This window comes from Nocardiopsis potens DSM 45234, from assembly GCF_000341105.1.
Lineage (GTDB): Bacteria > Actinomycetota > Actinomycetes > Streptosporangiales > Streptosporangiaceae > Nocardiopsis_A > Nocardiopsis_A potens.
In genome coordinates, this window is record NZ_ANBB01000037.1 from 170488 (window position 1) to 228158 (window position 57671).

The following is a 57671-nucleotide window of genomic DNA, read 5'->3' on the forward strand; positions in this document are numbered from 1 at the left end:
CTGCTGCGCCGGCTCCGCGCCGAGCAGGACGACCACCAGGCCACGCTCCGCTGGGCGGTGGAGCACGGCGACCTGGACACCGCCTTCGCGCTGGTGCACGCCACGCTCCCGCACGGCCAGCTGGGCGAGGGGTGGAGCGTGCTGGCCCGGGAGGCCGCCGCGCTGATCGACCAGGTGGGCGACGAGCCGCCGCCCGGCCACGAGGCGGCCTACGCCGAGTGCCTGCTGCTCCGCACCGCCGAGTACGACCTGGGCAGGGCCGGGAAGGGCGACGGGGACTCGGTCACCCGGGCCGAGCGGGCGCTGTTCCGGGTCGAGGAGATCGCGCGCGAGCACCCGGAGGCGGTGCGGGGGAACGTGTCGCTGCTGATGGCCCCGATGATGCTGGCGATGCTCGGCCACGACCGGGAGGGGATGGTGCGCCGCCTGGACGCGGCCGCGGCCGAGCTGCCCCGGTGGCAGTCCCTGATGGTGGAGTCGTTCTCCGCGATGCTGGTGCGGGAGGTCTTCCTGGGCCGGGGCGCGGAGGCGCGGAGCAGGTTCGTCCGGGTGCTGGGGCAGCTGCGCGACGCCGGGGAGCGGTGGATCCGCTCGCACGTCTGCTTCATGCTGGCCGAGCTGGAGGGGCTGAGCGACCCGGGGCGCGAGCTGGCGCTGACCGAGGAGGCGATCGAGGCCTCCGAGGGGCTGGAGCTGGTGCACCAGACGGTGGCGCTGCGCGCCCGCCGCGCGGTGCTGCTGGCCCGGGCCGGGCGGAGCGAGGAGGCCCGGCGCGAGCTGGAGGAGGTCGAGGGCGCCCGGCTGGAGGGCGATTCGCGGCTGATGCTGAACGTGTGCCGGGCCGAGACGGCCCGGTGGACGGAGGGCCCGGAGGCCGCCCGGGCGCCGGCCGAGGCCGCCCTGGAGAGCGCGGTCGACGGCAACCCGTTCATCCGGGTGCAGCTGGAGCCGTTCCTGCGGGTGCAGCTGGCCCGGATGGCGGTCGACACCGGGCGCCGCGCGGAGGCGCGGGAGCAGACCGCCGCGGCGTGGCGCGCGATGGGCGGGTCCTGGCACGGGTCGGTCGCCGCGCTCGTCACCGAGCAGGCCGCGGACGCCGAGGAGCGGCTGGGCCGCCCGGAGGCCGCGGCGGAGCTGCTCGGGCTGGCCGAGGCGCTGCGCGGGCTGCCGGACACCGCCGGGGCCGAGGTCCGGGACCTGGCGGAGCGGCTGCGCGGGGCGCTGGGCGCCGCCGGGTTCGCGGCGATCCGCGACGGCGCCGCGAAGACCCCGCCGGAAGAGGCGATCCGGCGGGTCTCCGCGACGGTGGACGCCTGGGACGGCACACCCCCCGAGGGTCCGGCGGACCGCTGACGGGGGAGGGCCGGCGGGCGCGGCTCCTTCCGCCCCTCCTCTCCCGGTACGGCGACGGGGTGCACGGCCCCGCCGCCGCGACCGGCCGGAGGGGCCGCCCCGCGCCCCGGGCGGGGACGGGCGGCCCCTCCGGGGGTCAGGCGCGGTTGCGGTAGGCGCGGGTGGCCAGCGGGAAGAAGATCCCGATCAGCACCGCGACCCAGACCAGGGTCCAGGCCAGCGGCTGGAGCACCGGGCCGCCCTCCATCAGCCCGCGCATCGTGTCGGTCACGTGCGTGACCGGGTTGACCTCGGCGAACGCCGCCATCCAGGAGGGCATCCGGTCCGGGTCGACGAAGGTGGAGGCGCCGAAGGTCAGCGGGAACATCCAGATCGAGCCGAAGATGTTCACCGCCATCGGGGTGCGCAGCAGCAGCCCCATGAAGGCCGACAGCCAGCACAGCGCGAACGCGAACAGCAGCACCACGCCGCCGGCGGCGACCACGCCGAGCAGGCCGCCCGAGGGCCGGTAGCCGATCAGCAGGGCCACCGCGAGCACCGCGACCACGGTCAGCGCGTAGCGGACCAGGTCGCCCAGGATGGCGCCGACCAGCGGCGCGGAGCGGGCGATGGGCAGGGACCGGAACCGGTCGAAGATGCCCTTCTCGATGTCGGTGTTGAGGGCCACGCCGGTGCCGATGGTGGCGAAGATGACCGACTGCGCGGCGATGCCGGGGATGATGAAGTCCCGGTAGGCCTGCCAGTCGCCCATCATGGCCTGGCCGAAGACGAAGACGAACAGCGCCACGAACATCAGCGGCATGAACGTCAGCCCGAGGATCTCCTCCGGGTTCCGCTTGATCTTCACCAGGCTGCGCCAGGTGAGCAGGGCGCCGTGCCGGGCCGCGATCACCGGGGTCACCCGGGGCGCGAGCACCGGTGCGGCCTCCGCGGCGGTGTTCTCCGCGGTCGTCGCGGCGGTCATGCCGAAGTCCTCTCCGTGGGGGCGCCGGCCCCGGCGCCGTCTGCGGTCTCCGCGGTGTGCCCGGTCAGGGCCAGGAACACCTCGTCCAGGCTGGGCTTGCGCAGGGTCAGCTCGGCGATGGCCACCCCGGCCTCGTCGAGGCGCCGGACGACCTCCGGGAGCACCGCGGGGTCGGTGACCGAGGCGCCCGCGCTGCTCTCCGAGGTGCGCACCTCGGAGCCGGTGACCTGCTCGACGATCCGGCCGACCCGGTCCAGCAGCCCGGGGTCACCGGGGCGGACCTGGAGCACCTGCGAGCCGGCCTGCGCCTTGAGCTCGTCGGGGGTGCCGCGGCTGATCACCTTGCCGTGGTCCAGCACCACGATGTCGTCGGCGAGCTGGTCGGCCTCCTCCAGGTACTGGGTGGTGAGCAGCACGGTGACCCCGTCGTCGACCAGGCCGCGGACCACGTCCCACAGCTCGTTGCGGCTGTGCGGGTCCAGGCCGGTGGTGGGCTCGTCCAGGTAGAGCAGGGACGGGCGGCCGACCAGGCTGGCGGCGAGGTCGAGCCGGCGGCGCATGCCGCCGGAGTAGGTCTTGGCGGCCCGGTCGGCGGCGTCGGTGAGCGAGAACCGGGCGAGCAGCTCGGCGGCGCGGGCCCGGGCCCCGCGGCGGGAGAACCCGAGCAGCCGGGCGATCAGCACCAGGTTCTGGGTCCCGCTGAGGTCCTGGTCGACCGCGGCGTACTGGCCGGTGAGCCCGATCTTGCGGCGCACCTCGTGCGGGTTGCGCACCACGTCCAGGCCGTCCACCTCGGCGTACCCGCCGTCCGGGCGGAGCAGCGTCGCCAGGATGCGCACCGTGGTGGTCTTCCCGGAGCCGTTGGGCCCGAGGACGCCGAGCACGGCGCCCTTGCGGGCGGTGAGGTCGACCCCGGCCAGAGCGGTCTGCTCCTTGAACCTCTTGACGAGACCTTCCGCGCGGATCGCGTCGGTCATGAATCCTCCCCGTTCGTGATGGCCTCTCCCAGTTTCGGCGGGGGGTCTGACAGGGGGCTGACAGCGCCGCTGACGGCGGGGGTGAGATCCGGCTGACGGGACCGGGTCGGGGCGCGGCCCGGGTCGTGCGGCCCGCGGCCGGGCCCCGCCGCCCTAGACTCGTGGCGTGACGAGCACCCGACTGCGCCCCCCAGAGCACCGCGTCTCGCCTCGCGCGGTTTCCGTGTGGACGGTGGAGTCGGTGATCGCCCACGCGGTGGTCACCGCCCTGCTGGCCGGGCTGGCCTGGGGGGCGGCCGCGGCCGGCTGGTCCTGGATCCCGGACTGGGCGGTCTCCTACGGGTGGGCGGCGCCGGTCTGCTACGCGCTGTTCGGCCTGGTGGAGACTGCCGTGGTGCCGCGGGTGCGGTACCGGGTGCACCGCTGGGAGGTCACCGCGGACGTGATCTACACCCGCACCGGCTGGCTCGGCCGGGAGTGGCAGCTCGTCCCGGTGAGCCGGATCCAGACCGTGGACCACACCCAGGGGTGGGTGGAGCGGATGTTCAAGGTCGCCACGCTGCAGGTGCAGACCGCCTCGCACGCGGGCTCCTCGACCATCGAGGGCCTCGACGCGGAGCGGGCGCGCGCCATCTCCGAGGAGCTCGCGGTGCGCGCGGGCGAGCTGCGGGACGACGCGACGTGACCGGGCGGGAGGAGCGCGAGGGCGCGCCCGCCGAGGAGCGGGGCGCGGCCCCCCTTCCGGCGGAGGAGCCGCCGCCCGGTACCGCGCCCGGTGCGGAGGGCGGCGCGGAGGGCGGCGCGGAGGGCGGCGCGGAGGGCGGCGCGGAGGGCGGCGCCGCGGACGGCGGGCCGTCGGAGGCCGGGGCCGGACCGGGGGAGGGGCCCGGCGGCGAGGAGGGCGCGGACGGCGCGGGCTGGCGGAAGCTCAGCCCGATGATGCTGGTGGTCGCGCCGGCCACCTACCTGAAGAACTTCATCGTCCCGCTGATCCTGATGGCCTTCGGCGCGACCCAGAACCCGTGGGCCCTGGCCAGCCTGTTCGCCGCGCTGGCGGGCCTGGCGGTCACCGGCGTCTTCACCTGGGCGACCTTCCGGTACCAGGTCGGGGACCGGCGGCTGGAGATCCGCAAGGGGCTGGTCTCGCGGTCCCGGCGGACCATCCCGCTGGAGCGGATCCGCGGCGTGCACGTCACCTCCAACCTGGTGCACCGGCTGTTCGGCCTGGCCGTGGTGCACATCGAGGCGGCCGCCGGCGGCGAGGGCAGCGAAGAGGGCAAGCTCGACGCGGTCGCCGCCGCGGAGGCCGAGCGGCTGCGCCGGCTGCTGCTGCACCGCCGGGCGGTGCTGCGCGGCGACGCCCCCTCCGCCGCCGCGGCCGGCACCGCCCCGGCCGGGGCCGGAGCCCCCTCCTCCGCCGGGGGGACCGGCGCGGAGGAGGGCGGGGAGGCCGCCCCGGCCGGCGGCGGGGACGCCGCCCCGGCGCCCGCCGAGGAACCGCGCGAGACCGAGTACTTCCGGATGCCGGCCCGCTGGTACGGGTTCGGCGCGCTGAGCGTGGGCTACCTGCTCACCCCGTTCGTGGCGCTGGCCGCGGTGGTCGGGCTGGCCTCCCAGGTCGTCGGCGACCTGATGGAGCGGCCGGGCGCGGTGGCGGCCGGGGAGCGGGTGTTCCTGCACTACCGGTCGCTGGCCGAGGGGAGCGGCCTGCCGGTGCTGGTCGCGGTCGTCGCGGGGGTGCTGCTCCTGCTGCTGGCGCTGATGCCGGTCTTCGCGGTGGTGGCCTACACGGTGAACCACTGGGACTTCCGGCTGGCCGGCCAGGACGACTCCCTGGTGACCCGGCGCGGCCTGTTCACCCGGCAGAGCGTCGCGCTGGAGCGGCGCCGGATCCGCGGCCACGAGCTGGTCGACAGCCCGCTGGAGCGGGTGCGCTCGGCGGTGCGGCTGCGCGCCATCATGACCGGCCTGGGCGGCGACTCCACCCGCGCGGTGCTGCTGCCGGCCGGTCCGCGGGCCCGGGTCGAGGGGGTCGCCGACGAGGTCCTGGGCGGCTACACCGGCGGGCTGGTCCGCCACCCCCGGGCGGCGCTCCGCCGCCGGCTGGTCCGCTCGGTGCTGCCGTTCGCGCTGGCCGCCGCGGTCGCGGCGGCGGCCGGGCTGTACTGGGCGGCGGTCCCGGCGGCGCTGCTGGCGCTGGCCGGGATCCCGCTCGGAGTGGACCGGTACCGGGCCCTGGGGCACGGCCGCGACGCGGAGCGGATCAGCGTCCGCCGGGGGTCGCTCCGCCGCACCCAGGCGGTCCTCCGCAGGGAGGCGGTCATCGGCTGGACCTGGCGGCAGACGCTCTTCCAGCGCCCTTCCGGCCTGGCCCACCTGACCGCCACGGTCGGGGCGGGCTCCGGCGGCTACACCGCGGTCGACGCGGACCTGGAGGAGTCGGTGGCGTTCGCCGCCGGGGTCACCCCGGAGATGATCCGCCCGTTCCTGGCCGCTCCGGAGGGGGCGGCGGCCCCCGCCGCGGAGAAGCGCTCCGTCCCGGACCGGCGGGACCGCCCCGAACAGCAGGAACCCCCGGAGAAGGGGCTCCGGGGGCCGCTGGGGGATTGAGGTCCGCGGCGGCGGTCAGTCGGACTTCTTGGCGCCGAACATGATCTCGTCCCAGGAGGGGACGGAGGCCCGGCGGCCCCGCCCCTTCCGCCGGGGCGGCTGGGCGCTGCCGCCGGCCGCGGCGGCGGGCAGCGGGGTGTCGGCGGCGTGCTCCCCGGCCTCGGCCTGCTCCTCGCGGTGGCGCGGGGCGGAGGCGCCGCCGACCGCGGGGCGCTCGGGGCGCAGCGGTTCGCGGCGCTCGCGGACCGGCGGGGCCTCGGCCGCCGGAGGCTCGGCGGCGGGTGCGCCGAGGTCCGCGGCGGGGCGCTCCACCACGGGACGCTCGACGGTCCGCTCCACCGCGGGCCGCTCGGCTGGGCGCTCCTCGGCGGGGGCCCGCTCGGGCTCGGCCCGCCGCTGCTCCGGCTCGGGGCGGCGGACCGGCCGGCGGGCGGTCTCCGGGGGGAACACGTCGTCGGAGCCGGGCAGGCCGGCGCGCATCCGCTCGGCGGCCGCGCCGGTGCGGCCGCGCGCCGCGGGGCGCTCGGTCCGCTCCTGCCGCTCGGCGGGCTCGGCCCGCTCGTAGCGCTCCGCCGGCTCGGCGGGTTCGGCGCGGGCGGTCTGCCGGGGGGCCGGCTCCTGCTGCGGGGGGCGGGGCGCGGCCGGCTCGGCGGGGGCGGTCCGGGGGAGCGGGCCGTCGGCGCGGAGCGGCTCCGGCGGGCCGGTGCGGCGCGGGACGAACGGGGTGACGGTGGCGCCCATGGGGGCGGCGGGCTCCGCCGCGCCGTCCGCGTCGGGGGAGGAGAAGCGGAGGGCCTCCTCGTCGGAGGGGGTGACCGTGCGGCGGCGGGGCTCGTAGACCCAGTGGGCCAGGCGCTCCTCGCCGCCGAGCAGGAAGGCGAGCTTGAGCTGCCAGGTGTTGTCCTCGCGCTTCCAGGAGTCCCAGACCGCGTCGCCGGTCTCCAGCTGGTGCGCGCCGATCCGGTCGGTGACCAGGTCGCCCAGGACCGGGCCGGGGGTGGAGTCGCCGGGGGAGCGCACCGAGGCGCGCTGCGCCTGCTGCGCCATGTACTCGCGCTCCTGCAGCACAGGGCCCTCGAACCAGCGGACGCGCTCGATGGGGATTCCGGCGAGCTCGGCGATCGCCTCCGCCGTCTCGCCGGAGCGGATCCGGGCCTGGATTTCCTTTGGGCGCAACGGATTCTCCACTTCGATCTCGTACTGGCCGAGCCGGGAGAACTGGCCGCGGACGGCGGCGCGGAGTCGGTCGTCGACGGGCAGCGTGAAGCGGGTGCCGCGACCGGCGCTGGCCAGCACCAGGTAGGTGCCGTCCTCGCTGACGGCCACGAGGCGAAGCTCCTGCATCGCCCTCCCTTTCGCGTCCCCGCCGAGGGTGGGGCCTCGGCCTTCCCCCGCGTTCTCAGTCTCGTGCGCTCGGCAGTGTTCGGCCAGTACCCCGCGCGGCATGTCCGAACCGCGGCGTGTCGCCGCCGCGGGTGCGCGCCGCCCCGCCGGCCGACCGTACCCGAGTGCCCATCTTGGCACGGAGGGGGAGGAGGGCGCCGGAGGCGGAGAACGGGTTCCCGGTCCCCTTGCTTCGATGTCCGCCGGTGATGCTATCCGGCGCGGGCCCGCCCGCCGCAGAGGCCGGGCCGGTGCGTCACCGGTTTCGCCGCGGGCAAGCCGACGCGCCGGGCGACATCGGACGGTGATTCATTTAATGTCCGCCCTCGACCGGAACTGAAACGGAGTTCGCGTAGGTTGTCCCGTTATGGGGTTGTTATGGCCGGAGGTCATGGCGGCCCCGCGACGTCATGTACGGGGGATCCACTGCGCCGCGAGGCGTACGAGGGGGGAGGATGTCCGGTCTCGAAGAGGACATGGAGCACAAGGCCGCGCACCGGCGCGGCACGGGGGACGCCGGGGAGGGCGGGCAGGAGGAGGAGAAGAAGAGGATCAACCTGAGCGCGCCCCAGGTGATCGCGGGCGGCGTCGCGACGCTGACCGCGGCGACGGCCGCGTCCTACCTCGGGGTCTACGGGACGATCATCGGCGCCGCGGCGATGAGCGTGATGAGCACCGCGGGAACCGCCGTGACCCAGCACTTCCTGGAGCGCAGCCGGGACAAGGCCAAGGAGGTCGTGGGGGCCGGGTTCACCGCGGTGCACCGCGCCGACCCGGTCGGCCCGGCCGCAAAGGCCGGTTCCGGCCGCGACCCGGAGGCGACGGCGGTGTTCGGCTCCGCCGGGGCGGCCGACGCCACCCGGGCCATGCCCGCCTTCGGCGACCCGCCGGGGGGCGACGGCGGGCAGGAGCAGGAGGAGGAGCCGCGCACCTGGTGGCAGCGGTACCGGATGCTGATCCTTCCCGCGGCGGTGGTCTTCGCCGTCGTGATGCTGGTGATCCTGGCCTTCGAGCTGTTCACCGGCCGCAGCCTCTCCGCCACCGTGCACGGCGAGGACGGCTCCTCCCGGCCCTCCCTGCTGGGCGGCGCCTCGCAGAGCCAGGAGGTGCAGGAGGAGGACCCGGACGCCGAGACCGCCCCGGGCACCGGTGAGGACGGCGGGACCGCGCCGCAGGACGGTGCGACCACCGGCCCGGAGACCGGCGGCCAGGGGCGGCAGACCGACCCCGGGACCGGGACCGACCCCGGCACCGGCGGCGGGCAGCAGACCCCCGACCCGGGCACCGGCGGCACCGGGGGCTCCGGGGAGACCGGCGGCACCGGCGGCGAGCAGGACCAGGAGGGCGCCGGCGGCACCGAAGGCACCGGCGAAGAGGGCACCGGCGGCACCGGCGGCGGTGGCACCGGCGGTCAGGACCCGGGGCAGCAGGCGCCGCAGGACGGCACCGGCGGCGCACCGTACTCCCAGGACCTGGGGACCGGCTGACCCCGGCCGGGGCCCGCAGCGGGCAGAGGCGACGGGGAGGGCCCGGCCGCGCGGCCGGGCCCTCCCGCGTCCCGCCCCCGACGGCCGGGCCCCGCCGGAGCGCTCCGGCAGGGCCCGGCCGAACGGGAGAAGGCGGACCTCAGGGGCCGAAGACGCGCCCGGTGTAGGCGTTGGCGAACCTGCGCTCCGGGTCCACCCGGTCCCGGACCGCCATCGCGTCGGCGAAGCGCGGGTAGACCCGCTCCAGGTAGGACCGGTCCCGGGTGTGCATCTTCCCCCAGTGCGGGCGGCCCTCCACCGAGGTGAACACCGCCTCGGCGTCGGCGAAGAACCGCTCGTAGGGGGCGCCCTGGTAGACGTGCACCGCCACGTAGGCGGTCGGCCGGCCGTAGGCGGTGGACAGCCACACGTCGTCCGCCGGGGCGAAGCGGACCTCCACCGGGAAGCTGATCCGGTGGTCGCCGCGGTCGGTGACGGCGCGCAGCTCGCGCAGGACCGCCGGCAGCTCCTCGGCCGGAACGGCGTACTCCATCTCCACGAACCGCACCCGCCGGGGCGACGCGAACACCCGGTGCGAGGCGTCGGTGTAGTCGCGCGCGGACAGCGCCCGGGCACTGACCTGATTGATCGCCGGGATCGCCGCGGGGGCCCGGCGGGCCAGCCGGTTCACCCGGTCGAACACCGAGTTGGACAGGAACTCGTCGTCCAGCCAGGCCTTGAACGGGGTCAGCGGCCGGGCCGGGCCCGGCACCCGGTTGTTCCGCTTGGTGCTGGTCAGCCCGGTGTGCGGGAACCAGAAGAACTCGAAGTGCTCGTTGCCGGCGCGCAGCTCCGGAAGGCGCTCCAGCACCTCGTCCAGGCGCATCGGCTCCTCGCGGGCGTGCAGCAGGAACGCCGGCTCGACCGCCATGGTGAAGGCGGTGACCACGCCGAACGCGCCGAGGCCGACCCGGGCGGCGTGGAACAGGTCGGGATCGCTCTGCGCGGAGCAGGAGACGACCTCCCCCTCGGCGGTGACCAGCTCCATCCCCACCACCTGGGAGGCGAGCCCGCCGGCGTCGCGGCCGGTGCCGTGCGTCCCGGTCTGGATCGCCCCGGCCATCGTCTGCACCGCGATGTCGCCCATGTTGGCCAGCGCGGCGCCGGAGCGGTGCAGCGCGTCGTTGAGGTCGCAGAGCGGCATGCCCGCCTCGACCTCGGCGGTGCCCGCGGCCAGGTCGACCGAGCGGAGCCGGGTCAGCGAGGTGGGCAGCAGCATCATGCCGTCGGTGACGGCGGCGTCGGTGAAGGAGTGCCCCGACCCGACCATCCGCACCGGCAGGTCCTGCTGCGCGGCGGCGCGAACCGCGTCGGCGGCCTCGGCCGCTCCGTTGGGGGTCGCGGTCGTCCGGGGCCGGGCCCGGTACGTGTCGGCCCATGTGCGCCACAACACATTCGTCATGCCCCGGGAGGTTACTCCAGAGTTCACCGCGGGCCGGGGCGGGGTGCCCGGGAGCCGGAGAGCAGGGTGGCGACGCTAACCCGGGGGATGTCGGGAACCGCGCCGATCAGCTGGTTACATGGATTCCATGAGGCCCTATGACGCTTTCCTTCTGATCTCCTTCGGCGGTCCGGAGGCCGAGGACGACGTGATCCCGTTCCTGGAGAACGTCACCCGCGGCCGGGGGATCCCGCGGGAGCGGCTCGCCGAGGTCGGCGAGCACTACTTCCTGTTCGGCGGGGTCAGCCCGATCAACGGGCAGTGCCGCGACCTGCTCGCCTCGATCCGCGCCGACTTCACCGAGCACGACGTGGACCTGCCCGTCTACTGGGGCAACCGGTTCTGGGCGCCGATGCTGACCGACACGGTGCGCAAGATGGCCGAGGACGGGGTGCGCCGAGCCGTCGCCCTGTCCACCTCCGCCTACAGCAACTACTCCAGCCACCGCGCCTACCTGGACGACATCGCGCGGGCGCGCGCCGAGGTCGGCCCCGACGCCCCCGAGATCGAGCTGATCCGCCCCTTCTTCGACCACCCCGGCTTCATCGGCCCGCTGGTCGACCACACCGCCCAGGCGCTGGAGCGGCTGCCCGAGGACAAGCGGGCCGGCGCCCGGCTGCTGTTCTCCGCGCACTCGGTGCCCACCGCGATGGCCGACGCCAGCGGCGCCCCGGAGCAGGGCTACGGCCCCGGCGGCGCCTACGTCGCCCAGCTGGAGGAGGTGGCCCGGCTGGTCGCCGAGCGGGTCGGCGGCGACCGCCCGTACGACCTCGTCTACCAGAGCCGCAGCGGGCCGCCCAGCCAGCCGTGGCTGGAGCCGGACATCAACGACCGGCTGGAGGAGCTGGCCGAAGAGGGCACCGAGGCCGTGGTCGTGGTCCCCTACGGCTTCGTCTCCGACCACATGGAGGTCAAGTACGACCTGGACAACGAGGCGCGCCAGACCGCGGAGAAGCTCGGCCTGGCGTTCGAGCGCGCGCTCTCCCCGGGCACCCACCCGGCCTTCGTCCGGATGGTGCGCGAGCTCGTCGCCGAGCGGGCCCAGGGCGCCGAGCGGGTCGGCCTGGGCACCCTCCCGGGCTGCCCGGAGGGCTCGGCCGACTGCTGCGCGCAGCGCTGATCCCGCCCTCGTCCGCCACCACCCTCAAAGGAGGCCCTCAGGGCCGCCGGCCGGCCCGGCCCGTCGCCCGCCGCCGTCCTCGGAGGGGGCGCTTCGGGCCGCAGCCGGTCTCGGCCCGGGGCGCCTCGCCCCCGGCCGCACCCCGGCCCGGGGCGGGGCGCGCCGCTCTTCCTTCCCTGTATCCTCCCCGCTCCTCACTCCCCCTGCGGACCGGCCGCCGAGCGCTGTGCACAGGGGCCTCCCGGCCCCTTCCGCGGTTCCGCATTCCGGATAGGGTCGGACCGGACCGTCCGCAGGGATACGGGAGGAAACACATGGTTCGTTCCTGGTTCGAGCTCTCCGACTACGTCACGCTGCGGCGGGTGGGCGGCTTGCGGCTCTCCCCGGACGGCGCCCGGCTGGTCGCCCCGGTCAGCGAGCTCAAGCCGGACGGCAAGTCCTACGGGACCTCGCTGTGGGAGATCGACCCCTCCGGGGCCGCCGAGCCGCGCCGGCTGACCCGCTCCGCCGAGGGCGAGGGCGCCCCGGAGTTCCTGCCCGACGGCTCCCTGCTGTTCGTCTCCAAGCGCCCCGACCCCACCGCGGAGCCGGGCGACGCCGCCGCGGACAAGCCCGCGCTGTGGCTGCTGCCGGCCGGCGGCGGCGAGGCCCGCCGGGTCGCCTCCCGGCCGGGCGGCATCTCCTCGGTCGCGGCCGCCCGCGACGCCGGCACGGTGCTGTTCACCGCCGAGGCGATGCCCGGCACCTCCGGGGCCGAGGCCGACGCCGAGGCGCGCAAGGCCCGCGAGGACGCCGGGGTGACCGCGATCCTGCACGAGACCGCCCCGATCCGCTACTGGGACCACGACCTGGGCCCGGCCGAGCCCCGGCTGTTCGCCGCGGCCCCGCCCGAGGACGCCTCCGCCCCGCTCGGCGAACCCCGCGACCTGACCCCGGAGCCCGGCGCCGGGCTCCGCTTCTCCTCTCCTGCCGTCACCCCCGACGGCCGCACCGCCGTCGCCGAGTGGAGCGTGATGGGCGCCCGCGGCCGCCGGCACTCCGCCCTGGTCGCGCTGGACACCGCCACCGGTGAGCGGCGCACCCTGGCCGAGGACCCGGAGTACGACTTCTCCTCCCCGCGGATCTCGCCGGACGGCCGCACCGTCGCGGTGATCCGCTCCTACGACGGCGAGCCCGGCACCGAGCCGCGCAGCGCCGCGCTGGTCCTGATCGACCTGGAGACCGGTGAGCGGCGCGACCCGATCCCCGGCTCGGAGGCCTGGCCGCGAGAGTTCGCCTGGGCGCCCGACTCCGCGGCGCTGTACTTCACCGCCGACGACGCGGGCCGCGCCCCGGTCTTCCGCCTCGACCCGGCCACCGCGGAGGTCACCCGGCTCACCGGCGACGACGGCGCCTACAGCGCGCTGCAGCCGGCGCCGGACGGCACCGCGCTGTACGCGCTGCGCGACTCCTGGGACGAGCCGCCCACGCCGGTGCGGCTCGACCCCGCCGCCGAGGGTGCCGAACCGGTCCGGCTGCCCGCCCCCGACCTGCCCCTCGACCCGCCCGGGCGGCTCACCGAGGTGCACGCCACCGCCGACGACGGCACCCCGATCCGCTCCTGGCTGGTGCTGCCGGCCGAGGCCTCGGCGGAGTCCCCGGCCCCGCTGCTGCTCTGGGTGCACGGCGGCCCCTACGCGAGCTTCAACGGCTGGTCCTGGCGGTGGAACCCGTGGCTGATGGCGGCGCGCGGCTACGCGGTGCTGCTGCCCGACCCGGCGCTGTCCACCGGCTACGGCCAGGACATGCTCCGCCGGGCCTGGAGCACCTGGGGGCCGCGGGTCTTCGCCGACGTGATGGCGGCCACCGACGCCGCGATCGCCCGGGACGACATCGACGGCACCCGCACCGCCATGATGGGCGGCTCCTTCGGCGGCTACATGGCCAACTGGATCGCCGGGCACACCGACCGGTTCAAGGCGATCGTCACGCACGCCTCGCTGTGGAACCTGGAGGCCTTCGTCGGCGCCACCGACGTGCCGCCCGCCTGGGCGGCGGAGTTCGGCCACCCGGACACCTCGCCGGAGCGCTACCGGGCGGCGTCCCCGCACCGCGGCGCCGACGACATCCGCACCCCGATGCTGGTGGTGCACGGGGACAAGGACTACCGGGTGCCGATCGGCGAGGGCCTGAGCCTCTGGTGGGACCTGGTGCGCCGGGAGGTGGACGCCAAGTTCCTCTACTACCCGGACGAGAACCACTGGGTGCTGCGGCCGGGCAACATCAAGGTCTGGTACGAGACGATCTGGGCCTTCCTCGACCACCACGTGCTCGGCAAGGAGTGGCGCCGCCCGGAACTGCTGTGACGGGCGGAAGCGGACCGATCAGGGGGGAGAACGGAGACGATGGCGACGACGGGCGGCGGTGCCGCGGAGGGCGTCGAGGAGCGGCGGGCCCTGGCCGAACTGGCCGCGGGGATCGCCCGGGAGGCGGGCGCACTGGCCGCCGAGGGGCAGGAGGGCATCGGGGTGCTCGCCACCAAGAGCACCCCGACCGACGTGGTCACCGCCATGGACCGGAGCTCCGAGGAGCTCATCCGGGAGCGGCTGCTCTCCGCCCGCCCGGGCGACGCGGTCCTCGGTGAAGAGGGCGGCGAGGACGCGGGCGCCGGCGGGGCCGGCCGGGTGCGGTGGATCGTCGACCCGATCGACGGCACCGTGAACTACCTGTACGGGCGCGAGGAGTGGGCGGTCAGCATCGCCGCGGAGGTCGACGGGCGGGTGGTGGCCGGTGCGGTCGCGGTGCCGCGCCGCGACCAGGTCTACACGGCGGTGCTGGGCGGCGGCTCGTTCCTGGACGGGCGGCCGCTGCACGCGCCCAAGCCGCCGCCGCTGGAGTTCGCGCTGGTCGCGACGGGGTTCGGCTACGACCCCCGGCGCCGGGCCCAGCAGGCCGAGGTGCTGCGCACCGTGCTGCCCCGGGTGCGGGACATCCGCCGCAACGGGTCGGCCGCGGTGGACCTGTGCTCGCTGGCGCAGGGCCGGGCCGACTGCTACTACGAGCGCGGGCTCAACCACTGGGACTGGGCGGCCGGGGCGCTGGTGGCCCAGGAGGCGGGGGTTCTGGTGGGCGGCCTGCGCGGGGCGCCGGCCAACCCCGACCTCACCATCGCCGCAGGGCCGGGCCTCTTCGAGGAGCTGCACGACCTGCTGGAGCCGCTGGCCGCGGACACCGACGGGCCCGGTCCCGGGGAGGGCTGAGCGGCGCCCGCCGGGAACGCGAAGGCGGCCGGCCCGGAGCACCGCGCTCCGGGCCGGCCGCCCCGGTGAAGGTCAAACGCAGCCGGCGTCCACCCCGTTGCGGGCGGCGATGCGCTTCAGATCCTCGAGTTCGGAGGCGTGCATGTCGGCCAGGAAGTCGTCTCCTGCGGCCCGGGCCGCCTGGAGCGACGTGTAGGTTTCCGTGATACGGACATTGATCTCCGCGAGGAACTCGCCCATTTTCACCTCACTCGGAACATCCCCCGCGCGCATGCGCGGGCCTGATCGGTCGCCTGCTGTCACGACGCTGTGACGCTGTGGATCGCTCCCGGGCAGGTCGGACCCGGTCGCTTCGGCGCTGGGACGGGCGTCCCGCGTCGTTCGGGGATCGCGGGCGCCCACGGGTCCAAGCCATACCCACCCCTCCTGCGGCCCGAAACGCGCCCGAAGGGACGTGATCGATCCGTGATGGAGGGTGTCGGTGGCCGACCGGTGCGGTCCGCTCTCTCCCCGGTCATGATCCCAGTGCCGCGCCGGTTCGGACCGCCGGGGCCCGTTTTTTCGATGCTCCCGGTATCGTTGCTGGTCGTAGCGGGTATGACGGAGAGCGGAGCGGACCGGCTCCCCGGTGGGCTACACCACATCCACCAGAACGCGCCAGTGCTTACCGGTTTCTTATCCTGGATGTGTCAGATTCGAGATGTGCGGGGTGAACGGTCCCCGCCGGCGGTTGGGGGATGCGCCGGCGGGGGCTCCCGCACAAGGGGGAATCCCGGTGGCCCGGCCCTGTTGGGGGATGGGGCCGGGCACCGGATCTCAGTCTCCCCGGTGACCTGTCGAGTTGCCGCAGGGCCCGCTCCGGCCTACGTTTGCCGGAGCGGACGGAGCCCCGGCCCCGCCTGAGGCGGGCGCTTACTCCGTCCTTATTCGGGCCGTGCGACAAAGGACAGTGCGTCCGGGGTCGAAGACGCCGCTGCCGGTGTGTTGGGGGATGCGCCGGCAGCGGCTTTTTTCTCATCCGGGTCGCTGGGAGCGAAGGGCGAAGTGCGCGTACTGGTGGTGGAGGACGAGCAGGTCCTCGCTGACACGATCGCGGTCGGTCTGCGCCGCGAGTCCATGGCGGTCGACGTGGTGTACGACGGGGACAGCGCCCTGGAGCGGACCGACGTCAACGACTACGACGTGGTCGTCCTCGACCGGGACCTGCCCGGAGTGCACGGCGACGAGGTCGCCCGGGCCCTGGTCGACCGCTCCTACGCGGGGCGGATCCTGATGCTCACCGCCTCCGGCGGCCTGGAGGACCGGGTCGAGGGCCTCACCCTCGGCGCCGACGACTACATGGCCAAGCCGTTCGCCTTCGCCGAGCTGGTCGCCCGGGTCCGGGCGCTGTCCCGGCGCGCGGTCCCGCCGCTGCCGCCGGTGCTCAGCCGCAGCGGGATCACCCTCGACCCGGCCAACCACGTCGTCGAGCGGGACGGCCGGGAGGTGCCGCTCACCCCCAAGGAGTTCGCGGTCCTGGAGGTCCTGATGCGCGCCAACGGCACCGTGGTCAGCGCCGAGGGGCTGCTGGAGAAGGCCTGGGACGAGAACGCCGACCCGTTCACCAACGTCGTCCGGGTCACCGTGATGACGCTGCGCAAGAAGCTCGGCGACCCGCCGGTCATCCAGACCGTCCCCGGGGCGGGGTACCGGCTGTGAGCGCCTCGGCGGGCAAGGGCGCCGACCGGCCCAGGGTCGAGCCGGTCGCCCCGGCCGGCCCGGGCGAGGTGCCGCCCACCCCGCCCGGCGAGACCGGGACCTGGCGCAGGCTCAGCGCCCCGCAGCAGGCCCCCGCCCCGGCGTCCGGGAGCAAGCTGGGCGGCTCGGTCGCCGACGGCCTGCACCGGTTCACCGACAACATGAGCCTGCGCGCCCGGCTCACCCTCATCTACGGGATGCTGTTCTTCGCGGCGGGCTCGCTGCTGGTGCTGCTCAACTACGTCATCGTCGCGGGCGTACTGGACAACCTGCCCTTCCGCAGCAGCAACGGCCAGGAGATGGACCCCTCCGAGGTCGATTTCATCAAGAGCCTGTTCATCGAGGAGCTGCTCGCCCAGCTCACCCGGTTCTCGGTGCTGGCCCTGGCGCTGGTGGGCCTGCTCGCGGTCGGCCTCGGCTACGCGGTGGCCGGCCGGGCGCTCTCCCCGCTGCAGAAGATCACCCGCACCGCGCGCCGGCTCTCCGAGCGCTCGCTGCACGAGCGGATCGCGCTGGGCGGCCCCGACGACGAGATACGCGAGCTCGCCGACACCTTCGACGCGATGCTGGAGCGGCTGGACCGGGCCTTCGACGGGCAGCGCCGGTTCGTCGCCAACGCCTCGCACGAACTGCGCACCCCGCTGGCGATCAACCGGACCCTGCTGGAGGTCGCGCTGAGCGACCCCGAGGCCTCCGCCGACCTGAAGAGCGTCGGCCGCACCCTGCTGGAGACCAACTCCCGGCACGAGCGGCTGATCGACGGGCTGCTCTTCCTCGCCAAGAGCGACCGCGAGCTGGAGGTGCGCACCGCCGTCGACATGGGCGAGGTCGCCGAGACGGTGCTCAGCCAGCACGCCGCCGAGATCGACTCCTCCGGGCTGACCGCCCGCACCGACCTGCGCCCCGCGGCCGTCACCGGCGACCCGGTGCTACTGGAGCGGCTGGTGGGGAACCTGGTGGAGAACGCCCTGCGGTACAACACCGAGGGCGGCGAGATCACCGTGCGCACCGGCATGTACGAGGGCGCCCCCGCGGTGCAGGTGGAGAACTCCGGCCCGGTGGTCCCGGGCTACGAGATCGAGGGGCTGTTCGAGCCGTTCCGCCGGGCCACCGGGAACCGGGTGGCCTCCGGCAAGAGCGCCGGGCTGGGGCTGTCCATCGTCCGCTCGGTGGTGCGCGCGCACGGCGGCACGGTCAGCGCCTGGCCCCGGGCCGGGGGCGGCCTGGTGGTCACCGTCGCCTTCCCCTCCCCCCGCGACTAGAACCGCGGCCGGCCCCGGCGGGGGAGGCCCTCCCGGCCCGGCGGCCCCGGCGCCGCGGGGGCGGCGGAGCGCTCCGGCGGGGCCGCGGCGCCGAGATCACCGGGGAGGCGCGCACCGGTGCGCCGGGCCGGGCTGCACCGGCCCTGCTTCCGTGATATCTATACGTGTCCGACGACACGGCCACCCCTGGTCCCGGCGGGTCTGCGGGGTGGGTATGCTCTCCCGGGCGTGAACGCGGAGGGAACACCTCATTGCGCGAGCGTTTCCACTCTCACCTCGAACATCGCACCGATCCGCGGCCCGTGTGCGCACGCGGGGGAACCCGCGGGGAGGAATGGGTCGAGACCCTTCCGATGTTGGGTAGCAAGAGTGGAACGGGGAGCGGGCCGCTCACGGGCGCGCGGAGCGCGGCCGGGTCCGGCCAACCTGGGTCGCCACCCGGTGTGAGGACACTCGGGAGGGGTCACAGTCCTCTTACGCCGCCAAGGTTTTCCGGCCGACCGGGCACAAGATCCGACTCTCGCGCGTTACACCCGCGCGACGAGGCACAGAACGAGGGGGATGGAGCAAGCAGATGGCGACCGACTACGACAGCCCGCGCAAGACCGACGAGGACATGAACGAGGACAGCCTGCAGGAGCTGCAGGCGCGGCGCGTCGACAAGGGCACCGGCACCATCGACGTGGACCCCGACGAGGTCGCCGAGGGGATGGAGCTCCCCGGCGCCGACCTGTCGGGCGAGGAGCTGGCCGTCCGGGTGCTTCCGCGCCAGGCCGACGAGTTCACCTGCTCGCGCTGCTTCCTGGTGCACCACCGCAGCCAGCTCGCTGAGGAGCGGAAGGGCCAGCTCGTCTGCAAGGAGTGCGCCTGAGACGGGCGGGCCTCCTCCTCAGCGCTTCGCCGGTCGGCGCACCATTGATCCCGGATGCGCTCCCTTCGGGGGGCGCATCTTCCTTTTCCGGGGCGCCGCGCCCCGGAAGGCCGGACCCGGCCTGAGCGGAATTCCCGCCGCGGGCCCGGCGTTCCCCGGCCAGGAGGGCGGGGCGCACCCCCGCGGCCCCGAGCCCGCCCCGACCACGAGGAGGCCCATGTCCGCAGGAACCGCACCGGAGCCCGACCCGGGCGCCCCCGGGACCGATCTCGTCCCGGCCGAGCGGGAGGACGTCGGCGACCTCGTCGGCCGGATCGTCTCCGAGGAGGGGGAGGACCCCAGGCGCCGCGCCGGACTGGTCGCCCGGCTGGCCAAGGCCCTGGCCGGCAGCGCCAGGGCGGCCGGGGTGAAGAGCGCCGCCGGCGGGCGCTGGCTGGCCGACACCTTCGCCGAGGAGATCGCCCCGCGCATCCCGGTCCGCGACCGCGAGACGCTGATCCGGCACCACAAGGGGCTGACCGGCGAGGAGCTCGCCGACACCCTGGTGCGCAACGCCGCGCACGCCACCACCACGGTCGGCGCCGCCGGCGGGGCGCTGGCCGCGGTCCAGTTCACCGCGCCCCCGCTGCTGCTCACCGCCCCCGCCCAGCTGGTCGCCGAGACGCTGGTGGTGGCCGCGATCGAGGTCAAGCTCATCGCCGAGCTGCACGAGGTCTACGGGACGCCCCTCCCGGGCGGCGGGCTCCGCCGGACCACCGGGTACGTGACCGCCTGGGCGCACCGGCGGGGCATCGACCCGCTCCAGGCGGGCCAGTCGCTCACCGTGATGCTCGGCGCCGCGGCCAAGGCGGCGCTGCGCAAGCGCCTGATGCTGCTGCTGGGGCGGCACCTGACCACGCTGGGCCCCTACCTCACCGGCGCGCTGGCCGGCGGGACGCTGAACCGCACCGCCACCCTGGCGCTGGGCCGCGCGATCCGCGGCGACCTGGCGCCCGCCGCGGTCCGGGCCGCGGAGGAGAAGGGGCGCCGGGGGCTGGGCCGCGGCGCCTGACGCGGCCGCGCCGCAGGCCGCGCCCGGCCCCCTCCGCTCAGCCCTCTTCGAGGATGGGCGCGTTGCCGGGGTGGGCCGGGAGCAGCCGCCGGTGCGCGGCGCGCACCGCCAGCACCCGGGCCACCTCCATGCCGACGCCGGTCAGCACCGCCCAGCCGAGCGCCTCGCCCAGCCCGACGTCGAGCGACTCCGGGTCGGTCGGCGGCTCCTTGCCCGTGGTCTGGGTCCAGGCGAAGGTGAGCGCCTTGCGCGCGACGTAGCCCGCCGCCAGCGCGGCGACGCCCCCGACGATCGTGGCGGTCAGGTCGCCGTCTTTCTTGGACATCGGATACCGGTCGCTTCCGTTCTCGTCCCCCTCCGCGCCCGGGCGGGCGGGGAGGGGCCGGATGTTGGGGTTCCCACGGCGGAGGCCGCCGTGGGCCCATCCTGCCACGGCCGCCCCGGGAGGGCCCGCCGCGGCCGCCCCGGCGCCGTGCCGGACCCCGCCCCGGGCCCTGCGCCGTACCTTGCGAAAGGCGGGAGCGAGCAGGCGCCCGATGCCAATACCATTGCCCCTATGACCAACCGCGATCGTTCCTTCCGCGTTCCCGACAAGCCTTCGCTCGACGGCATCGAGGCGAAATGGGTCGACGTATGGGACGAGTCCGGCGTCTACCGTTTCGACCGCACCAAGACCCGCGACGAGATCTACTCCATCGACACCCCCCCGCCGACGGTCTCGGGCTCGCTGCACATCGGCCACGCCTTCTCCTACACCCACACCGACCTGGTCGCCCGCTACCAGCGAATGCGCGGCAAGACCGTGTTCTACCCGATGGGCTGGGACGACAACGGCCTGCCCACCGAGCGCCGGGTGCAGAACTACTACGGCGTCCGCTGCGATCCGTCGATCCCCTACGACCCGGACTTCTCCCCGCCCGCCAAGCCCGACCCCAAGCGCCAGGTCCCCGTCTCCCGGCGGAACTTCATCGAGCTGTGCGAGCGGCTCACCGCCGAGGACGAGAAGGTCTTCGAGGGCGTGTGGCGCCGGCTGGGGCTCAGCGTCGACTGGAGCCACACCTACGCCACCATCGACGACGGCTCCCGCGCCGCGGCGCAGCGCGCCTTCCTGCGCAACCTCAAGCGCGGCGAGGCCTACATGGCCGAGGCGCCCACCCTGTGGGACGTCACCTTCCGCACCGCGGTGGCCCAGGCCGAGCTGGAGGACCGGGAGCGCACCGGCGCCTACCACAAGATCGCGTTCCACCGCGACGGCGGCGAGCCGGTGCACATCGAGACCACCCGCCCCGAGCTGATCGCGGCCTGCGTCGCCCTGGTCGCCCACCCCGACGACGAGCGCTACGCCGACCTGTTCGGCAGCACCGTGCGCTCCCCGGTCTTCGGCGTCGAGGTCCCGGTCAAGGCCCACCGGCTGGCCGAGCCGGACAAGGGCACCGGCATCGCGATGATCTGCACCTTCGGCGACATCACCGACGTCACCTGGTGGCGCGAGCTGCAGCTGCCCACCCGCCCGATCGTCGGCTGGGACGGCCGGATCATCGCCGACCCGCCGCCCGGCGTGGACTCCGAGGCCGCCCGCGAGGCCTACGCGAAGCTGGCCGGGGCCACCGTGCACACCGCCCGCGAGCGCATGGTGGAGCTGCTGCGCGCCTCCGGCGACATGGTCGGCGACCCGGTGCCCACCACCCGCCCGGTGAAGTTCTACGAGAAGGGCGACAAGCCGCTCGAGGTCGTCACCACCCGGCAGTGGTACATCCGCAACGGCGGCCGGGACGCCGAGATCCGGGACCGCCTGCTGGCCCGCGGCCGCGAGCTGCAGTGGCACCCGGGGCACATGCGCACCCGCTACGAGCACTGGGTGGAGGGCCTCAACAGCGACTGGCTGATCAGCCGCCAGCGCTTCTTCGGCGTGCCCTTCCCGGTCTGGTATCCGCTCGACGAGGCCGGCAACCCGCGCTACGACGACCCGATCCTGCCGGAGGAGTCGGCGCTGCCGATCGACCCCAGCTCCCAGGCGCCCGCCGGGTACACCGAGGAGCGGCGCGGCGAGCCCGGCGGCTTCATCGGCGACCCGGACGTGATGGACACCTGGGCGACCTCCTCGCTCTCCCCGCAGATCGCCGGCGGCTGGGAGCGCGACGAGGACCTGTTCTCCCGGGTCTTCCCGATGGACCTGCGCCCCCAGGGCCAGGACATCATCCGCACCTGGCTGTTCTCCACCGTGGTCCGGGCCGACCTGGAGAACGGCACCCTGCCCTGGCGGACCACCGCCATCTCCGGGTGGATCCTCGACCCGGACCGGAAGAAGATGTCCAAGTCCAAGGGGAACGTCGTCACCCCGCTGGACCTGCTGGAGCGGTACAGCTCCGACGCGATCCGGTACTGGGCGGCCAGCGGCCGGCTCGGCACCGACACCGCGCTGGACGAGGGTCAGATGAAGGTCGGCCGCCGGCTCTCCATCAAGATCCTCAACGCCAGCAAGTTCGCGCTGTCGGTGGCCGGCGAGAACGCCTCGGAGGACCCGGCCGCGGTCACCCGCCCGCTGGACCGGGCGATGCTGGCCGCGCTGGCCGACACCGTCGAGGACGCCACCGCCGCCTTCGAGGCCTACGACCACACCCGGGCCCTGGAGCGGACCGAGCGGTTCTTCTGGGAGTTCTGCGACGACTACCTGGAGCTGGTCAAGGCCCGCGCCTACGACGCCGACTCCGCCGACGGGGCCTCGGCCCGCACCTCGCTGCTGATCGCCCTGTCGGTGCTGCAGCGGCTGTTCGCGCCGTTCCTGCCGTTCGTCGCCGAAGAGGTCTGGTCCTGGTGGCGCGAGGGCTCGGTGCACGCCGCCCGGTGGCCGGAGGCCGCCGAGGTGCGCGCCGCCGCGCAGGGCGGCGACCCGGGCGTGCTCGCCGCCGCCTCCGAGGTGCTGCGCGCCGTCCGCAAGGCCAAGTCCGAGGCCAAGCTCTCCATGCGGGCCGAGGTGGCCGCCGTGGTGGTCCGGGGCAAGAACGCCGGCGCGGCCGGGGTCGCCGAGGGCGACATCGCCGCCGCCGGCCGGGCCGCCTCGCTGGAGTTCCACCCCGGCGACGAGACCGAGCTGGCCGTCGAGGTGACCCTGCCCGAGGCCGCCGAGTAGCGGGCCCGGCGCGGCGGCGCCCTCCTCGGACGGGAGGGCGCCGCCGCGGGGTCGGCCGCGTCGGCGCCCTGCAGTAGGCTCGGCGGATGTGAGAAGTGAAGCATCCGGCACCGCCGGCGGCGCCCCCGCAGACGACGGCGCCCCGGTCGACGTGCTCATCCGCCGCCTCGACCCCGACCTGCCGCCGCCGGGCTACGCCCACCCCGGCGACGCCGGCGCCGACCTGGTCAGCGCCGAGGACGTCGAGCTCGCCCCCGGACGCCGCGCCACGGTGCGCACCGGGCTGGCCATCGCCCTGCCCGAGGGGTACGCGGGCTTCGTGCACCCCCGCTCCGGCCTGGCCGCGCGGTGCGGGGTGACCCTGGTCAACGCCCCCGGGACGATCGACGCCGGCTACCGCGGCGAGATCCGGGTGACCCTGCTCAACACCGACCCGGACACCCCGGTCAAGCTCGCCCGGGGCGACCGGATCGCGCAGCTGGTGGTGCAGCGGGTGGAGCGGGTGCGCTTCGTCGAGGCCGAGGAGCTGCCGGAGTCGGTGCGCGGCAGCGGAGGGTTCGGCTCCACCGGCGGTTTCGGCGACAGATGACGGTGACGCCCCCGGCGATCCACGCCGGGGGCCGGCAAGCGGGAGAGGTGTGAGGCGTGTTCGGACGCCGAGGCAAGAAGAGCGAGAAGAAGAGCGCCGCCGAGGCCGTGGAGGAGACGCCGCTCGCCCGCGCCCGGGCGGAGGAGCCGGCCAAGGAGGCCGACCGGCACCGCGCCCTGGGCCCCTGGGACGCCTCCGAGGACGTTCCCGAGTACCCCAGGGTCGACCTGGGGTGCCTGCGCGTTCCGGTGGGTGAGCGGACCCAGATCCGGTTCGACATGATGCGCAACGAGCAGATCGTCGGCGTCACCCTGATCAACGACACCTCCGCGGTGCAGGTGCAGGCGTTCGCCGCGCCCAAGACCAGCGGGCTCTGGGACGAGCTCCGCGAGGAGCTGCGCGAGCAGGTCACCGGCCAGGGCGGCAAGGTCGAGGACTTCGACGGCACCTTCGGACCCGAGCTGCGCGCCCTGGTCCCGGTCGAGGGGCGCACCACCGAGGACGGCCGCCAGCTCGGCCAGCGGATGCGCTTCATCGGGGTGGACGGTCCGCGGTGGGTGCTGCGCGGCGTCATCCGGGGCGAGGGCGCGGTCAAGCCCGAGGTGATGGCCCAGGTCGAGGAGGTCTTCCAGAAGATCGTGGTGGTCCGCGGCGACGAGCCGGTCCCGCCGCGGGAGATGCTCAAGATCGTGGTGCCCAAGGAGATCCAGGAGCAGATCAAGGCCCAGCGCGCCCAGCAGGCCGCGCAGCGCAAGGCCGCCCAGGAGGCGCCCGGCGAGGGGGAGGCGCCCGGGGAGGGCACCGCCGCCCCGGAGGCCGACTCCGCGGAGCAGGACCGCACCGCCCCGCCCGCCTCCTGACCCTCCGGCCGGCGCCCTTGCTCCCATCGGCCCCGGCGGCCGCTCCGCCCCGCACTCCACCCGGCCGGAGCCGCCGCCGGGGCCGTGTTCTCCTTCGCGCCGGCCGGCCTTCCCGCTCGTGGGCGATGCGGGATCGCCCTCGTCAGGCCGGACGACCGCGAAGGCGCCGCCGCGCTGCCGGCGGCGGAGAGCGGCTACTCGGCCGGGCCCGGGTCCTCGGGGGCGGTGATCGCGCCGAGGAACAGCGCGGCGGAGCGGCGGCGCAGCACGAAGGCGAACGGCCGGTCGGCGGTGAACACTCTGGGCGGCTTCGGCGGGACCAGCGACATGGTGCGCATGACGACGGCGGTGGCCGCCGCCCCCTCGGCGCCGCGCTCGTCCACCCGGAGCAGCGCCTGGTGCACGACCTCGTCGACGAGCAGGCGGCGGTCGGCGATCCCGCTCAGGTCCGCGTCGGAGGTGAAGAGGGTGCGCACCCCGGTGGCGGCGAGGACGCCGGAGAGCATCGCCCGGGAGGAGATCTCGAACCGGGGCAGGGAGAGGCGCACCTCCTCGGTGGAGCGCGCGGAGTACAGGCCGGACAGCGCCTCGGCGGTGAGCGCGGGCAGCGGGGCGCCGCCCTCCTCCGGCGGCAGCAGCACGTCCAGGGCGAGGTCGTGCTCGCTGCCCAGGGTCACCATGGCCCACCCGCCGGCCTCCGCGTAGGGCATCCGGCCCTGGCGGTGCATCATCGCCGCCTGCACCGCGCCGCCGGGGGAGCGGAACGGGTGCGGGGAGGTCTGCGCCGGGTCGAACGGGTCGGTCCACAGCAGCCGCACCCACAGCGCGTTGAGCAGCAGCGCCTGGGTGGCGGTGGTGATGTCGCCGGCGCGGAGCAGGTCGGTGATGAGTCCGTGGGTCGCCTCGGCCACCTCGGCGTTGGCGGCCTTGCGCACCCCCTCGGGGTCGCCGGCGAAGTCGGCGGTGCGCACCGACGCCGAGCGGCGCGCGGCGACCGCGCGCTCGAAGCCGGGGTCGACCCGCAGGTCCTCGCGGGCCCACAGGGAGGTGGCGGTCTCCAGCTCCGGGCCGCCCGCGCCGTCCGGGGCCACCGCCTCCTCCAGGGTGCGCAGGTGGGCGCCGAGGTCGCGGCCGAGCAGCCCTTCCAGCTCGGTGCGGGTGGCGCCGCGCGCGCCGGTGGCGACCAGGCCGAGCGCCTCGCCCACCGAGTAGGGCGACCAGACGTGCGACTCGCCGCCGCGCAGGCCGGCGTCCAGGGCCAGGGCGAACGCCAGGTGGTCGGGGTGGAGCGGCGGGCGTCGGCGCATGGCGGCCTCCAAGCGGGGTCGGGGCGGCCGGGCGCCGGACGGCCTCCGGCCGGGTCTGCGGCCAGGGTAGGCGGAGCGCCGGACGGGTGCCAGTGCGGGCCCGGCGCCTAACCTGGAACTCAGAGCGGGCGGCGGGGCGTTGCCCTAGGGTGGTGTCCGCGAAGAGCACGGCCAGGACGGGCGGGGACGGTATGACCGAGCGGCAGCGGGCGGCGGAGGAGACCGGCGCGGCGGAGGGCGGAGCCCCGGCCGAGCGCGAGGAGGTCTCCGAGCGCACGGTGGAGGCCGTGGTCCGCGCTCAGCTCGCCAAGGCGCTCGGCGGCAAGCGCGGCATGGTCGAGGCGGCGGTGCCCACGATCGGCTTCACCGTCTCCTACCTGGTCATGCAGAACCTCCAGCTGGCGCTGGGGGTGGGCGTCGGCGCCGCGCTGGTGCTGGCGGCGGTCCGCCTGGCGCAGCGCTCCTCGGTGCAGTTCGTCTTCAACAGCCTGTTCGGCATCGCCATCGCCGCGGTGTTCGCGCTGCGCAGCGGCGACGCCGAGGACTTCGCGCTGCCCGGCATCATCTACAACGCGGTCTACGCCGCGGTGCTCACCCTGAGCATCCTGGTCCGCTGGCCCGCGATCGGCCTGCTCATCGGCGCGGTCACCGGCGACCCGACGGGGTGGCGGTCCGACCCGGCGGTGGTCCGGCTCAGCTCCCGGCTGACCTGGCTGCTGGTGCTGCCCTGCGTGGTGCGGGTCGCGGTGCAGCTGCCGCTGTGGGCCGCGGAGAAGTACGACATCGCCTCCACCTTCGCCTTCCTCGGCATCGCCAAGATCGCGATGGGCTGGCCGCTCCAGGTGGCCGCGCTGGCCGCCATGGTCTGGATCCTGGCCCGCGGCAAGACGCCGATGGCCGACGGCGCCGGGCCGGCGGACCCGTCCGAGGAGGATCCCGGCGCCGACCGGCGCACCCCGCCGGCGAACTGAGGTCCCGGCCGGCGGACCGGGGGTTCCGCCACTGAGGGGCCTGCCTCTGCGGGGCCCGCCCTGCTCTGCCCTGTCCTGCTCCGCCTCTGCGCCTCGGCGGCCGCTCCGCCGGGGCGGCGGGCGCGTGCGGCCGGTCGGCCGGGGCCGACCGGCCGGAGACTCCGGCGCCCCCTGAGCCGGGCGAACACGGACGATGAGGGTGGGGGAGCGGACCCGCGCACCTCGGCGCCGCCCCGGCGACCCCTGCGACATGGGGGCGCGGACAAGGGGCGCGCGGGCCGCGAGGCCTCCGGCGGAGAGCCGGCGCGCAGGGCAGGGCCCTCTCCCGCCGGTGCGGGGCCGATGAGGCGGGGCCGCTCCGGCCCGGTGGCGGGCCGGAGCGGTGGTCAGCCGGCGGAGGGCCGCGGGTCGAGCAGGGAGCCGAGCTCCTCGGCGGAGTCCACGCCGCCGAGGAAGACCAGGTCGTCCCCTGGGCGCAGCGCGGTCGCCGGGTCGGGCGGGGCGGCCCGGCCGTCGCGGACCACGGCGACCAGCACCACCCCGTCGGGCAGCGCCGGGGTCAGCTCGGCGACGGCCGTCCCGGAGTGCGGGGACCCCTCGGTCAGGGTGAACTCCAGCAGGTCGGTCTCGGCGGCGGACCCCGGGGGGAGCGCACCGCCGTCCGAACCGTCGCCGGCGGCGCGGGCGGCCGGGCCCCCGTCCACCAGCCCGGCGATCAGCCGCGGCGGGGAGACCGCCTCGTCCACCCCCCACGCCTCGGTGAACAGCCACTCGTCCCGCGGGTCGTTGATCCGGGCGATCACCCGGTCCACGCCGAACTCGCGCTTGGCCAGCAGCGAGAAGACCAGATTGACCTTGTCGTCGCCGCTGGCGGCGATGGCGACGTCGAAGTCCTCCAGCCGGGCGCTGTCCAGCGAGGCCAGCTCGCAGGCGTCGGCCAGCAGCCACTCGGCGTCGGGTAGCGCGTCCACATCGATGGAGCGCGCGCTCCGGTCGATCAGCAGCACCTCGTGGCCGCTGCCGCACAGCTCGGCGGCGATGGAGCGCCCCACGGCGCCGGCCCCCGCGATCGCGATCCGCATCTCAGTCCTCCCGCTCTTCGCCCTGGTCCGGCGCGTTCAGCCGGGCCTGCACCGACTCCAGGTCGCCGACGCGGGCGAGGATGTGCAGCACATCGCCGGCGCGCAGTGCCTCATCGCCCCGCGGGAGCAGGATCTCGCCGCCGCGCACCAGATAGGCGACGCGCAGCGGCAGCGCCGCCTCCAGCTGCTCGATGCGCCGGTCCCGCCAGGCGGCGGGCAGCGGGGCCTCGGTCATGGTGAGGCTGCCCGACGGGTCGCGCCAGAGCGGCCCCAGGCCGAGCCCGTCGGAGCCGGGCACCAGGCGGCGCAGGACGGTCTCGGCGGTCCAGTGCACGGTGCCCACGGTCGGGATGCCCAGCCGCTGGTAGACCTGGGCCCGCCGGGGGTCGTAGATGCGCGCCACGACGTGCTTGACGCCGAACGTCTCCAGGGCCACCCGGGCCGCGATGATGTTGGAGTTGTCGCCGCTGCTCACCGCGGCGAACGCGGACGCCGACTCGATGCCCGCCTTGACCAGCACCTCCCGGTCGTGCCCGAGGCCGCGCACCGCGGCCGAGGCGGTGGAGGGGCGCAGCCGCCGGAAGGCGTCCGGGTCGCGGTCGATCACCGCGACGGTGTGCCCCGCGTCCTCCAGGGCGTGCGCGAGGGTGGACCCCACCCGTCCGCAGCCCAGAATCACGATGTGCATGCTCGTGCTCGCTCCTGACCTCGCGTCCTACGGGGGAGGGGCCGTACCGGGGAAGGGCTGCTGCCCGGGCGGGCCGGCGGCGCTCCCCAGCCGACGGTACACCCGCGCCCGCCGCCCGCGCTCGGCGGCGGGGAAGGCGGTCCGGCAGGGCCGGGCGGTGGGCCGGGTCGGCTAGAGTTGCCGCAGATGGGCGGTGGCTTGTGCCGGGTCACCCATAGCGATGCCCGAACGATTCCCGCCTTCCGGAGGTAGCCCGCCATGTCCGTTGCCCGAACCATGCCCGAGATCGGTGCCCGCATCGAACTGCGCGTCGAGGGGGTGGCGCACGGCGGCTGGTGCGTCGGCCGCGACGGCGACCTGGTCGTGTTCGTCCGGCACACGCTTCCGGGCGAGCGGGTGATCGCGCAGGTCACCGAGCGCACCAAGCGGTTCCTGCGGGCCGACGCGGTGGAGGTCCTGGAGGCCTCGCCGGACCGGGTCGAGGCGCCCTGCCGGTTCGCCGGACCGGGCCGCTGCGGCGGCTGCGACTGGCAGCACGCCTCCCTGGAGGCACAGCGCCGGATGAAGGGCGAGGTCGTCGCCGAGCAGCTGCGCCGGATCGCCGGCATCGACCGAGAGGTCGCGGTGGAGGAGCTCCCCGGCACCCCCGACGGCCTCGGCTGGCGGACCCGGGTCCGCTACGGGGTGGACGCCGAGGGCAGGGCGGGGCTGCGCCGGCACCGCTCGCACGAGCTGGAGCACGTCGACACCTGTGTGATCGCCCACCCCGAGGTGGAGCGGCTCGGCGTGACCCGGCTGCCCTGGCCGGGCGTCTCCGAGGTGGAGGCGGTCGCGTCGGGCAGCGGCGGGGACCGCGCGGTGATCGCCGCGCCGAGCGGCAAGCGGCTGCCGGCGCTGCCCCGGCCGGAGGCCTCGGCGGCGGTGCTCCGCCGCCTCAAGGGCGGCCGCACCCAGGCGGTCCGCGGCCGAAAGGGGATCCGCGAGTACGTGTCCGGGCGCGAGTACCGGGTGGCCGCGGGCGGCTTCTGGCAGGTGCACCCGGCGGCGGCGGAGACGCTGACCGCCGCGGTGCTGGAGGCGCTCGCCCCCGAGCCCGGCCAGACCGCGCTGGACCTGTACTGCGGCGCCGGGCTGTTCGCCGGGGCGCTGGCCGAGGCGGTCGGTGAGGACGGGCGCGTGATGGGCGTCGAGGGCCAGCACGAGGCGGTCCGCGACGCCGCGCACAACCTGCGCGACCTGCCCCAGGTGCGGATCGAGGGCGGCGACGTCGCCGCCCAGCTGCGCGAGTGGTCCGACCTGCGCGCCGACATCGCGGTCCTGGACCCGCCGCGGGCCGGCGCCGGCCCCGAGGTGGTCTCCGCCCTCACCGCCATGCGCCTGCGCCGCATCGCCTACGTCTCCTGCGACCCGGCCACCCTGGCCCGAGACATCGCGGCCTTCGCCGAGGCCGGCTTCCGCCTGGAGAACCTCCGCGCCTTCGACGCCTTCCCGATGACCCACCACGTGGAGTGCCTGGCACTGCTGGTCAAGGCCTAGCCCTCGGGGGCCGACCGACCGGCTGGTCGGTCGGGCGGGCACCCCGGCCGGGCGCGGCACCTCACGGGGTTGAGCTTAAAGCGGGCAGCGACGGCGGGAGAGGGACCGGCCGGTCGGTCGGGCGCGGCGCCCCGCGAAGCGAAGGTTCAAGCGGGCGGCGAAGGCGGCGGTGGGCACCGGCCGGTCGGTCCGGCGCGGCGCCTCACGGGGTGACGGCTCAAACAGGCGGCGACGGCCAAGGTAGGGGCGGGGCCGGGCGCCTCACCCGGGCGCGGTGCCTCGCGGGGCAAGGGTTCAAGCAGGCGGCGAGGGCGGGGAGGGGGACCGGCCGGTCGGTCGGGTGCAGCGCCCCGCGAAGCGAAGGTTCAAGCGGGCGGCGACGGCAGCGGCAGGGGCGGGGCGCAGGCGATCGCCCGGGCGCGGGCCCCACGGGGCGGGAGTTCAAGCGGGCGGCGACGGCAGCGGGTGGGGACCGGCTGGTCGGTCGGGTGCAGCAGAGCAGGGTGGGGCGGGCGGGGAGGGCAGGGGGTGGCGGGTTCGCCGTTTCCGCGTCGCCCGGGCGCCGTTGCCGGTTGCCCCTGAAACCGCCGCACCTCTCTGACCTGGGTGAATACGCAGGGTGATGGCGGGGTGGGGTGCCCTGCGCGCCGCGAGAGCACCCCGGTGATTCCTGGGTGCGCATCCCGGCCTGGATCGGCCCCCGAGGGGCTGAATCGCCTTGTTCGGGCCGGTGTTCGGGGGTTCGAGCCGCCCGCAAGGCCGCAAAACAGGCGGCCGGAACCCGGGAAGAGTAGGGGCGGGGGCGAGATGCCGCTTTTGCCCTGCAGGGAGGGCCTGCCTTGGCCACTCCGAGTAACCGGAGAGGGGGTGGCGGGGGCTTCGAGGCTTACTACTCGCTGGTAGATGTAATCGGGGTGCTCTCGCGGTGCGCAGGGCGCTCCCACCCCCGCTTGCTCCCCGCCGCAAACCGGGCATATATGGATAAGGCCCCCTGGTGGACCCGGGCGGGCGGGCCGACCCGCGCCGCCGGGGCGCCGCCCCCGCCGGGAGCACGCGCCGGGCCCGGCCGGCGAACGCGGCGCCCAACCCGCTCCCGCCCTCGCCGCCCGTTTGAACCCCGGCCCCGCGAGACGCCGCGCTCGGGCGACCGCTTCCGCCCCGCCCCACCGGCGCCGTCGCCGCCCGTCTTGACCTTCGCTTCGCGGGGCGCCGCGCCTAACCGACCGGCCGGTCCCCCTCCCGCCCTCGCCGCCCGCTTTAAGCCCGACTCCGTGGGGCGCCGCACCCGGGCGACCACCCGCCCCCCGCCCCCACCGGTGCCGTCGCTGCCCGCTTGAACCTTCACCCCGCGACCCGCCGCGCCCGACCGGCCGGCCGGTCCCCCTCCCGCCCTCGCCGCCGGCTTGAACCCCGACCCCGTGAGGCGCCGCGCTCGGGTGAGGCCTGCGCCCCGCCCCTACCTTCGCCGTCGCCGCCCGTCTTGACCTTCACCCCGTGGGGCGCCGCGCCGAACCGACTGGCCGGTCCCCCCGCTGCCGCCGTCGCCGCCCGTTTGAACCCTCGCCTCATGGGGCGCCGCGCCGGACCGACCGGCCGGTGTCCCTCCTGCCTTCGTCGTCGCCGCCTGCTTGAACCCCGGCCCCGTGGGGCTGCAGTGTCGAGGCCATCGTCTTTCCTGCTCCACGGGGCGGCCCGGGCCCGCCGGCCCCGGCCGGGGCCGGTCAGTGCCGGTCGGCCCCGGTCGACCCCGACCGGTGCCGCTCGTTGCCGCTCGGTGCCGGTCCTTCGGTGGCCGTGATCGGTCGGGGGACGGCGCGGCGCAGGTTCGCCGGGCGGGGGAAACCGGGGAACAATGGGGCGCATGCGCTTGAGGATTTTCACCGAGCCGCAGCAGGGGGCCGATTACGACACCCTGCTGGCGGTCGCCAAGGCAGCCGAGGACCTCTCCTACGACGCTTTCTTCCGCTCCGACCACTACCTGAAGATGGGCGACACGGACGGCCTGCCCGGGCCGACCGACGCCTGGATCACCCTGGCCGGCCTGGCCCGGGAGACCTCGCGGATCCGGCTGGGCACGCTGATGACGGCGGCCACCTTCCGCCACCCCGGGCCGCTGGCGATCAGCGTGGCCCAGGTCGACCGGATGAGCGGCGGCCGGGTGGAGTTCGGCTTCGGCGCCGGCTGGTACGAGGCCGAGCACGCCGCCTACGGCATCCCCTTCCCCGCCTCGGCCCGGGAGCGGTTCGACCGCTACGAGGAGCAGCTGGACGTCATCACCGGCCTGTGGAGCACCCCGGTGGGCGAGACGTTCCGCTACGAGGGCCGGCACTACCGGCTCGCCGAGGGGCCCGCGCTGCCCAAGCCGATGCAGGCGCCGCGTCCGCCGGTGCTCATCGGCGGCACCGGGCTCAAGCGGACCCCGCGGCTGGCGGCCGCGCACGCCGACGAGTACAACGTGCCGTTCTGCTCGGTCGAGGACACGGCGGCGGCGTTCGGCCGGACCCGCGACGCGGTGGCCGCCTCGGGGCGGAGCGAGCCGATGGTCTACTCCGCCGCCCAGGTGCTGTGCTGCGGCCGGAACGACGCCGAGGTGGCGCGGCGCGCCGAGGCGATCGGCCGCGAGGTCGACGAGCTGAAGGCCAACGGCCTCGCGGGCACCCCGGATGAGATCGTGGAGAAGATCGGCCGGTACGCCGAGATCGGCGCCGAGCGGATCTACCTCCAGGTGCTGGACCTGTCCGACCTGGACCACCTGGAGCTGGTGGCGTCGAAGGTGGCGCCCCAGGTCGGGTGAGCCGGCCCTCCGGCGGGGGGCGGGTGGGAGGCCGCTCTCACGCCGGGGTAACTTGATATCGAGATATCTCTCCGATACCTTGACGTCAAGATAAAAAGCAGACCCGATCACTGGGCTCGCGGGGTTCACCGCCCCGCCGGCGCGATCCCGGCGGCCCGCCTCCGCGCGCGGCGCCGCCCGGTCGGCGGGGTCCGCTCCGAAAAAGGGGCTCGGGGCGAGCAGGCCCGCGGCTCGGGGTGATTCAGGCGGCCTCAGTGATCTCCCGGTCCTCCCGGTGCGGGAGGATACGGGAGCAAGTGGCGAGATCAGGAGGCAGAAACCGTGTCCACGAACAGCTTCGGCAGCCGTGACACGCTCCGCGTTGGCGACGCGTCGTACGAGATCTTCCGGTTGGACGCCGTCGAGGGCTCCAAGCGGCTTCCCTACAGCCTGAAGGTGCTGCTGGAGAACCTGCTGCGCACCGAGGACGGGGCGAACGTCACCGCCGAGCACATCCGCGCGCTCGGGAACTGGGACCCCAAGGCCCAGCCGAACCAGGAGATCCAGTTCACCCCGGCCCGGGTGATCATGCAGGACTTCACCGGCGTGCCCTGCGTCGTCGACCTGGCGACCATGCGCGAGGCCGTCAAGGACCTGGGCGGCGACCCGAACAAGATCAACCCGCTGGCCCCGGCCGAGCTGGTGATCGACCACTCCGTGGTGGTCGACCTCTTCGGACGGCCGGACGCCTTCGAGCGCAACGTCGAGATCGAGTACGAGCGCAACAACGAGCGGTACAAGTTCCTGCGCTGGGGCCAGACCGCCTTCGACGAGTTCAAGGTCGTCCCGCCCGGCACCGGCATCGTGCACCAGGCCAACATCGAGCACCTGGCCCGCGTCACGATGGACCGCAACGGCCAGGCCTACCCCGACACCTGCGTCGGCACCGACTCGCACACCACGATGCAGAACGGCCTGGGCATCCTGGGGTGGGGCGTCGGCGGCATCGAGGCCGAGGCCGCGATGCTCGGCCAGCCGATCTCGATGCTCATCCCGCGCGTCGTCGGCTTCAAGCTCACCGGCCGGCTCAACCCCGGCACCACCGCCACCGACCTGGTGCTGACCATCACCGAGATGCTCCGCGAGCACGGCGTGGTCGGCAAGTTCGTCGAGTTCTACGGCGAGGGCGTCGCCTCGGTGCCGCTGGCCAACCGCGCCACCATCGGCAACATGAGCCCGGAGTTCGGCTCCACCGCCGCGATCTTCCCGATCGACGACGAGACCATCCGGTACATGAAGCTGACCGGCCGCTCCGCCGGCCAGACCGACCTGGTCGAGGCCTACGCCAAGGAGCAGGGCCTCTGGCACGACCCGGCGCACGAGCCGGTCTACTCCGAGTACCTGGAGCTGGACCTGGCCGACGTGGTGCCGTCCATCGCCGGCCCCAAGCGTCCGCAGGACCGCATCGCGCTCAGCGCCGCCAAGCAGACCTGGCGCCGCGACGTGGAGAACTACGTCGTCGACGGGGTCGACGAGGCCGGCGACGAGTCCTTCCCGGCCTCCGACGCCCCGGCGCAGACCGCCAACGGCCGCCCGCACAAGGCGGTCAAGGTCACTCTGGCCGACGGCACCGAGACCGAGATCGACCACGGCGCCGTCACCATCGCCGCGATCACCTCGTGCACCAACACCTCCAACCCCTCGGTCATGATCGGCGCCGCGCTGCTGGCCAAGAAGGCGGTGGAGAAGGGCCTGTCCCGCAAGCCGTGGGTGAAGACCTCGCTGGCCCCGGGCTCCAAGGTGGTCACCGACTACTACGAGCGCTCCGGCCTCACCCCCTACCTGGACAAGCTCGGCTTCAACCTGGTCGGGTACGGCTGCACCACCTGCATCGGCAACTCCGGCCCGCTGCCGGAGGAGATCTCCAAGGCCGTCCAGGAGAACGACCTCGCGGTCACCGCGGTGCTCTCCGGCAACCGCAACTTCGAGGGCCGGATCAACCCGGACGTCAAGATGAACTACCTGGCGTCCCCGCCGCTGGTCGTCGCCTACGCGCTGGCCGGCTCGATGGACGTCGACATCACCACCGAGCCGCTCGGCACCGACCAGCAGGGCGAGCCGGTGCACCTGTCCGACATCTGGCCCACCCCGGAGGAGATCCAGGAGGTCATCGACTCCGCGATCGCCTCGGACATGTACGAGCGCGCCTACTCCGACGTGTTCGCCGGCGACGAGCGGTGGCGCTCCCTGCCCACCCCGACCGGCAACACCTTCGAGTGGGAGGCCGACTCCACCTACGTGCGCAAGCCCCCGTACTTCGAGGGCATGGCCACGGCCCCGGAGGCGGTCACCGACATCTCCGGTGCGCGCGTGCTGGCCAAGCTGGGCGACTCGGTCACCACCGACCACATCTCCCCGGCGGGCGCCATCAAGCCGGGCACCCCGGCCGCCGAGTACCTGAAGTCCCACGGCGTCGAGCGCAAGGACTTCAACTCCTACGGCTCCCGCCGCGGCAACCACGAGGTGATGATCCGCGGCACCTTCGCCAACATCCGGCTGCGCAACCAGATCGCGCCGGGCACCGAGGGCGGCTACACCCGCGACTTCACCCAGGCCGACGCGCCGGTGTCGTTCATCTACGACGCCGCGCAGAACTACGCCGCGCAGGGCACCCCGCTGGTCGTGCTGGGCGGCAAGGAGTACGGCTCCGGCTCGTCCCGCGACTGGGCGGCCAAGGGCACCCGGCTGCTCGGCGTCCGCGCCGTCATCACCGAGTCCTACGAGCGCATCCACCGCTCCAACCTGATCGGCATGGGCGTGCTGCCGCTGCAGTTCCCCGAGGGGCAGTCGGCGGACTCGCTCGGCCTCACCGGTGAGGAGACCTTCTCCATCACCGGCGTGACCGAGCTCAACGAGGGCCGCATCCCCGCCACCGTCAAGGTGTCCACCGACACCGGCGTCGAGTTCGACGCCGTGGTCCGGATCGACACCCCCGGTGAGGCCGACTACTACCGCAACGGCGGCATCCTGCAGTACGTGCTGCGCCAGCTGATCAGCGAGTAGTCCGACTCCCGGGCGCCCCGGCGCCCGGGAGCCCGCTCTTCCGCGCCGCGCGGCCACCCCGCGCGGCATGGCAGGAGGCGAGGGCCGCCGCCGTCCAGGAGACGGCGGCGGCCCTGCCGTTTTCCGGGGACGCTTTCCGGGGCCGTTTCCGGGCGCGCGCGGGGACCGGCGCCGGCCTGGGCGGACGGACCCGCCGCCGGGGCCGCGCCTTCCCGGCGGCGGACCCGGCCGGAAGGAGCGGGAATATCTGCGCCTCCGCAATGGTTGCTCCGGAGTCTGCGGGGTGCGACCCCGGCCGCGCCCGCCCGCGCTCCCGGGCGCGCCCGCGCCCCCGCGCCGCGTACGGACCCCACCGAGCACCCTGAGGAGACCTGTGACCGGGCAACCCGAACACGCAGCGGCCGAGACCGGAGCCGAACCGCGCCGCGGCGACAGGTTCGTGATCCCGCTCCTCCTGGTCTCGGCCTTCGTGGTGATCCTGAACGAGACGATCATGAGCGTCGCGCTGCCGGTGCTCAACCGGGACCTGGGCATCCCGGTCTCCACCGGGCAGTGGCTCACCTCGGCGTTCATGCTGGTGATGGCGGTCGTCATCCCGGTCACCGGCTACCTGCTGCAGCGCTTCCACCTGCGCCAGGTGTTCATCGCCGCGATGACCCTGTTCAGCGCCGGCACCCTGATCTGCTTCCTCGCGCCGGGCTTCACCGTCCTGCTGCTGGGCCGGATCGTCCAGGCCGGCGGCACCGCGATCATGATGCCGCTGCTCATGACCACGGTGCTGAACATGGTCCCGGCCGACCGGCGCGGCCGCACCATGGGCAACATCTCCATCGTCATGTCCGTGGCGCCCGCCGTCGGCCCGACGCTGTCCGGGTTCATCCTGAGCGCGCTGGACTGGCGCTGGATGTTCGGCATCGTGCTGCCGATCGCGCTGCTCGGCCTGGCGCTCGGCGCCGCGTTCATCCGCAACGTCACCGAGCCGCGCCCGGCCGCGGTGGACGTGCTCTCCGTGGTCGTGTCCGCGTTCGCCTTCGGCGGCCTGGTCTACGGCTTCTCCGGGCTGGGCGGCGAGGGCCACGGCACCGCGGTCGTGCCGCCGTGGGCGGCGATCGCGGTCGGCGCCGTGGCGCTGGTGCTGTTCATCGGCCGCCAGCTCCGGCTGCAGCGCGACGACCGGGCCCTGCTCGACCTGCGGGTCTTCCGGTCGGGGGCGTTCACGCTGTCGATCGTGCTGGTCGCGGTCAGCTTCATGGCGCTGTTCGGCGCGATCATCCTGCTGCCGGTCTACATCCAGAACGTCCTGGGGCACGACACCCTGGTCACCGGCCTCGTGGTGCTCCCCGGCGGCCTGGTGATGGGCCTGATCGCCCCGCTGGTCGGCCGGCTCTTCGACCGGTTCGGCCCGCGGCCGCTGGTCTCCCCGGGCGCCGCCCTGGTCGCCCTGGTGCTGTGGGGCATGACGCTGCTGGGCGCCGACACCCCGCTGGGCTACGTGGTGGCGCTGCACATGATGCTCAGCGCCGGCCTGGGCCTCATGTTCACCCCGCTGCTCACCGGCGCCCTCGGCTCGCTGCGCCCGGAGCTCTACTCGCACGGCAGCGCCGTCGTCGGCACCGTGCAGCAGCTCGCCGGCGCCGCGGGCACCGCGATGTTCGTCGCGGTGATGAGCGCGGTGGCGGCCGGCCGGATCGGCGCCGGTGCGGAGGAGGTCGCCGCCCAGGCGGCCGGCATCCACACCGCGTTCCAGCTCGGCGCGGCCATCGGCACCCTGGCCTTCGTCGCGACCCTCTTCGTCCGCCGGGCACCCGCGCAGCAGGAGGCCCCGGAGGGCGAGGAGCAGCCGGCCTGACGGCGGGCGGCCCCGGCCGGGCCGCCCGGCCGGGGCCGCCGGAAAACCCCTGTCGGGCGGGGAAGGGCGGCCCGTAGGGTCCTCCCATGACCCAAGTCGACATCGAGCGCTTCCACTCCCTCGGGACGCCCGCCCTCTCCCCGGACGGCCGGACCGCGGTGGTCGCGGTGGTCCGCCCGGACACCGCGGCCGACGCCTACCGCGGCGAGCTGTGGCGGGTCCCCGCCGACGGCTCGGCCGAACCCGCCCGGCTCACCCGCGGCCGCCGGGACTCCGACCCGGCGTTCTCCCCGGACGGCACCAGGATCGCGTTCCTGCGCGCCGAGGAGGGCACCGGGGCGCAGCTGTACGTGATGCCGGCCGGCGGCGGCGAGCCGTGGCGGCTCACCGACCACCCGCTCGGCGTCTCCGAGCCGGTCTGGAGCCCCGACGGCACCCGCCTCGCCTACCTGGCGCGGGTCCCCGAGGAGGGCCGGTACCAGGGCGAGCCCGGCAAGGAGGCGCCGCGCCGGATCACCACCCTCCGGTACCGGCTGGACGGAGTCGGCTACACCAACGACCGGCGGACCCACCTGTTCACCGTCGACGCGGCCGAGACCGCCGGGAGCACGCCCGAACCGGTCCGGGTCACCGAGGGCGACCACGACCACTCCGGGCCGGACTGGAGCCCGGACGGCCGGCTCCTGGCGTTCGCCTCCGCCCGGCACGAGGGCCGCGACACCGACATGGTCGCCGACGTGTGGACCTGCGCCCCCGACGGCACCGGGCTGCGCCGGATCACCCGCAACGACCTGGCGGCCTCCGCCGTCCGGTTCACCCCGGACGGGGCGTCGGTGGTCTTCACCGCCCACGACCCCGGGCCGGAGCGCACCCGGGCCACCACCGACAACGAGGGCCTGTGGTCGGTGCCGGCCGACGGCGGCGCACCGCCGGTCCGCCTCACCGACGAGGAGCGGCTCCACCTGGGCCTGGGCACCGCGGCGGTCCCGACCGCCGACGGGATGCTCTTCCCCGCCGAGCACCGCGGCGCGGTGCGGCTGCTGCTGGTCCCCTACGACGGCGGCGAGCCCGAGGTGCTGCTCGGCGGCGAGCGGCTGGCCGGCACCCCCGCTCACGCCGCGGGCACCACCGTGGTCCCGGTGGGCGACGGCCGCTCCCCGGGCGAGCTGGTCGCGCTGGACGGGGCGGGCGAGCGCGTCCTCACCGCGTTCAACACCCACCCCGACTGGCTGCCGCTGGAGGAGATCGAGGGCGCCGCCCCGGACGGCCACCCGGTGCACGGCTGGCTGGTCCGCCCGGCAGGGCCGGGGCCGCACCCGGTGCTGCTGATGATCCACGGCGGCCCGTTCGCCCAGTACGGGTGGAAGGTCTTCGACGAGGCGCAGGTCTACGCCGAGGCCGGGTACGCGGTGGTGATGGGCAACCCGCGCGGCTCCTCCGGCTACGGGCAGGCGCACGGCCGGGCGGTCCTCGGCGACGTCGGCCGGGTCACCGCCACCGACCTGAACGCGCTGCTGGACGAGGCGCTCAAGCACGACGGCCTCGACCCCGACCGGGTCGGGGTGCTGGGCGGCTCGCACGGCGGGTTCATGACCACCTGGATGGCGGCCCACCACGGCGAGCGGTTCCGGGCGGCGATCAGCGAGCGGGCGGTCAACGCCATCGACAGCTTCCACGGCAGCAGCGACATCGGCTGGGAGTTCGCCTACGACCTGTTCGGCGACCGGGAGGGCTGGGCCGCGCAGAGCCCGCTCACCTACGCCGACCGGATCGATGTGCCGATGCTCATCATCCACTCCGAGCAGGACCGGCGCTGCCCGCTGGAGCAGGCCCAGCGGCTGTTCACCGTGCTCAAGCGGCGCGGCGCCGAGGTGGAGATGCTCGTCTACCCCGGCGAGGGGCACGAGCTGTCCCGCAGCGGCCTGCCCAGCCACCGCACCGCCCGGTTCGCCGCGATCCTGGACTGGTGGGACCGGCACCTGTGACGCCCGGGGGGGCGGACCCCGAGGCGACCCTGAGCCGCCCGGGGTCCGCCCCCGAAACTCCCCTGAACCCCGGTGCCGCGGGGTGCGCCCGCACCGCCGCCGGTCCTACGGTGGAGCCATGGGACGCATCTTCCTCATCGCGCTCGCGATCTTCCTCGCCTTCTTCGTCGCCGGCTGGCTCTTCGGGGTGCTGCTGGGCCTGATCAAGTGGGCCCTGATCATCGGCCTGGTGGTGTTCGTCTTCATGGCGGTCTCCCGGTTCCTCAAGCAGAAGAGCTGACCCCGGGAGCACCGCCCGTCCTCGGCCGGGGGCTCGGTCAGACCTCCACCTTCATCGGCTCCTCGGTCGGCTGCTCGGCGCCGCCGGAGGGCTCCATGCTGATCCCGATCTCCACCGCGTCGCCCAGCCCGGGGGACATGCCGGTGAGCATCCCGCCGTCGGAGTGCAGCATCCCGGCCGAGCGCATGCCGTCGGGATCGACGTACCAGAGCTGGTAGCCCATGCCGTCGGGGGCCGGGGGCAGCCCCTCGACCATGATCATCACGGTGTCGCTCCGCTGGGAGACGAACAGCGTCGCGCTGGCCTCGCTGTGCGAGACCGGGCGGGTCATCATCTCCGTGTCCTCGGCGGCGAGCAGCGCCTCCACCTCCGCGGTGTGCGCCCGCATCGACTCCATCCGGCCGTTCTGCTCCACCGCGACCCCGCCGAGGACCGCGGCCGCCAGCACCGCCGCGGCGGCCACCGCCCACGGCAGCGCGGTGCGGAGCCGGCGGCGCGGCGGCCGCACCCGGCCCCGGTCCGGGGCGGCCTCCGGCGGGAGCTGCCGGGTGCGCCCGGCCTGCTCGCGGACGCGCTCCCACAGCCCCTCCGGCACCGGGGCCGCCTCGGCGGAGCCGAGCAGGGCCGCGGTCTCCCGGAACTCGCGCAGGTCGCGGCGGCACTCCTCGCAGGCCGGCAGGTGCGCCTCGACGGCCTTCCGCTCCGCCTCGTCCAAAGCGTTCACGGCGTAGCCCGCGATCAGGCCGTGCGGTTCTGCTCCGCGCCGCTTCACCCCGCCACCCCCAGGCAGTCGCGCAGCCGGATGAGCCCGTCGCGCAGGCGTCCCTTGACCGATGTCAGCGGGACCCGCAGCGCCGCCGCGGCCTCCCGCTGGGTGTAGCCCCGGTAGTAGGTCAACCGCACCGCCTCCCGCTGCAGCTCGGTCAGCCGGCCCAGGCAGCGGCGGACCCGCTCCCGGTCCAGGCCCCGCTCGACCTGGTCGGGCACCTCGTCGGCGGGGGTGGAGCGGGGCTCGGCGCGCCCGGCGCGCAGCTCCCGGTCGGACGCGGCCTGCTCGGCGCGGACCCGGTCGACGGCCCGGCGGTGCGCGACGGTCAGCACCCAGGCGCGCACCCCGCCCGCCTCGGGGTCGTACCGCGCGGCCAGCCGCCACACCTCGACGAACACCTCCTGCGCCACCTCCTCGGCCTGGGCCCTGTCCCGCAGCACCCGGGCGGCCAGCCCGAGCACCGGCCCGGCCAGCTCGCGGTAGAGCCCCTCGAAGGCCGCCGCGTCGCCCAGCGCGGTCCGCCGCAGCAGCCCGGCCAGCTCCCGCGCCCCGGCCCCGTCCGGCGGGTGCGCCGGAACCGCCTCGTCCACCCTCATCCCACCCTGCCCGTCGGGTCGATCGGATCCGTCATCCTCGCATTCGGAGCCGGCGGCCCGGAGGCGACCCGGCCGGGGAGGGGCGGCGGAAAAAGTCGCCGGGGCGGGGTCTCCTCCCCGGGGGCGGCTCCGAAGCAGGGGTGTGTCCGAGACGAAGCAGCAGAACCGGGAACCGGCCCCGAGCGTCCGGCGGGGCGGCGCGGCCGCGGCGGTCGGCGGTCTGGTCGCGGCCGGGGCCGGGCTGGCCGCGGCCGAGGTCGCGGCGGTGCCGGTCGGCCCCGCGGCCGCGCCGCTCACCGCGGTCGGCGGCGCCGTCATCGACCTGGTGCCCCGCCCGCTGAAGGAGTTCGCGGTGCAGGCCTTCGGCACCACCGACAAGGCGGTGCTGCTGGGCGGGATGATCGCGGTGCTGGCGGTCGCCGCGGCCCTGGTGGGGGCCGCGGCGCGGCGCCGCCCGTGGGTCGGCGGGGCCGGCGCCGGAGCACTGGCCGCGGTGGCCGCGGTGGCGGCGCTGAGTCGGCCCGACGCCGGGCCGCTCGCGGTGCTGCCCGCGCTGCTCGGCGGGGCCGCCGCCTACCTGGTGCTGCGGCTGCTGCTGCACGCGGTCGGCCCGCCCGCCCGGTCGGCGGAGCCGGAGCGGGGCGCCGGGGGCACCAGGGGCACCGGGGCGGAGCCCACTGGGGAGGAGTCCGGCGGGGAGGAGCCCGCCGAGGCGGAGCCCGCCGGGGCCGCGGCGGGGGCGGGCCCGGGGGAGGGGTTCGACCGGCGCCGCTTCGTGCTGCTCGCGGGCGCCGCGGCGGCGGTGTCGGCCGGGGCGGCCGCCGGGGCGCGGGCCTACGCCTCCCGGACCGGCGCGGGGGCGGAGCAGAGCATGCGGTTCGCGCTGCCCCGCCCTGCCTCCCCGGCCCGCCCGGTGCCGGACGGCGCCGACCTGGAGATCGCCGGCCTGGCGCCGTTCTTCACCCCGACGGAGGACTTCTACCGGATCGACACCGCGCTGGCGGTGCCGCGGATCGACGCCGGCCGGTGGAGCCTGCGGCTGCACGGCGCGGGCGCCCGGGAGCGCGTCTTCACCTTCCGGGACCTGCTGGACCGGTCCGACCTGGCGGAGCGGGACATCACCCTGACCTGCGTCTCCAACCCGGTCGGCGGCTCCTACGCGGGCAACGCCCGGTGGATCGGGGTGCCGCTGGCCGCGCTGCTGCGCGAGGCGGGGGTGCGGCCGCCGTCCGAGGGCGGCCCGGCCGACCAGCTGGTCTCCCGCTCCTCGGACGGGATGACCATCGGCACCCCGGTGGAGGACGTGATGGACGGCCGGGACGCGCTGCTCGCGCTGGGTATGAACGGCAGGCCGCTCCCGGCCGAGCACGGCTTCCCGGTGCGGATGGTCGTCCCCGGCCTGTACGGCTACGTGTCGGCCTGCAAGTGGCTCACCGAACTGGAGCTGACCACCTTCGACGCGTTCGACGCCTACTGGGTGCCGCGGGGCTGGTCGGCGCGGGGCCCGATCAAGGTGCAGTCGCGCATCGACACCCCGCGGGACGGCGCCTCGGCCGGCCCCGGCGGGGTGACCGTGGCCGGGGTGGCCTGGGCCCAGCACACCGGGATCGGCCGGGTGGAGGTGCGGGTGGACGGCGGCGCGTGGCGGGAGGCGCGGCTGGCCGAGGAGGCCACTGCGGACACCTGGCGGCAGTGGGTCTTCGACTGGGAGGGCGCCGAGCCGGGCGAGCACGTGCTGGCGGTCCGCGCGACCACCGCCGACGGGCGGGTGCAGACCGCGCGGGAGGCCCCGCCGGCCCCCGACGGCGCGACCGGCCACCACGAGGTGCGGGTGACTGTCGCCTAGCCCGGAACGGGCGACAGACCTCCCCCGCCGGTCCGGCGGGGGCGACAAGGGAACGAATGAACGGGAGACCAGCATGTCCGCACGGACCATCGCCCTGCTCCGCCGCCTCGCCGCGACCGGCGCCGTCGCCGGTGCCGTGGTGCTGTCCGCGGCCGCCTGCGATCTGACCTCCGGCTCCGGGGGCGGCTCCTCGGAGGAGGGAACCGAGGGCGAGCAGATGCAGGACGAGCAGATGGAGCAGGAAGAGGAGATGCAGGAGGACGGCGGCATGGAGGAGGACTCCGGCGGCGGCATGGAGGACTCCGAGGACACCGGCGGCATGGACGAGGAGACGGGCGAGGGCGGCGGCGGGGCGGACGAGGAGATGGAGGAGATGGAGGAAATGGAGGACGGGACGGACGACGGGAGCTGACCCCTTCCGGCCCTCCGGGCGTGGCGCGCCCGGGGCGGGGAAGGGGAGGCGGGAGACTCCGGCCGCGACCGAAGGAGACGCCATGCCCCGACCACGCCTCGCCCTGCTCCGCCGCCTCGCCGCGGCCGGCGCGATCGCCTCGTTCGTCGTGCTCTCCGGGACCGCCTGCGACCTGACCGGTGGCGGAGACGACTCCTCCCAGGAGGAGGGCGGCGGCGACGAGGACGACGACGGCGGCGACGGAGACGACGGCGACGACGACTGACCGGCCCGGCCCCCCGACTCCGGCGGCCGCCCTTCCCGCGCACGGCGGGGAGAGCGGCCGCCGGATCGCGTATACCCTGTCCCTCTGGGAACATCATCCCGTTCGGGTCCGCGGAGCCTTCACAGGAACGGCGACACCCCCCATTCCCCCAGGCCCACCGCGTCGACCCCCGCGCGCCCCGTTCCGCGGCGCGCGCTTCCGGCGTGAGAAAGGCGGGCATGGGCGACGAGGAGACCGGCACCGAACAGCAGACCGTCGGCGACTACCGGCTGGTCCGAAGGCTCGGCCGGGGCGGGTTCGGCGAGGTGTTCCTCGGCGAGGCGCCCGACGGGCGGAGGGCGGCCGTCAAGCTGCTCCACGCCACCTGGGCCGGCGACGCGGACATGCGGCGCCGGTTCGCGGCCGAGGTGGAGCAGGCCCGCAAGGTCAGCGGGTTCTGCATCGCGGCGATCCTCGGCGCCGACCCCGAGGCGGAGCGGCCGTGGATCGCCACCGAGTACATCGACGGCCCCACTCTGCAGGACGCCGTCACCGAGGACGGCCCGCGCAGCGGGGCCGACCTGCACCGGCTGGCGGTGTCCACGGCCACCGCGCTGGCCGCGATCCACGGCGCCGGGGTGGTCCACCGCGACCTCAAGCCGGAGAACATCCTGCTCGCGGCGGACGGCCCCCGGGTGATCGACTTCGGCATCGCGCGGGCGGTGGAGACCACCTCGGTCACCGCCAGCGGGGTGGTGGGCACCGTCGGGTACATGGCGCCCGAGCAGCTGGAGGGCCTCCGCCTCACTCCGGCGGTGGACGTCTTCGCCTGGGGCGCGGTGCTGGCGTTCGCCGCCACCGGCAGGGAGGCGTTCTCCGCCCCCACCCAGGTGGCCCGGATCACCCGGATCCTCTCCGGGGCCCCCGACACCGAGGGCATCGCCGAGCCGCTGCTCCCGATCGTGCTGGCCTGCCTGGAGAAGGACCCGGCGCGGCGGCCGACCGCGCGCGGCCTGCTCGACCTGCTCCTGGACGCCCCCGCCGCGGGGGGCTCCGCGGCCCCGCAGGCCGCCGCCGGCGGAGCGGCCGCCGAGGTCTCCGCGGACGGCGCCACCCGGGTCCAGGGGGCGGACGGCGCGACCCGGGTCGAGGGGGCGGACGGCGCCACCCGCGTCCAGGGAGCGGCCGACCCCACCCGGGTGGAGCCCGCCGAGGCGCCGGGGACCCGCCAGTACACCGCGCTCGCACCGGGGGAGGCCGGCCCCGGTGCGCCGGCGACCCGGCAGTACACCCGGCTCGCCGGGGAAGAGGGGCACGCGGCCTCCGCGCTCGCGCCCCCGTCCGCCCCCGGGGCCCCGCCCGCCGGACCGCCGACCCCGCCGCCCGCGGGCCCGTACCCGTCCGGGGCGGTGCACCCCTCGCCCCCGCCGTACATCCCGCCGGGCCCGGGCAGCCCGCCGCCCTACCCCCCGGGCCCCTCCGCCGGGCCCTCCGGCCCGGTGCCCGACTACTCCCCGGGCCCGCCCGGGGAGACCCCGCCGTACTGGTTCGCCGGGGTGAAGTACACCGAGCCCGGTGCGCTGGCCGAGGCGATGCAGCGGGACTGGGGCCACGCGGTCCGGGTGTTCGGCGACGACGGCGCGCGCGACGCGCTCGGCAGCTGGCTGATCAGCGACGCCCGGGACACCGCGGTGGACCGCTCGCTGTTCCGGCGCCGCCCCGACGACGCCAACATCGCCCTGGCCTGGTTCATCGCCCAGCTCCGCCCGGACCTGCCGCCGGTGTTCCGCGGCCGGGACGCCTCGCTGGCCGGGCTGCGGGAGCAGTTCTCCGACACCCAGGCGCTGTTCACCGGCGCCCCGCCCGCCAACGACCTGCTGCTGGTGGCCCGGCCCGAGGTGCTGCGCGCCATGGCGCTGCACCAGGGCCCGGACGCCGAGGACCGCCGCCGCCTCCTGCACGACCTGGAGGAGGCGGAGCAGGCGGCGGTGGAGTTCCAGCAGCGGCTGCGGGCCGGCACCTCCCGGCTGAGCGGGCCGCCGATCGACTCGGCCCGGGTCCTGGCGCACCTGCTCCACCCCGAGCAGGTCGCGGGCCCGCCGCCGCAGAGCGACGCGGACGCGGCCGAGCTGCACGGGCTGCTGTGGGCCCCGGTCGAGCAGGCCCGCGGTGCGCGGCGGGCCGGCATGGCCGCGGTGCTCCGGTCCATGTCGGGCCTGGTGTCCACGGTGGCCAAGGAGCGGGGGGAGTGGCGCGAGGCGCTCAGCCGGGCCCAGGCCGAGCAGGGCACCGCCGCCGAGGAGTGGGAGCGCGAGGCGCGGCTGTACACCCTGCACCGGCGGCTCAAGGTCCCGATCTGGGTGCTGGTCATCGCGCTGGTCGTGGCGGCGGGCATCGGAGCCGCCGCCGGGTCGGTCTCCGGGTGGGCGGGGTCGGTCTTCCTGCTCTGGGTGGGCGCCCGGATCGCCGCGATGGGGGTCACCGGCTCGATGGGGCCGCGCAACGGCTACCCGAGCGCGGTCCAGGCCGCGCAGGCCCGCCACCAGCAGGCCGAGGCGCACGTGGTCCGGCTCCGGCAGGGCGTGGACGCGATGGAGGCCGATCTGCGCGCCCTGCGCGCCCTGCCCTCGGCCCCCTGACCCCGGGGGCGCGGCCTGGGGTTCCCGCCGGCCGCGCCCCGCCGGTTCCCGGCCCCTCCCCGATGATCTTGACGTTGCGGCCCCATCAGAGCGCTCTGATGGGGCCGCAACGTCAAGATCATCGGGAACCGGGGGCTCAGCCGTTCTCCAGGACCAGGTCGGCGTGGTCGCGCGGGGCGTCGGAGGCGTAGAACCGGGCCTCCTGCGCGGCCCACATCTCGCGGTAGGGGGCGTACAGGGCGGCGTCGGAGCGGGCGTCCAGCCGCTCGGCCCGCACCCGCTCCGGGGCCTGGACCCAGGCCAGCAGGGACAGGGCGGGGCGCAGCTCCGCGCCGCCGGAGCCGCACCCCTCGATGACGAGGAGGCCGGGCGGGTCCAGCCGGTGCCGGCCGCCGGGCCCGTCGGGGGCCCAGTCCCCGGCCTCCCAGTCCCACCGGCGCCAGTCGGCCGGGCGGCCCTCGGCGATCGGGCCGAGGACCTCGCGCCGGGCCCGGGAGACCGAGGCGGCCAGGCCCTCCCACCCGGGGTAGAGGTCGTCCATGTGCACCACCGGGCAGCGGAGCCGCTCGGCGAGGGCTCCGGCCAGCGAGGTCTTGCCGGATCCGGACGGCCCCTCCAGGGCGATGGCCCGGCACCGCCCGGCGCGGGCCGGGGCGCGGAGCAGCAGGTCGGCGACGCGGGAGCACCAGTCGGGGGAGCGGGTGGGCACGGTGGGCATGCCCGGCACCCTACCCGGGCCCGTGCCGAGCGGTCCGGAGAGCCCTGGTTTCAAGCCTTGTAAGCTGGCTCTCACCAGTACGCTTCCACTCCGGACGGCCGCGCCGCGGCCGGCGGGAGAGGTAGAGAAGGGGCTCAGTGACCGACGTCGAGGTGACCCCGGGCTCCCAGGCCGCGCTCCGGGAGGCCAACCGCCGGCGCGTGGTGGAGGCGCTGCGCGAGGCCGGCACGCTGACCCAGGCGGAGATCGCGCGGGCCACCGGGCTCTCCGCGGCCAGCGTCTCCAACATCGTGCGCGACCTGCGCACCGCGGGCACCGTCTCGGTCCGCGGCACCTCCTCCAACGGGCGCCGCGCCCGCGCCGTCACGCTGCGCCGCGCCCCCGGCGCGGTGGCCGCGCTGGACTTCGGCAACTCCCGGATCACCGCGGCGGTCGGCGACACCGACGGCCGGACGCTGGTCCGCGAATCGATCCCCTACGAGGTGGCCGCCGACCCGGCCAAGGGGGTGCGGCGCGCGGTCTGGCTGCTGGAGACGGTGCTGGCCGGGGCCCGGCTGGACCGCTCCTCGGTGCTGGGGGTGTGCGCGGCGGTGCCGGGCCCGGTGGACGTGCGCACCGGCGAGGTCGGCGCGATCACCTGCATGCCGGCCTGGGCCGGGGCGCGCCCGGCCGAGCTGCTCTCCGCCCGGCTGGGCCTGCCGGCGCTGGCGGAGAACGACGCCAACCTCGCGGTGCAGGCGGAGGCGGCCGAGGGCGCCGGGCGCGGGGTGCGGCACCTGGTCTACGTGCGGCTCTCCCAGGGGGTCGGCGCGGGGATCATGGTGGAGGGCCGGCTGTTCCGCGGCGCGGGCGGCACCGCCGGGGAGATCGGGCACATCGGCCTGGACGAGCGCGGCCAGGTGTGCCGCTGCGGCAACCGGGGCTGCCTGGAGACGCTGGTCGGCGCCCCCTACCTGGTGGACATGGTGCCGACGCAGGGGAGCCCGGGCGCGCCGCGCGACCTGGGCGGGCTGATCGGGGCCGCGGAGCGCGGCGACCCGGGCGCCCGGCGGATCGTCTCCGAGGCCGGGTCCGCGCTGGGCCGGGGGGTCGCGGTGCTGGTGAACGCGTTCAATCCGGAGATGGTGCTGATCGGCGGGGAGCTCGCGGCGGCGGGGGAGCGGCTGATGGAGCCGTGCCGGCGCTCGCTGGAGCTGGGCGCGCTCGGCAGCGCGCTGCGCGATCTGCGGATCGAGCCGGGCGCGCTGGGCGAGGACGCGGTGATCCGCGGCGCGCTCCGCGCGGCGGCCTCGGCGGTGCCGGCGGCCTAGCCCGCCCCGGGCGGGCTCCTCCGGCACCGCCCCGGGCGGTGGTCCCGGGCTCCTCCGGAGCGCTCGGGCACTCCCGCGCCGTCGAGATCCTCGGGGAGGGGGCCGGGTCCGCGGCGCGGGCGCCGCGACGTCGATCACAAATGAACGAGGGGCGTGCCCCCGGAGCCGCCCCCGGGATCGCCCCGGTGCCGTCGATGTCCGCTTCCACCTGCGAAAACCGGGTGAACGCGGCGGTGCGGGCGGGGGCCCACAGGGGGCCCACAGATGTTCACAGCTGTGCGATCCTTGCTTCGACCTGCGCAAACGCTTACTTCACGGGTTGAACGAAAGCCTCGTGACGTTTCGGTTATGTGTTCAAGACTTGACGGCAAAGTTTCCGGGGGCTTGACTTCACACATCGGTTCACCGGGCTTCGCGTTCCCCCTGCCCGGTGTTCGCCCTGAGTAGGAGGAACATCCCCTTGAAGTCGAAGAACACGATGCTGCGCGGTGCCGCGGCGGGGGCGGCCGCCGTGCTGGCGCTGCTCGCCACCGGGTGCGGTGCCACCACGACCGGCGGCGGGGCCGCCGACGGAGAGACCCACAGCGTGGACGAGGGCTTCACCGTCGGCCTGCTGCTCCCCGAGTCCAAGACCGCCCGCTACGACAAGTTCGACAAGCCGTACTTCGAAGAGGCGCTGGCCGAGCGGTGCGAGAAGTGCGAGCTGCTCTACCAGAACGCCGACCAGCAGACCTCCAAGCAGCAGTCCCAGGCCGAGGCGATGCTCACCGACGGCGTGGACGTGCTGGTGCTGGACGCCGTCGACTCCGAGGCGGCCGGCGGTATCGTGAAGAACGCGCAGAGCCAGGGCGTCCCGGTGGTGGCCTACGACCGGCTCGCCGAGGGCGGCGTGGACTACTACGTCTCCTTCGACAACAAGGAGGTCGGCCGGGTCCAGGGCCGCGCCCTGCTGGAGGCGCTGGACAAGGCGAAGGCGGACGACGACGCCGAGATCGTGATGATCAACGGCTCCCCCACCGACCCCAACGCCGGCGACTTCAAGGCGGGCGCGCACGAGGTGCTCGACGGCCAGGTCGAGATCGCCCAGGAGTTCGACACCCCGGACTGGTCGCCGGACCGCGCCCAGACCCAGATGGAGCAGGCGATCACCTCCATCGGCGCCGACGACATCGCCGGCGTCTACTCGGCCAACGACGGCATGGCGGCCGGCATCGTCGCCGCGCTGAAGAGCGCCGGCGTCGACGACCTGCCCCCGATCACCGGCCAGGACGCCGAACTCGCCGGCATCCAGCGGGTCGTCGCGGGCGAGCAGTACATGACCGTCTACAAGTCCATCCGCCCCGAGGCCGAGATCGCCGCCGACATGGCGGTCGCCGCGGCCACCGGCGAGGAGTACGACGGCGGCGAGCACGGCATCAGCAAGATCGAGGACGGCAGCGGCGAAGAGGTCTCCGCGGTCCTGCTGGAGCCGGTCTCGGTCACCGTGGACCAGGTCGAGGAGACGGTGGTCTCCGACGGCTTCTACACCGTCGAGGAGATCTGCACCGAGGACTACGCCGACACCGACTTCTGCAAGGAGATGTCCGAGTCCTAGCAGGGCGCCCGTCCCGCGGTGCCCCGCGGGACGGGCACCGGGGCACCGATCCGGCCCTCCGCGCGAACGGGGGACCTAGGGGAAGATCCATGAGCACACCCGTCCTGGAACTGTCCGGGATTTCCAAGAGATTCGGCGCCGTCCAGGCGCTCAGCGACGTCGACCTGACCATCGCCGCCGGCGAGGTCGTGGCCCTGCTCGGAGACAACGGCGCCGGCAAGTCGACGCTGGTCAAGGTGATCGCCGGGGCCCACCCGGCGGACGGCGGCACGATCCGCTGGGAGGGCCGGGAGGTCACCGTCTCCCGCCCGGCCGACGCGCAGCGCCTCGGCATCGCCACCATCTACCAGGACCTCGCCCTCTGCGACAACCTCGACATCGTCGGCAACCTCTTCCTCGGCGTGGAGAAGACCCGCCTGGGCGCGCTGGACGAGGTCGAGATGGAGCGCACCGCCGCCGAGCTGCTGGACTCGCTGTCGGTGAAGATCCCCAGCCTGCGGGTGCCGGTCGCCTCCCTCTCCGGCGGCCAGCGCCAGATCATCGCCATCGCCCGCTCGCTGCTGGGCGAGCCCAAGGTGGTCATGCTGGACGAGCCCACCGCCGCGCTGGGCGTGGCGCAGACCGCGCAGGTGCTCGACCTCATCGAGCGGCTCCGCGACCGCGGCCTGGGCGTGGTGCTGATCAGCCACAACATGGCCGACGTGCGCGCCGTCGCGGACCGCGCCGCGGTACTGCGGCTCGGCCGCAACGCCGGGGACTTCCCGGTGCAGGACACTCCGTACGAGGAGATCGTGGCCGCCATCACGGGCGCGGCCGACAACCCGGTGGCGCGGCGGCAGCAGCGCGCCGCGACGGCACGGACGGGAGCCGAATGATGGCCGCACAGCAGGCACCCGCGGCGGGGGAGGAGCAGCGCCCGGCCCCGGCGCGGCCGGACCCGCGCCTCATCGTCACCCGCACCACGCCGGCCGGCCTGGCCCAGGCCGGGCTGCGCCGGCTGCGCGGCGGCGAGCTGGGCCCGGTCCCGGTGATCGTCGCGCTGATCCTCATCTGCGCCGTCTTCCAGACGATGCACGAGCGGTTCCTGTCCCCGCAGAACCTGTCCAACCTCACCGTGCAGGTCGCGGCCGTCGGCCTGATGACCACCGGTGTGATCATGGTGCTGCTGCTCGGCGAGATCGACCTGTCGATCGGCTCGGTGGCCGGCGCGTCCGCCGCGATCACCGCGGTGCTCGCGGTCCGCTACGGGCTGCCCGAATGGGCTGCGATCGCCGCCGCGGTCGGCGCCGGCCTGGCCATCGGCCTGGTGCACGGCACGATCTTCGCCAAGGTCGGCGTGCCGGCGTTCGTGGTGACCCTGGCCGGCCTGCTCGGCTGGCAGGGCCTCCAGCTCCAGCTGCTGGGCGACGACGGCACCATCAACATCAGCGACAGCGGGGCCATCGCCGCGCTCACCCAGACCTACTTCGTGCCGTGGATGGGCTGGCTGATCGGCGGCGGCGCGGTGCTGCTGTACGCGGTGCTCACCTTCACCGGCGAGCGGCGCCGCGCGGCCGCCGGCCTGGCCACCGCCCGGCCGCCGGCGGAGGTCGCGCTGCGCACCCTGCTGCTCGCGGTCCCGGTCTTCGGCGGCGTGGCCGTGCTCAACCAGTTCAAGGGCGTCCCGCTGGCGTTCCTGATCTTCGTCGGGTTCGTCGTCGCCTTCGACCTGATGCTGCGCAAGACCCGCTACGGCCGGATGGTGTTCGCGGTCGGCGGCGGCGCCGAGGCGGCCCGCCGGGCCGGGATCAACGTCGACCTGATCCGCATCTCGGTGTTCGGCCTGGCCTCGATGCTGGCCGCGATCGGCGGCGTGGTCCTGGTCTCGCGCTCCTTCTCCGCCAGCCTGGACACCGCGGCCGGCGAGGAGCTGATGATGGCCATCGCCGCGGCGGTCATCGGCGGCACCAGCCTGTTCGGCGGGCGCGGCAACGCCTACTCGGCGCTCCTGGGCGGCCTGGTGCTGGGCGCCATCACCTCCGGGCTGTACCTGCTGCAGATGGGCACCCCGGTGCGGTACATGATCACCGCGGTGGTGCTGCTGATCGCGGTGGTGCTGGACGCGTTCTCCCGGCGCAGCCGCAGGACGCACGCCCGAGGATGACCGCCGGAGGGCCGGGCCCGCGGTCCGGTCCTCCGGTCATCCCCCCACTCCCTACCCCCTGATCCCGACCGGGAGTGCGGGGATATAGCGTCGGCGCCCATGCCTCCGATCGAGTACATGCTGGTGATCGGCGCCGTCGTGGTCGTCGGCGCCGCCGTGCAGAGCAGCGTGGGACTGGGGCTCGGCCTGATCGCCGCCCCCGTGGTCTCCTTCATCGACCCCTCGCTCATGCCGGGCAGCCTGCTCATCACCACCGGCCTGCTGCCGCTGCTCACGGTGGTCTCGGAGTGGCGGCACATCGACTGGCGGGGGCTGGCCTGGGGGCTGCCCGCCCGGGTCCCCGGAACGCTGATCGGGGTCTGGGTGGTGGCCGCCCTGGAGCCGCGGATGCTCGGCGCGGCGGTGGGCGCGATGGTGCTGGTCGCCGTCGGGCTCTCGCTGCTCCCGCTCACCCTGCGCCCGGCCCCGGCCCCGCTGCTGGCGGCCGGCCTGGCCTCCGGGGTGATGGGCACCGCCACCTCCATCGGCGGCCCGCCCATCGCGCTGCTCTACCAGAACGAGGACGGGCCCCGGGTGCGCGCCACCCTGGGCGCGTTCTTCCTGATCGGCATCGGCATCTCGCTGACCGCGCTCACCGCCTCCGGCCAGCTCGACCGGCACCAGGCCGCCGTCGGCCTGGCCATGCTCCCCTGCATCGTGCTCGGCTTCCTGCTGGGCCGCCCGCTGCGCCGGCTGGTCGACGCCGGGCTGCTCCGCGCCGCCCTGCTCGCCGTGGTCGCCTGCTCCGGGGCGGCCCTGCTGGTCCGCTCGTTCCTGTGAGCACCGGGCCCGGCCGGGGGCGGTAGGCTCCCGCCGGTATGAGCGGCATGAGCAGTGGACGGCGGCGCGGCGCGGAGCGCCCCACCCGCGAGCAGCTGGAGGCGGCGCGCGGCGCGGCCGTGCCCGACGTGGCCGGCCCGGGGCCGGCCGTGCTGTTCTGCGGCATCAACCCGGGGCTCTACTCCGGCTGGGCCGGACTGCACTTCGCCCGGCCGGGCAACCGGTTCTGGCCGGCGCTGCACCGGTCCGGCTTCACCCCGCGCCTGCTCCGCCCGGACGAGCAGCACCTCCTGCCCGGGCTGGGCCTGGGCATCACCAACGTGGTGGCGCGGGTCACCGCCCGGGCCGACGAGCTCACCCCGGACGAGCTCCGCGAGGGCGGCCGGGCGCTGGCCGAGCGGGTGGCCCGGTACCGGCCGGGCGTGCTGGCGGTGCTCGGCGTCACCGCCTACCGGGCGGCCTTCGCCGAGCCGCGCGCCCGGATCGGCTTCCAGGAGGGCGCCGAGGTGGGCGGGGCGCCGGTGTGGGTGCTGCCCAACCCCAGCGGGCTGAACGCGCACTGGACGCCCGAGGCGATCGCCGCGGAGCTGCGCGCGGTCCGGGAGCGCTTCGGCGGCGGACCCGCCGAAGAGTCCCCGCGGTCCTCCTGATTTCCGCGCAAGGGAGGGTCTACGGGAGGGTAGTTTCAGGTAACGGCAGGTTCACGGTGAACATAGACTCGGTGGACCGCGTGGGCCCGCCAGGCAGGCCGGTGTTCGCGAGGCGACACGCAGACGAGGGGACTGACGAGAGTTGACGCTGCTCGAAACGGTGCGCAACCCGGAGGAGCTGAAGAGGCTCGGCGCCGAGCACATTCCGGCGCTCGCCGCCGAGATCCGCGAGTTCCTCGTCGCAGAGGTGTCGCGCACCGGCGGCCACCTGGGGCCCAACCTGGGCGTGGTGGAGCTGACGATCGCGCTGCACCGGGTGTTCGAGTCCCCGCGCGACCCGATCCTCTTCGACACCGGGCACCAGGCCTACGTGCACAAGATGCTCACCGGCCGCCGCGACTTCTCCAGGCTGCGCAGTGAGGGCGGGCTGTCCGGGTACCCCTCCCGGGCCGAGTCCGAGCACGACTTCATCGAGAACTCGCACGCCTCCACCGTGCTCTCCTACGCCGACGGGCTGGCCAAGGCCAACCTGGTCCGGGGCCGCGCGGACGGTACCGTCGCCGCGGTCATCGGCGACGGCGCCCTCACCGGCGGCATGGCCTGGGAGGCGCTGAACAACATCGCCGAGCGCAAGGACAGCCGGCTGGTCATCGTCGTCAACGACAACGGCCGCTCCTACTCGCCCACCATGGGCGGGCTCGCCGACCACCTGGCCTCGCTGCGCATGACCCAGGGCTACGAGCAGGCCCTGGACATGGCCAAGTCCGCGCTGCACCGCGCCCCCGTGGTCGGCCAGCCGCTCTACGACGCGCTGCACGGCCTGAAGAAGGGCATCAAGGACGCCATCCAGCCGCAGATCATGTTCGAGGACCTCGGCCTGAAGTACCTCGGCCCGATCGACGGCCACGATGCCGCCGCGGTGGAGCGGGCGCTGCGCCGGGCCCGCGACTACGGCGGCCCGGTGATCGTGCACTGCATCACCCAGAAGGGCAAGGGCTACGCCCCGGCCGAGAACCACGACGAGGACCAGTTCCACGCCCCCGGCGCGTTCGACCCGGAGACCGGCGAGGCCAAGAAGTCCTCTGCGTCCGGTACCAAGTGGACCAAGGTCTTCAGCGACGAGATGGTGAAGATCGGCGCCGAGCGGGACGACGTGGTCGCCATCACCGCGGCCATGCTGCACCCCACCGGGCTGGCGCCGTTCGCCGAGGCCTACCCCGAGCGGACCTACGACGTCGGCATCGCCGAGCAGCACGCCGCCACCTCGGCCACCGGCCTGGCCATGGGCGGGCTGCACCCGGTCGTCGCGGTCTACGCGACCTTCCTCAACCGCTGCTTCGACCAGGTGCTGATGGACGCCGCGCTGCACCGCCAGGGCGTCACCTTCTGCCTGGACCGGGCCGGCATCACCGGCACCGACGGCGCCAGCCACAACGGCATGTGGGACCTGTCCATCCTGCAGGTCGTCCCCGGGCTGCGGCTGGCGGTGCCGCGCGACGCCCGCACCCTCCGCGCGGAGCTGCGCGAGGCGGTCGCCGTGGACGACGCCCCCACCGTGCTGCGCTACCCCAAGGGCGTGGTGGAGGACGACATCCCGGCCGTCGGCGAGCTCGGCTCGATGGACCTGCTGCGCCGCGCCTCCGACACCGGCCACGGCGAGGACCTGCTGCTGGTCGCGGTCGGCGCGATGGCGCGGACCTGCGTCGAGGTCGCCGACCGGATGGCCGACCAGGGCATCGGCGTCACCGTGGTCGACCCGCGCTGGGTCAAGCCGCTGGACCCGGCGCTGGTCGCCGAGGCCGCCCGGTACCGGGTGGTCGCCGTGGTGGAGGACAACGGCCGGGTCGGCGCGGTCGGCGACGCGGTCGCCCGCGCGCTCCGCGACGCCGAGCTCGACCTGCCGGTCCGCACCTTCGGCATCGAGCAGGAGTTCCTCGACCACGCCTCGCGCGACGCCGTGCTGGAGAAGCTCGGCCTGACCCCGCAGATCCTGGCCCGCAAGCTGATCGGCACCGTCTCCCGGCACACCGACGGCGCCCGCGCCGACGGGGAGCCCGCGCAGCAGTAGCCGCGACACCGCCCGCCTCGGCCACGTCCGGCCGGGCGGGCGGGCGCCCCATGGGCGACAATGAGGGGCATGAGCTCTCCCGAGCCCCTGCGGATCGCGGTCATCGGGTCGGGGCCGGCCGGCGTTTACACCGCCGACGCCCTGACCCGCCAGGAGCGCGAGCCCGTCCGGGTGGACGTACTGGACCGGCTACCGACCCCCTACGGCCTGGTGCGCTACGGCGTCGCTCCGGACCACACCAAGATCAAGGGCGTCGCCCGCGCCCTGCGCCGGGTACTGGAGCACCCCGGCGTGCGCTTCGTCGGCGGCGTGGAGTACGGCCGCCACGTCGGCCTGGGCGGACTGCGCCGCGCCTACCACGCGGTGGTCTTCGCCACCGGCGCCGCCACCGACCGCAGGATGGGCGTCCCCGGGGAGGACCTCCCCGGCAGCGCCGCCGCCACCGACTTCGTCGACTGGTACTGCGGCCATCCCGACAGCGAGGTGGAGCGGTTCCTGCTGGAGGCCGAGGACGCGGTGGTGGTCGGCGCCGGCAACGTCGCGCTGGACGTCGCCCGCATCCTCGCCAAGAGCGCCGACGAGCTGCGCGGCACCGACATCCCGCAGCCGGTGCTGGACGTGCTGGCGGCGAGCAAGGTGCGCCGGATCCACCTGCTGGCCCGGCGCGGCCCGCTGCAGGCCCGGTTCACCGCCCCCGAACTGCGCGACATGGGCGCCCTGGACAACGCCGACCTGTTCGTCGACCCGGCCGAGGTGGACATCGACCCCAACGGCGAGGAGATGCTCACCGCGGCCCGCGCGGCCCGGACCAACCTCCGCTACCTCAAGGAGTGGGCCGGGCAGGCCCCGGCCGGGCGCCCCCGGGAGGTGCGGCTGCGCTTCTGGCGCCGTCCGCTCGAACTGCGCGGCGCCGGCCGGGTGGAGTCGGTCCTGGCCGAGCGGACCCGGCTGGACGCGGACGGCCGGCTGCAGGGCACCGGCGAGACCGAGGAGATCCCCGCGGGCCTGGTGCTCCGCTCCATCGGGTACCTGGGGGTGCCGCTGCCGGGGCTGCCGTTCGACGAGGACGCGGCGGTGCTGCCGAACCGGGACGGCAGGGTGGTCGGCCCGGACGGCGCGCCGCTGCCCGGCGTCTACACCGCGGGCTGGGCCAAGCGCGGCGCCACCGGCGTCATCGGCACCAACAAGTCCGACGCCGCCGGGACGGTCCGCGCGCTGCTCGACGACGCCGCCGTGCTGCGCGTCGGCGCGGACCCGCGGGCCGGCCTGGAGGAGCTGCTGGAGGGGAGCGGCGCCGAACCCAACGACTACGCGGGCTGGCTGGCCATCGACGAGGCCGAGGCGGAGCTGGCCGCCCGGCTGGGCCGCGGCGAGCGGGTCAAGCTGCTCGGCTGGGAGGAGTTCCGCCGCGCCGCCCGCGGCACCGCCCAGGGCTGACACCGCCCGGAGCCGAAGCGGACCGGTCCGGCGCCCCGGAGCCGACCCGGCCGCAGACCGGTCCGGCGCCGGATCCCGGGCGCCGCGGGCGCCCGGACCCGGCTCCGGGCGGGACTCGCCGTCGCGCTCCACGCATGCGCTCCGTCCCGGAGCATGAGCGCCCCCCAGGGGGTGCGGTGCAGGCGGCCCTCCCGCCTCGGTCCTCCCCTCTCGGCGGTGCCGACGGTTCTCCGGGGGCGGCGGCCGGCGCCGGTCCGAAGGGGGGTCGAGGCTGCCCGGCGGGGCCTCAGCGGACCTCGCGGGCCGGGGCCGCGTAGGTGTTGCAGGACTCCAGGGTGTCGCCGTCGGCGCCCTGGTCGTACCAGGTGCGGCGGTTCTGCGAGGTGCCGTGGGTGGGCAGGTCGTCGCCGCCGTTGAGCAGCCTGTTGACCCGGTCGATCGCGCCGTCGTCGAAGGCGCCCAGGCCGCGCATGGCGATCCCGCCCATGCACTCGGCCTGCAGCTCGGTGCGGCGCAGCGCCTGCAGCGACTGGCTCTGGGAGGAGGCGGCGTACTCCATCTCGTAGGACTCCTCCAGCACGCCGGTCACCTCCTGGACGTGGTGGCCGTACTCGTGCCCGATGAGGGCGCTCCACACGCCCTCCTGGTCCCGGTCGGGGAATTCCTCGGACAGCGCGGAGACGTTCGGGATCACGATGGTGATCTCGCGGACCTCGCTGTCGTAGTAGGCGAGGGTCATGCCCTCCTCAGGGGAGCCCTCGTCCGGGTTCTCGCGGGTG

General features: G+C 75.4%; 46 protein-coding genes (2 of these 46 only partly in view). 33 read left to right on the forward strand and 13 right to left on the reverse strand.

What is annotated here, in order from left to right:
* Positions 1-1353 carry the 3' portion of an ATP-binding protein gene (locus D459_RS0114730; RefSeq protein ID WP_152522974.1) on the forward strand. Its footprint begins 1980 nt before the window's first position, so the window shows 1353 of its 3333 coding nt (coding positions 1981-3333); its start codon lies beyond the left edge, outside the window; it ends in the stop codon at positions 1351-1353.
* 136 nt (positions 1354-1489) lie between these two features.
* Here the strand turns inward: D459_RS0114730 and D459_RS0114735 are convergent, their stop codons facing one another.
* Both D459_RS0114735 and D459_RS0114740 read right to left on the reverse strand, forming a co-directional pair.
* Entirely contained in the window at positions 1490-2317 is an 828-nt protein-coding gene (locus D459_RS0114735; RefSeq protein WP_017593780.1) for an ABC transporter permease, read from the reverse strand.
* Positions 2314-3294: a daunorubicin resistance protein DrrA family ABC transporter ATP-binding protein gene (locus tag D459_RS0114740; protein WP_017593781.1), complete on the reverse strand. Its 981-nt coding sequence runs from the start codon at positions 3292-3294 to the stop codon at positions 2314-2316. Before D459_RS0114740 ends, D459_RS0114735 begins: the two co-directional genes overlap by 4 nt.
* 166 nt (positions 3295-3460) lie before the next feature.
* Here D459_RS0114740 and D459_RS0114745 point away from each other — a divergent pair, with 166 nt between their 5' ends.
* Entirely contained in the window at positions 3461-3979 is a 519-nt protein-coding gene (locus tag D459_RS0114745) for a PH domain-containing protein (RefSeq protein WP_193790253.1), read from the forward strand.
* Entirely contained in the window at positions 3976-5904 is a 1929-nt protein-coding gene (locus D459_RS0114750; protein WP_017593783.1) for a PH domain-containing protein, read from the forward strand. The genes D459_RS0114745 and D459_RS0114750 overlap by 4 nt, the downstream gene beginning before the upstream one ends.
* 15 nt (positions 5905-5919) lie before the next feature.
* On the opposite strand, the gene sepH is transcribed toward D459_RS0114750, so the two are convergent.
* The gene (sepH, locus tag D459_RS0114755; protein ID WP_017593784.1) at positions 5920-7248 is read right to left on the reverse strand and encodes a septation protein SepH; all 1329 of its coding nucleotides are present in this window, start codon (positions 7246-7248) and stop codon (positions 5920-5922) included.
* A gap of 494 nt (positions 7249-7742) precedes the next feature.
* Here sepH and D459_RS31665 point away from each other — a divergent pair, with 494 nt between their 5' ends.
* The gene (locus D459_RS31665; protein WP_152522975.1) at positions 7743-8774 is read left to right on the forward strand and encodes a hypothetical protein; all 1032 of its coding nucleotides are present in this window, start codon (positions 7743-7745) and stop codon (positions 8772-8774) included.
* Between the two features lie 139 nt (positions 8775-8913).
* Here the strand turns inward: D459_RS31665 and D459_RS0114765 are convergent, their stop codons facing one another.
* A complete protein-coding gene (locus D459_RS0114765) occupies positions 8914-10215 on the reverse strand; it encodes a D-arabinono-1,4-lactone oxidase (protein WP_193790254.1) in 1302 nt (433 codons plus the stop codon).
* Between the two features lie 127 nt (positions 10216-10342).
* Here D459_RS0114765 and D459_RS0114770 point away from each other — a divergent pair, with 127 nt between their 5' ends.
* From D459_RS0114770 to D459_RS0114780, 3 genes are all read left to right on the forward strand, one after another.
* Positions 10343-11374, forward strand: coding sequence for a ferrochelatase (locus D459_RS0114770; RefSeq protein ID WP_020380185.1), 1032 nt, complete (start codon positions 10343-10345; stop codon positions 11372-11374).
* Between the two features lie 314 nt (positions 11375-11688).
* Positions 11689-13719, forward strand: a complete 2031-nt coding sequence (locus tag D459_RS0114775) for a S9 family peptidase (protein ID WP_017593788.1) — start codon at positions 11689-11691, stop codon at positions 13717-13719.
* Between the two features lie 39 nt (positions 13720-13758).
* Positions 13759-14613 carry an inositol monophosphatase family protein gene (locus tag D459_RS0114780; protein ID WP_017593789.1) on the forward strand — a complete coding sequence of 285 codons (855 nt, stop codon included), beginning with the start codon at positions 13759-13761 and terminating at the stop codon, positions 14611-14613.
* Between the two features lie 72 nt (positions 14614-14685).
* Here D459_RS0114780 and D459_RS36150 read toward each other — a convergent pair whose 3' ends face one another.
* The gene (locus tag D459_RS36150) at positions 14686-14853 is read right to left on the reverse strand and encodes a hypothetical protein (RefSeq protein ID WP_017593790.1); all 168 of its coding nucleotides are present in this window, start codon (positions 14851-14853) and stop codon (positions 14686-14688) included.
* 804 nt (positions 14854-15657) lie between these two features.
* Here D459_RS36150 and D459_RS0114790 point away from each other — a divergent pair.
* The 4 genes from D459_RS0114790 to D459_RS0114805 all read left to right on the forward strand — a co-directional run bounded on the left by D459_RS0114790 (position 15658) and on the right by D459_RS0114805 (position 19534).
* Entirely contained in the window at positions 15658-16311 is a 654-nt protein-coding gene (locus tag D459_RS0114790) for a response regulator transcription factor (protein ID WP_017593791.1), read from the forward strand.
* Positions 16308-17612 (forward strand): sensor histidine kinase, encoded by a 1305-nt coding sequence (locus D459_RS0114795; protein ID WP_017593792.1) that lies wholly within the window; start codon positions 16308-16310, stop codon positions 17610-17612. Before D459_RS0114790 ends, D459_RS0114795 begins: the two co-directional genes overlap by 4 nt.
* Positions 17613-18186: 574 nt before the next feature.
* Positions 18187-18483: a DUF4193 domain-containing protein gene (locus D459_RS0114800; protein ID WP_017593793.1), complete on the forward strand. Its 297-nt coding sequence runs from the start codon at positions 18187-18189 to the stop codon at positions 18481-18483.
* 217 nt (positions 18484-18700) lie between these two features.
* Positions 18701-19534, forward strand: a complete 834-nt coding sequence (locus tag D459_RS0114805) for a hypothetical protein (RefSeq protein WP_017593794.1) — start codon at positions 18701-18703, stop codon at positions 19532-19534.
* A 37-nt stretch (positions 19535-19571) separates the two neighbouring features.
* On the opposite strand, the gene D459_RS0114810 is transcribed toward D459_RS0114805, so the two are convergent.
* Positions 19572-19859, reverse strand: coding sequence for a DUF4235 domain-containing protein (locus tag D459_RS0114810; RefSeq protein ID WP_017593795.1), 288 nt, complete (start codon positions 19857-19859; stop codon positions 19572-19574).
* 231 nt (positions 19860-20090) lie between these two features.
* On the opposite strand from D459_RS0114810, the gene valS reads away from it, so the two are divergent.
* From valS to D459_RS0114825, 3 genes are all read left to right on the forward strand, one after another.
* Positions 20091-22664 (forward strand): valine--tRNA ligase, encoded by a 2574-nt coding sequence (gene valS / locus D459_RS0114815; RefSeq protein ID WP_017593796.1) that lies wholly within the window; start codon positions 20091-20093, stop codon positions 22662-22664.
* 151 nt (positions 22665-22815) lie between these two features.
* On the forward strand, positions 22816-23253 hold the full coding sequence (dut, locus tag D459_RS0114820) for a dUTP diphosphatase (RefSeq protein WP_026120406.1): 438 nt from the start codon (positions 22816-22818) through the stop codon (positions 23251-23253).
* Positions 23254-23309: 56 nt separating this feature from the next.
* Positions 23310-24113, forward strand: a complete 804-nt coding sequence (locus D459_RS0114825) for a DUF3710 domain-containing protein (RefSeq protein WP_017593798.1) — start codon at positions 23310-23312, stop codon at positions 24111-24113.
* A gap of 194 nt (positions 24114-24307) precedes the next feature.
* Here D459_RS0114825 and D459_RS0114830 read toward each other — a convergent pair whose 3' ends face one another.
* Positions 24308-25420, reverse strand: coding sequence for a serpin family protein (locus D459_RS0114830; RefSeq protein ID WP_017593799.1), 1113 nt, complete (start codon positions 25418-25420; stop codon positions 24308-24310).
* A 191-nt stretch (positions 25421-25611) separates the two neighbouring features.
* Here D459_RS0114830 and D459_RS31670 point away from each other — a divergent pair, with 191 nt between their 5' ends.
* Positions 25612-26391 carry a DUF3159 domain-containing protein gene (locus tag D459_RS31670; protein ID WP_017593800.1) on the forward strand — a complete coding sequence of 260 codons (780 nt, stop codon included), beginning with the start codon at positions 25612-25614 and terminating at the stop codon, positions 26389-26391.
* 386 nt (positions 26392-26777) lie between these two features.
* Here D459_RS31670 and D459_RS0114840 read toward each other — a convergent pair whose 3' ends face one another.
* A complete protein-coding gene (locus tag D459_RS0114840; protein WP_017593801.1) occupies positions 26778-27473 on the reverse strand; it encodes a potassium channel family protein in 696 nt (231 codons plus the stop codon).
* A gap of 1 nt (position 27474) precedes the next feature.
* Complete coding sequence (locus D459_RS0114845) at positions 27475-28161, reverse strand: potassium channel family protein (RefSeq protein ID WP_017593802.1); 687 nt, start codon at positions 28159-28161, stop codon at positions 27475-27477.
* 258 nt (positions 28162-28419) lie between these two features.
* Between D459_RS0114845 and D459_RS0114850 the strand changes: the two genes are divergently transcribed.
* The 6 genes from D459_RS0114850 (at position 28420) to D459_RS35865 (ending at position 39647) form a co-directional block, all read left to right on the forward strand.
* Positions 28420-29697, forward strand: coding sequence for a class I SAM-dependent RNA methyltransferase (locus D459_RS0114850; RefSeq protein WP_394296695.1), 1278 nt, complete (start codon positions 28420-28422; stop codon positions 29695-29697).
* Between the two features lie 1861 nt (positions 29698-31558).
* The gene (locus tag D459_RS0114855; protein ID WP_017593804.1) at positions 31559-32491 is read left to right on the forward strand and encodes an LLM class F420-dependent oxidoreductase; all 933 of its coding nucleotides are present in this window, start codon (positions 31559-31561) and stop codon (positions 32489-32491) included.
* A 321-nt stretch (positions 32492-32812) separates the two neighbouring features.
* Entirely contained in the window at positions 32813-35533 is a 2721-nt protein-coding gene (acnA, locus tag D459_RS0114860) for an aconitate hydratase AcnA (RefSeq protein WP_026120407.1), read from the forward strand.
* Between the two features lie 373 nt (positions 35534-35906).
* A complete protein-coding gene (locus tag D459_RS0114865) occupies positions 35907-37382 on the forward strand; it encodes an MDR family MFS transporter (RefSeq protein WP_017593806.1) in 1476 nt (491 codons plus the stop codon).
* 86 nt (positions 37383-37468) lie between these two features.
* On the forward strand, positions 37469-39367 hold the full coding sequence (locus tag D459_RS0114870; RefSeq protein WP_017593807.1) for a S9 family peptidase: 1899 nt from the start codon (positions 37469-37471) through the stop codon (positions 39365-39367).
* Positions 39368-39485: 118 nt separating this feature from the next.
* Positions 39486-39647, forward strand: a complete 162-nt coding sequence (locus D459_RS35865) for a hypothetical protein (RefSeq protein WP_017593808.1) — start codon at positions 39486-39488, stop codon at positions 39645-39647.
* Positions 39648-39684: 37 nt separating this feature from the next.
* Here the strand turns inward: D459_RS35865 and D459_RS0114880 are convergent, their stop codons facing one another.
* Positions 39685-40419, reverse strand: coding sequence for an anti-sigma factor (locus tag D459_RS0114880; RefSeq protein WP_020380186.1), 735 nt, complete (start codon positions 40417-40419; stop codon positions 39685-39687).
* Positions 40416-41012 carry an ECF RNA polymerase sigma factor SigK gene (gene sigK / locus D459_RS0114885; protein ID WP_017593810.1) on the reverse strand — a complete coding sequence of 199 codons (597 nt, stop codon included), beginning with the start codon at positions 41010-41012 and terminating at the stop codon, positions 40416-40418. Before sigK ends, D459_RS0114880 begins: the two co-directional genes overlap by 4 nt.
* A 142-nt stretch (positions 41013-41154) precedes the next feature.
* On the opposite strand from sigK, the gene D459_RS0114890 reads away from it, so the two are divergent.
* The 4 genes from D459_RS0114890 to D459_RS31675 all read left to right on the forward strand — a co-directional run bounded on the left by D459_RS0114890 (position 41155) and on the right by D459_RS31675 (position 46153).
* Complete coding sequence (locus D459_RS0114890) at positions 41155-42858, forward strand: molybdopterin-dependent oxidoreductase (protein ID WP_017593811.1); 1704 nt, start codon at positions 41155-41157, stop codon at positions 42856-42858.
* Between the two features lie 73 nt (positions 42859-42931).
* Positions 42932-43270 (forward strand): hypothetical protein, encoded by a 339-nt coding sequence (locus D459_RS0114895; protein ID WP_017593812.1) that lies wholly within the window; start codon positions 42932-42934, stop codon positions 43268-43270.
* Between the two features lie 82 nt (positions 43271-43352).
* Complete coding sequence (locus D459_RS0114900; protein WP_017593813.1) at positions 43353-43535, forward strand: hypothetical protein; 183 nt, start codon at positions 43353-43355, stop codon at positions 43533-43535.
* A 218-nt stretch (positions 43536-43753) separates the two neighbouring features.
* A complete protein-coding gene (locus D459_RS31675) occupies positions 43754-46153 on the forward strand; it encodes a serine/threonine-protein kinase (RefSeq protein WP_040710060.1) in 2400 nt (799 codons plus the stop codon).
* A gap of 136 nt (positions 46154-46289) precedes the next feature.
* Here the strand turns inward: D459_RS31675 and D459_RS0114910 are convergent, their stop codons facing one another.
* Complete coding sequence (locus tag D459_RS0114910) at positions 46290-46871, reverse strand: AAA family ATPase (RefSeq protein WP_017593814.1); 582 nt, start codon at positions 46869-46871, stop codon at positions 46290-46292.
* A 137-nt stretch (positions 46872-47008) separates the two neighbouring features.
* Here D459_RS0114910 and D459_RS0114915 point away from each other — a divergent pair, with 137 nt between their 5' ends.
* The 8 genes from D459_RS0114915 (at position 47009) to D459_RS0114950 (ending at position 56892) form a co-directional block, all read left to right on the forward strand.
* The gene (locus D459_RS0114915; RefSeq protein ID WP_017593815.1) at positions 47009-48181 is read left to right on the forward strand and encodes an ROK family transcriptional regulator; all 1173 of its coding nucleotides are present in this window, start codon (positions 47009-47011) and stop codon (positions 48179-48181) included.
* Between the two features lie 478 nt (positions 48182-48659).
* Positions 48660-49775: an ABC transporter substrate-binding protein gene (locus D459_RS0114920; protein WP_026120410.1), complete on the forward strand. Its 1116-nt coding sequence runs from the start codon at positions 48660-48662 to the stop codon at positions 49773-49775.
* Between the two features lie 89 nt (positions 49776-49864).
* The gene (locus tag D459_RS0114925; protein WP_017593817.1) at positions 49865-50650 is read left to right on the forward strand and encodes an ATP-binding cassette domain-containing protein; all 786 of its coding nucleotides are present in this window, start codon (positions 49865-49867) and stop codon (positions 50648-50650) included.
* Positions 50650-51918, forward strand: a complete 1269-nt coding sequence (locus D459_RS0114930; protein ID WP_020380187.1) for a sugar ABC transporter permease — start codon at positions 50650-50652, stop codon at positions 51916-51918. Before D459_RS0114925 ends, D459_RS0114930 begins: the two co-directional genes overlap by 1 nt.
* 99 nt (positions 51919-52017) lie before the next feature.
* On the forward strand, positions 52018-52737 hold the full coding sequence (locus tag D459_RS0114935; protein WP_017593819.1) for a sulfite exporter TauE/SafE family protein: 720 nt from the start codon (positions 52018-52020) through the stop codon (positions 52735-52737).
* Between the two features lie 47 nt (positions 52738-52784).
* A complete protein-coding gene (gene mug, locus D459_RS0114940; protein WP_020380188.1) occupies positions 52785-53387 on the forward strand; it encodes a G/U mismatch-specific DNA glycosylase in 603 nt (200 codons plus the stop codon).
* 142 nt (positions 53388-53529) lie between these two features.
* Positions 53530-55455: a 1-deoxy-D-xylulose-5-phosphate synthase gene (dxs, locus tag D459_RS0114945; RefSeq protein ID WP_017593821.1), complete on the forward strand. Its 1926-nt coding sequence runs from the start codon at positions 53530-53532 to the stop codon at positions 55453-55455.
* A 69-nt stretch (positions 55456-55524) separates the two neighbouring features.
* Positions 55525-56892, forward strand: a complete 1368-nt coding sequence (locus D459_RS0114950; protein ID WP_017593822.1) for an FAD-dependent oxidoreductase — start codon at positions 55525-55527, stop codon at positions 56890-56892.
* 286 nt (positions 56893-57178) lie between these two features.
* Here D459_RS0114950 and D459_RS36155 read toward each other — a convergent pair whose 3' ends face one another.
* Positions 57179-57671, reverse strand: the 3' portion of a protein-coding gene (locus D459_RS36155; RefSeq protein WP_241485045.1) for a neutral zinc metallopeptidase. The gene runs 368 nt beyond the window's last position; the window shows 493 of its 861 coding nt (coding positions 369-861); its start codon lies off the right edge, out of view; its stop codon occupies positions 57179-57181.

Bases quoted from the DNA above. Each gene is read 5' to 3' on its own strand.
- D459_RS0114735 (WP_017593780.1), bottom strand. From the start codon at position 2,317: ATGACCGCCGCGACGACCGCGGAGAACACCGCCGCGGAGGCCGCACCG.
- D459_RS0114740 (WP_017593781.1), bottom strand. From the start codon at position 3,294: ATGACCGACGCGATCCGCGCGGAAGGTCTCGTCAAGAGGTTCAAGGAG.
- sepH (WP_017593784.1), bottom strand. From the start codon at position 7,248: ATGCAGGAGCTTCGCCTCGTGGCCGTCAGCGAGGACGGCACCTACCTG.
- D459_RS31665 (WP_152522975.1), top strand. From the start codon at position 7,743: ATGTCCGGTCTCGAAGAGGACATGGAGCACAAGGCCGCGCACCGGCGC.
- D459_RS0114765 (WP_193790254.1), bottom strand. From the start codon at position 10,215: ATGACGAATGTGTTGTGGCGCACATGGGCCGACACGTACCGGGCCCGG.
- D459_RS0114770 (WP_020380185.1), top strand. From the start codon at position 10,343: ATGAGGCCCTATGACGCTTTCCTTCTGATCTCCTTCGGCGGTCCGGAG.
- D459_RS0114775 (WP_017593788.1), top strand. From the start codon at position 11,689: ATGGTTCGTTCCTGGTTCGAGCTCTCCGACTACGTCACGCTGCGGCGG.
- D459_RS0114780 (WP_017593789.1), top strand. From the start codon at position 13,759: ATGGCGACGACGGGCGGCGGTGCCGCGGAGGGCGTCGAGGAGCGGCGG.
- D459_RS36150 (WP_017593790.1), bottom strand. From the start codon at position 14,853: ATGGGCGAGTTCCTCGCGGAGATCAATGTCCGTATCACGGAAACCTAC.
- D459_RS0114800 (WP_017593793.1), top strand. From the start codon at position 18,187: ATGGCGACCGACTACGACAGCCCGCGCAAGACCGACGAGGACATGAAC.
- D459_RS0114805 (WP_017593794.1), top strand. From the start codon at position 18,701: ATGTCCGCAGGAACCGCACCGGAGCCCGACCCGGGCGCCCCCGGGACC.
- D459_RS0114810 (WP_017593795.1), bottom strand. From the start codon at position 19,859: ATGTCCAAGAAAGACGGCGACCTGACCGCCACGATCGTCGGGGGCGTC.
- valS (WP_017593796.1), top strand. From the start codon at position 20,091: ATGACCAACCGCGATCGTTCCTTCCGCGTTCCCGACAAGCCTTCGCTC.
- D459_RS0114830 (WP_017593799.1), bottom strand. From the start codon at position 25,420: ATGCGCCGACGCCCGCCGCTCCACCCCGACCACCTGGCGTTCGCCCTG.
- D459_RS31670 (WP_017593800.1), top strand. From the start codon at position 25,612: ATGACCGAGCGGCAGCGGGCGGCGGAGGAGACCGGCGCGGCGGAGGGC.
- D459_RS0114840 (WP_017593801.1), bottom strand. From the start codon at position 27,473: ATGCGGATCGCGATCGCGGGGGCCGGCGCCGTGGGGCGCTCCATCGCC.
- D459_RS0114845 (WP_017593802.1), bottom strand. From the start codon at position 28,161: ATGCACATCGTGATTCTGGGCTGCGGACGGGTGGGGTCCACCCTCGCG.
- D459_RS0114850 (WP_394296695.1), top strand. From the start codon at position 28,420: ATGTCCGTTGCCCGAACCATGCCCGAGATCGGTGCCCGCATCGAACTG.
- D459_RS0114855 (WP_017593804.1), top strand. From the start codon at position 31,559: ATGCGCTTGAGGATTTTCACCGAGCCGCAGCAGGGGGCCGATTACGAC.
- D459_RS0114870 (WP_017593807.1), top strand. From the start codon at position 37,469: ATGACCCAAGTCGACATCGAGCGCTTCCACTCCCTCGGGACGCCCGCC.
- D459_RS35865 (WP_017593808.1), top strand. From the start codon at position 39,486: ATGGGACGCATCTTCCTCATCGCGCTCGCGATCTTCCTCGCCTTCTTC.
- sigK (WP_017593810.1), bottom strand. From the start codon at position 41,012: ATGAGGGTGGACGAGGCGGTTCCGGCGCACCCGCCGGACGGGGCCGGG.
- D459_RS0114895 (WP_017593812.1), top strand. From the start codon at position 42,932: ATGTCCGCACGGACCATCGCCCTGCTCCGCCGCCTCGCCGCGACCGGC.
- D459_RS0114900 (WP_017593813.1), top strand. From the start codon at position 43,353: ATGCCCCGACCACGCCTCGCCCTGCTCCGCCGCCTCGCCGCGGCCGGC.
- D459_RS31675 (WP_040710060.1), top strand. From the start codon at position 43,754: ATGGGCGACGAGGAGACCGGCACCGAACAGCAGACCGTCGGCGACTAC.
- D459_RS0114910 (WP_017593814.1), bottom strand. From the start codon at position 46,871: ATGCCCACCGTGCCCACCCGCTCCCCCGACTGGTGCTCCCGCGTCGCC.
- D459_RS0114920 (WP_026120410.1), top strand. From the start codon at position 48,660: ATGCTGCGCGGTGCCGCGGCGGGGGCGGCCGCCGTGCTGGCGCTGCTC.
- D459_RS0114925 (WP_017593817.1), top strand. From the start codon at position 49,865: ATGAGCACACCCGTCCTGGAACTGTCCGGGATTTCCAAGAGATTCGGC.
- D459_RS0114930 (WP_020380187.1), top strand. From the start codon at position 50,650: ATGGCCGCACAGCAGGCACCCGCGGCGGGGGAGGAGCAGCGCCCGGCC.
- D459_RS0114935 (WP_017593819.1), top strand. From the start codon at position 52,018: ATGCCTCCGATCGAGTACATGCTGGTGATCGGCGCCGTCGTGGTCGTC.
- mug (WP_020380188.1), top strand. From the start codon at position 52,785: ATGAGCAGTGGACGGCGGCGCGGCGCGGAGCGCCCCACCCGCGAGCAG.
- D459_RS0114950 (WP_017593822.1), top strand. From the start codon at position 55,525: ATGAGCTCTCCCGAGCCCCTGCGGATCGCGGTCATCGGGTCGGGGCCG.